58 protein-coding genes and 1 tRNA gene (1 of these 59 running past the window's edge) are annotated in these 56,927 nt (G+C 61.5%); 42 read left to right on the top strand and 17 right to left on the bottom strand.

Features of this window, described 5'->3' with window-relative positions:
• Positions 1–113: 113 nt before the first annotated feature.
• Positions 114–198 (bottom strand) — tRNA-Leu (locus ACX80B_RS14245).
• Between the two features lie 159 nt (positions 199–357).
• On the opposite strand from ACX80B_RS14245, the gene ACX80B_RS14250 reads away from it, so the two are divergent.
• Together ACX80B_RS14250 and ACX80B_RS14255 are read left to right on the top strand one after the other, a co-directional pair.
• Positions 358–1,662, top strand: coding sequence for a M20/M25/M40 family metallo-hydrolase (locus tag ACX80B_RS14250; protein WP_459297286.1), 1,305 nt, complete (start codon positions 358–360; stop codon positions 1,660–1,662).
• Between the two features lies 1 nt (position 1,663).
• Positions 1,664–2,824 (top strand): acyl-CoA dehydrogenase family protein, encoded by a 1,161-nt coding sequence (locus ACX80B_RS14255; RefSeq protein WP_459297288.1) that lies wholly within the window; start codon positions 1,664–1,666, stop codon positions 2,822–2,824.
• Positions 2,825–2,857: 33 nt separating this feature from the next.
• Here ACX80B_RS14255 and ACX80B_RS14260 read toward each other — a convergent pair whose 3' ends face one another.
• The gene (locus tag ACX80B_RS14260; protein ID WP_459297290.1) at positions 2,858–3,091 is read right to left on the bottom strand and encodes a DUF5703 family protein; all 234 of its coding nucleotides are present in this window, start codon (positions 3,089–3,091) and stop codon (positions 2,858–2,860) included.
• A gap of 217 nt (positions 3,092–3,308) precedes the next feature.
• Here ACX80B_RS14260 and ACX80B_RS14265 point away from each other — a divergent pair, with 217 nt between their 5' ends.
• Positions 3,309–3,590, top strand: coding sequence for a hypothetical protein (locus tag ACX80B_RS14265; protein ID WP_459297292.1), 282 nt, complete (start codon positions 3,309–3,311; stop codon positions 3,588–3,590).
• Here the strand turns inward: ACX80B_RS14265 and ACX80B_RS14270 are convergent.
• On the bottom strand, positions 3,587–4,525 hold the full coding sequence (locus tag ACX80B_RS14270; protein WP_459297294.1) for an aldo/keto reductase: 939 nt from the start codon (positions 4,523–4,525) through the stop codon (positions 3,587–3,589). The genes ACX80B_RS14265 and ACX80B_RS14270 overlap by 4 nt on opposite strands.
• A 93-nt stretch (positions 4,526–4,618) precedes the next feature.
• On the opposite strand from ACX80B_RS14270, the gene ACX80B_RS14275 reads away from it, so the two are divergent.
• Both ACX80B_RS14275 and mshC read left to right on the top strand, forming a co-directional pair.
• Complete coding sequence (locus tag ACX80B_RS14275; RefSeq protein WP_459297296.1) at positions 4,619–5,449, top strand: undecaprenyl-diphosphate phosphatase; 831 nt, start codon at positions 4,619–4,621, stop codon at positions 5,447–5,449.
• Between the two features lie 90 nt (positions 5,450–5,539).
• Positions 5,540–6,943 carry a cysteine--1-D-myo-inosityl 2-amino-2-deoxy-alpha-D-glucopyranoside ligase gene (gene mshC, locus ACX80B_RS14280; protein WP_459297298.1) on the top strand — a complete coding sequence of 468 codons (1,404 nt, stop codon included), beginning with the start codon at positions 5,540–5,542 and terminating at the stop codon, positions 6,941–6,943.
• Positions 6,944–6,946: 3 nt separating this feature from the next.
• Here mshC and ACX80B_RS14285 read toward each other — a convergent pair whose 3' ends face one another.
• A complete protein-coding gene (locus ACX80B_RS14285; RefSeq protein WP_459297300.1) occupies positions 6,947–7,858 on the bottom strand; it encodes a proteasome assembly chaperone family protein in 912 nt (303 codons plus the stop codon).
• 108 nt (positions 7,859–7,966) lie between these two features.
• Between ACX80B_RS14285 and ACX80B_RS14290 the strand changes: the two genes are divergently transcribed.
• The 18 genes from ACX80B_RS14290 (at position 7,967) to ACX80B_RS14375 (ending at position 28,877) form a co-directional block, all read left to right on the top strand.
• Positions 7,967–8,701 (top strand): HAD family hydrolase, encoded by a 735-nt coding sequence (locus ACX80B_RS14290; protein WP_459297302.1) that lies wholly within the window; start codon positions 7,967–7,969, stop codon positions 8,699–8,701.
• Positions 8,702–9,862: a site-2 protease family protein gene (locus ACX80B_RS14295; protein ID WP_459297304.1), complete on the top strand. Its 1,161-nt coding sequence runs from the start codon at positions 8,702–8,704 to the stop codon at positions 9,860–9,862. It begins immediately after the preceding gene.
• 25 nt (positions 9,863–9,887) lie between these two features.
• Positions 9,888–11,027 (top strand): tRNA (adenine-N1)-methyltransferase, encoded by a 1,140-nt coding sequence (locus tag ACX80B_RS14300; protein ID WP_459297306.1) that lies wholly within the window; start codon positions 9,888–9,890, stop codon positions 11,025–11,027.
• Positions 11,028–11,149: 122 nt separating this feature from the next.
• Positions 11,150–12,961 (top strand): proteasome ATPase, encoded by a 1,812-nt coding sequence (arc, locus tag ACX80B_RS14305; RefSeq protein WP_459297308.1) that lies wholly within the window; start codon positions 11,150–11,152, stop codon positions 12,959–12,961.
• Between the two features lie 27 nt (positions 12,962–12,988).
• A complete protein-coding gene (gene dop, locus ACX80B_RS14310) occupies positions 12,989–14,590 on the top strand; it encodes a depupylase/deamidase Dop (protein WP_459297594.1) in 1,602 nt (533 codons plus the stop codon).
• 52 nt (positions 14,591–14,642) lie between these two features.
• Positions 14,643–14,849 (top strand): ubiquitin-like protein Pup, encoded by a 207-nt coding sequence (locus ACX80B_RS14315; protein WP_026535369.1) that lies wholly within the window; start codon positions 14,643–14,645, stop codon positions 14,847–14,849.
• A 4-nt stretch (positions 14,850–14,853) separates the two neighbouring features.
• Positions 14,854–15,675: a proteasome subunit beta gene (gene prcB / locus ACX80B_RS14320; protein WP_459297596.1), complete on the top strand. Its 822-nt coding sequence runs from the start codon at positions 14,854–14,856 to the stop codon at positions 15,673–15,675.
• 2 nt (positions 15,676–15,677) lie between these two features.
• The gene (gene prcA / locus ACX80B_RS14325; protein WP_459297311.1) at positions 15,678–16,532 is read left to right on the top strand and encodes a proteasome subunit alpha; all 855 of its coding nucleotides are present in this window, start codon (positions 15,678–15,680) and stop codon (positions 16,530–16,532) included.
• On the top strand, positions 16,533–17,894 hold the full coding sequence (gene pafA, locus ACX80B_RS14330) for a Pup--protein ligase (protein ID WP_459297313.1): 1,362 nt from the start codon (positions 16,533–16,535) through the stop codon (positions 17,892–17,894).
• Between the two features lie 128 nt (positions 17,895–18,022).
• Complete coding sequence (locus tag ACX80B_RS14335; protein WP_459297315.1) at positions 18,023–18,931, top strand: FKBP-type peptidyl-prolyl cis-trans isomerase; 909 nt, start codon at positions 18,023–18,025, stop codon at positions 18,929–18,931.
• Between the two features lie 48 nt (positions 18,932–18,979).
• Positions 18,980–19,375: an FKBP-type peptidyl-prolyl cis-trans isomerase gene (locus ACX80B_RS14340; protein ID WP_459297317.1), complete on the top strand. Its 396-nt coding sequence runs from the start codon at positions 18,980–18,982 to the stop codon at positions 19,373–19,375.
• A 105-nt stretch (positions 19,376–19,480) separates the two neighbouring features.
• Entirely contained in the window at positions 19,481–21,511 is a 2,031-nt protein-coding gene (locus tag ACX80B_RS14345; RefSeq protein ID WP_459297319.1) for a helix-turn-helix transcriptional regulator, read from the top strand.
• A 4-nt stretch (positions 21,512–21,515) separates the two neighbouring features.
• Positions 21,516–21,863 carry a hypothetical protein gene (locus ACX80B_RS14350; protein ID WP_459297321.1) on the top strand — a complete coding sequence of 116 codons (348 nt, stop codon included), beginning with the start codon at positions 21,516–21,518 and terminating at the stop codon, positions 21,861–21,863.
• Between the two features lie 40 nt (positions 21,864–21,903).
• The gene (gene tatA / locus ACX80B_RS14355) at positions 21,904–22,191 is read left to right on the top strand and encodes a Sec-independent protein translocase subunit TatA (protein WP_459297323.1); all 288 of its coding nucleotides are present in this window, start codon (positions 21,904–21,906) and stop codon (positions 22,189–22,191) included.
• Positions 22,192–22,196: 5 nt separating this feature from the next.
• Positions 22,197–23,039: a twin-arginine translocase subunit TatC gene (gene tatC / locus ACX80B_RS14360; protein WP_459297325.1), complete on the top strand. Its 843-nt coding sequence runs from the start codon at positions 22,197–22,199 to the stop codon at positions 23,037–23,039.
• 87 nt (positions 23,040–23,126) lie between these two features.
• A complete protein-coding gene (locus ACX80B_RS14365) occupies positions 23,127–25,949 on the top strand; it encodes a DEAD/DEAH box helicase (protein ID WP_459297327.1) in 2,823 nt (940 codons plus the stop codon).
• A gap of 55 nt (positions 25,950–26,004) precedes the next feature.
• Positions 26,005–27,678, top strand: a complete 1,674-nt coding sequence (locus tag ACX80B_RS14370) for an amidohydrolase (protein ID WP_459297329.1) — start codon at positions 26,005–26,007, stop codon at positions 27,676–27,678.
• Positions 27,679–28,112: 434 nt separating this feature from the next.
• On the top strand, positions 28,113–28,877 hold the full coding sequence (locus tag ACX80B_RS14375) for a polyprenol monophosphomannose synthase (protein ID WP_459297331.1): 765 nt from the start codon (positions 28,113–28,115) through the stop codon (positions 28,875–28,877).
• A gap of 36 nt (positions 28,878–28,913) precedes the next feature.
• Here ACX80B_RS14375 and ACX80B_RS14380 read toward each other — a convergent pair whose 3' ends face one another.
• The 3 genes from ACX80B_RS14380 to ACX80B_RS14390 all read right to left on the bottom strand — a co-directional run bounded on the left by ACX80B_RS14380 (position 28,914) and on the right by ACX80B_RS14390 (position 30,828).
• Positions 28,914–29,261, bottom strand: a complete 348-nt coding sequence (locus tag ACX80B_RS14380; RefSeq protein WP_026535357.1) for an RNA polymerase-binding protein RbpA — start codon at positions 29,259–29,261, stop codon at positions 28,914–28,916.
• Positions 29,262–29,401: 140 nt separating this feature from the next.
• Positions 29,402–30,304: an SPFH domain-containing protein gene (locus tag ACX80B_RS14385; RefSeq protein WP_459297333.1), complete on the bottom strand. Its 903-nt coding sequence runs from the start codon at positions 30,302–30,304 to the stop codon at positions 29,402–29,404.
• 44 nt (positions 30,305–30,348) lie between these two features.
• The gene (locus ACX80B_RS14390; RefSeq protein WP_459297335.1) at positions 30,349–30,828 is read right to left on the bottom strand and encodes an NfeD family protein; all 480 of its coding nucleotides are present in this window, start codon (positions 30,826–30,828) and stop codon (positions 30,349–30,351) included.
• A gap of 234 nt (positions 30,829–31,062) precedes the next feature.
• Between ACX80B_RS14390 and yczE the strand changes: the two genes are divergently transcribed.
• The gene (gene yczE, locus ACX80B_RS14395; protein WP_459297337.1) at positions 31,063–31,704 is read left to right on the top strand and encodes a membrane protein YczE; all 642 of its coding nucleotides are present in this window, start codon (positions 31,063–31,065) and stop codon (positions 31,702–31,704) included.
• Here the strand turns inward: yczE and ACX80B_RS14400 are convergent.
• Positions 31,701–32,558 (bottom strand): putative RNA methyltransferase, encoded by an 858-nt coding sequence (locus ACX80B_RS14400; RefSeq protein ID WP_459297339.1) that lies wholly within the window; start codon positions 32,556–32,558, stop codon positions 31,701–31,703. The two genes, yczE and ACX80B_RS14400, sit on opposite strands and share 4 nt — an antisense overlap.
• Positions 32,559–32,670: 112 nt before the next feature.
• Here ACX80B_RS14400 and ACX80B_RS14405 point away from each other — a divergent pair, with 112 nt between their 5' ends.
• From ACX80B_RS14405 to ACX80B_RS14445, 9 genes are all read left to right on the top strand, one after another.
• Complete coding sequence (locus ACX80B_RS14405; protein ID WP_459297340.1) at positions 32,671–34,707, top strand: S9 family peptidase; 2,037 nt, start codon at positions 32,671–32,673, stop codon at positions 34,705–34,707.
• A 35-nt stretch (positions 34,708–34,742) separates the two neighbouring features.
• Positions 34,743–35,201: a hypothetical protein gene (locus ACX80B_RS14410; RefSeq protein ID WP_459297342.1), complete on the top strand. Its 459-nt coding sequence runs from the start codon at positions 34,743–34,745 to the stop codon at positions 35,199–35,201.
• A gap of 89 nt (positions 35,202–35,290) precedes the next feature.
• On the top strand, positions 35,291–35,533 hold the full coding sequence (locus ACX80B_RS14415; RefSeq protein ID WP_459297344.1) for a DUF2630 family protein: 243 nt from the start codon (positions 35,291–35,293) through the stop codon (positions 35,531–35,533).
• Complete coding sequence (locus tag ACX80B_RS14420; protein ID WP_459297346.1) at positions 35,533–37,917, top strand: ATP-binding cassette domain-containing protein; 2,385 nt, start codon at positions 35,533–35,535, stop codon at positions 37,915–37,917. The genes ACX80B_RS14415 and ACX80B_RS14420 overlap by 1 nt, the downstream gene beginning before the upstream one ends.
• A gap of 69 nt (positions 37,918–37,986) precedes the next feature.
• Positions 37,987–38,409 (top strand): nuclear transport factor 2 family protein, encoded by a 423-nt coding sequence (locus tag ACX80B_RS14425; protein WP_459297348.1) that lies wholly within the window; start codon positions 37,987–37,989, stop codon positions 38,407–38,409.
• A 389-nt stretch (positions 38,410–38,798) separates the two neighbouring features.
• The gene (locus tag ACX80B_RS14430) at positions 38,799–39,314 is read left to right on the top strand and encodes a YbaK/EbsC family protein (RefSeq protein ID WP_459297350.1); all 516 of its coding nucleotides are present in this window, start codon (positions 38,799–38,801) and stop codon (positions 39,312–39,314) included.
• Position 39,315: 1 nt separating this feature from the next.
• A complete protein-coding gene (locus ACX80B_RS14435; protein ID WP_459297352.1) occupies positions 39,316–39,939 on the top strand; it encodes a maleylpyruvate isomerase N-terminal domain-containing protein in 624 nt (207 codons plus the stop codon).
• A gap of 140 nt (positions 39,940–40,079) precedes the next feature.
• Positions 40,080–40,541, top strand: a complete 462-nt coding sequence (locus ACX80B_RS14440; protein WP_459297354.1) for a DUF3817 domain-containing protein — start codon at positions 40,080–40,082, stop codon at positions 40,539–40,541.
• 39 nt (positions 40,542–40,580) lie between these two features.
• Complete coding sequence (locus tag ACX80B_RS14445; RefSeq protein WP_459297358.1) at positions 40,581–41,891, top strand: type III PLP-dependent enzyme domain-containing protein; 1,311 nt, start codon at positions 40,581–40,583, stop codon at positions 41,889–41,891.
• An 11-nt stretch (positions 41,892–41,902) separates the two neighbouring features.
• Here the strand turns inward: ACX80B_RS14445 and ACX80B_RS14450 are convergent, their stop codons facing one another.
• Both ACX80B_RS14450 and ACX80B_RS14455 read right to left on the bottom strand, forming a co-directional pair.
• Positions 41,903–42,433, bottom strand: coding sequence for a hypothetical protein (locus ACX80B_RS14450; protein WP_459297359.1), 531 nt, complete (start codon positions 42,431–42,433; stop codon positions 41,903–41,905).
• Entirely contained in the window at positions 42,430–43,017 is a 588-nt protein-coding gene (locus tag ACX80B_RS14455; RefSeq protein WP_459297361.1) for a winged helix-turn-helix transcriptional regulator, read from the bottom strand. The genes ACX80B_RS14450 and ACX80B_RS14455 overlap by 4 nt, the downstream gene beginning before the upstream one ends.
• Positions 43,018–43,134: 117 nt before the next feature.
• On the opposite strand from ACX80B_RS14455, the gene ACX80B_RS14460 reads away from it, so the two are divergent.
• Positions 43,135–43,509: a DUF3054 domain-containing protein gene (locus tag ACX80B_RS14460; RefSeq protein ID WP_459297363.1), complete on the top strand. Its 375-nt coding sequence runs from the start codon at positions 43,135–43,137 to the stop codon at positions 43,507–43,509.
• Between the two features lie 89 nt (positions 43,510–43,598).
• On the top strand, positions 43,599–43,880 hold the full coding sequence (locus tag ACX80B_RS14465; protein ID WP_459297365.1) for an Lrp/AsnC family transcriptional regulator: 282 nt from the start codon (positions 43,599–43,601) through the stop codon (positions 43,878–43,880).
• A 6-nt stretch (positions 43,881–43,886) separates the two neighbouring features.
• On the opposite strand, the gene trpD is transcribed toward ACX80B_RS14465, so the two are convergent.
• Positions 43,887–44,942 (bottom strand): anthranilate phosphoribosyltransferase, encoded by a 1,056-nt coding sequence (gene trpD / locus ACX80B_RS14470; RefSeq protein ID WP_459297367.1) that lies wholly within the window; start codon positions 44,940–44,942, stop codon positions 43,887–43,889.
• Between the two features lie 138 nt (positions 44,943–45,080).
• Here trpD and ctaE point away from each other — a divergent pair, with 138 nt between their 5' ends.
• The 4 genes from ctaE (at position 45,081) to qcrB (ending at position 49,369) form a co-directional block, all read left to right on the top strand.
• Positions 45,081–45,719: an aa3-type cytochrome oxidase subunit III gene (ctaE, locus tag ACX80B_RS14475; RefSeq protein WP_459297368.1), complete on the top strand. Its 639-nt coding sequence runs from the start codon at positions 45,081–45,083 to the stop codon at positions 45,717–45,719.
• A gap of 87 nt (positions 45,720–45,806) precedes the next feature.
• Complete coding sequence (gene qcrC, locus ACX80B_RS14480) at positions 45,807–46,598, top strand: cytochrome bc1 complex diheme cytochrome c subunit (protein ID WP_459297369.1); 792 nt, start codon at positions 45,807–45,809, stop codon at positions 46,596–46,598.
• Positions 46,599–46,688: 90 nt separating this feature from the next.
• A complete protein-coding gene (gene qcrA, locus ACX80B_RS14485; RefSeq protein WP_459297371.1) occupies positions 46,689–47,717 on the top strand; it encodes a cytochrome bc1 complex Rieske iron-sulfur subunit in 1,029 nt (342 codons plus the stop codon).
• Positions 47,714–49,369 carry a cytochrome bc1 complex cytochrome b subunit gene (gene qcrB, locus ACX80B_RS14490; RefSeq protein WP_459297373.1) on the top strand — a complete coding sequence of 552 codons (1,656 nt, stop codon included), beginning with the start codon at positions 47,714–47,716 and terminating at the stop codon, positions 49,367–49,369. The genes qcrA and qcrB overlap by 4 nt, the downstream gene beginning before the upstream one ends.
• 74 nt (positions 49,370–49,443) lie before the next feature.
• Here qcrB and ACX80B_RS14495 read toward each other — a convergent pair whose 3' ends face one another.
• A complete protein-coding gene (locus tag ACX80B_RS14495; RefSeq protein ID WP_459297375.1) occupies positions 49,444–50,238 on the bottom strand; it encodes a GntR family transcriptional regulator in 795 nt (264 codons plus the stop codon).
• A gap of 126 nt (positions 50,239–50,364) precedes the next feature.
• On the opposite strand from ACX80B_RS14495, the gene ACX80B_RS14500 reads away from it, so the two are divergent.
• On the top strand, positions 50,365–50,670 hold the full coding sequence (locus tag ACX80B_RS14500) for an HPr family phosphocarrier protein (protein WP_459297377.1): 306 nt from the start codon (positions 50,365–50,367) through the stop codon (positions 50,668–50,670).
• Positions 50,671–50,754: 84 nt separating this feature from the next.
• Here ACX80B_RS14500 and ACX80B_RS14505 read toward each other — a convergent pair whose 3' ends face one another.
• The 5 genes from ACX80B_RS14505 to ACX80B_RS14525 form a co-directional block, all read right to left on the bottom strand.
• Positions 50,755–51,156 (bottom strand): cytochrome c oxidase subunit 4, encoded by a 402-nt coding sequence (locus tag ACX80B_RS14505; RefSeq protein ID WP_459297379.1) that lies wholly within the window; start codon positions 51,154–51,156, stop codon positions 50,755–50,757.
• The gene (gene ctaD / locus ACX80B_RS14510; protein ID WP_459297381.1) at positions 51,153–52,880 is read right to left on the bottom strand and encodes an aa3-type cytochrome oxidase subunit I; all 1,728 of its coding nucleotides are present in this window, start codon (positions 52,878–52,880) and stop codon (positions 51,153–51,155) included. Before ctaD ends, ACX80B_RS14505 begins: the two co-directional genes overlap by 4 nt.
• Before the next feature lie 9 nt (positions 52,881–52,889).
• Positions 52,890–53,735, bottom strand: a complete 846-nt coding sequence (gene ctaC, locus ACX80B_RS14515; RefSeq protein ID WP_459297383.1) for an aa3-type cytochrome oxidase subunit II — start codon at positions 53,733–53,735, stop codon at positions 52,890–52,892.
• A 175-nt stretch (positions 53,736–53,910) separates the two neighbouring features.
• A complete protein-coding gene (locus ACX80B_RS14520; RefSeq protein ID WP_459297385.1) occupies positions 53,911–54,297 on the bottom strand; it encodes a HesB/IscA family protein in 387 nt (128 codons plus the stop codon).
• 139 nt (positions 54,298–54,436) lie between these two features.
• Complete coding sequence (locus ACX80B_RS14525) at positions 54,437–55,861, bottom strand: M20/M25/M40 family metallo-hydrolase (RefSeq protein WP_459297387.1); 1,425 nt, start codon at positions 55,859–55,861, stop codon at positions 54,437–54,439.
• Positions 55,862–55,924: 63 nt separating this feature from the next.
• Here ACX80B_RS14525 and ACX80B_RS14530 point away from each other — a divergent pair, with 63 nt between their 5' ends.
• Complete coding sequence (locus ACX80B_RS14530) at positions 55,925–56,527, top strand: DUF3043 domain-containing protein (protein ID WP_459297389.1); 603 nt, start codon at positions 55,925–55,927, stop codon at positions 56,525–56,527.
• A gap of 5 nt (positions 56,528–56,532) precedes the next feature.
• Positions 56,533–56,927, top strand: partial view of a tellurite resistance/C4-dicarboxylate transporter family protein gene (locus tag ACX80B_RS14535; RefSeq protein WP_459297391.1) — the beginning only. Its footprint extends 673 nt past the window's final position; only the first 395 of its 1,068 coding nucleotides appear in the window; its start codon is at positions 56,533–56,535; the stop codon falls past the right edge of the window.

Genomic DNA, 56,927 nt, shown 5'->3' on the forward strand with positions numbered 1-56,927 from the left:
AAAATCGACCCATCGAAGAACTACCAAAAAGCAATTTCCCGCCTGAACAGGTGACTCGTTAAAGACTAATGTCTCGGGACATCGTTCTACCGATGTCCCGAGACATTACATAGTGCGCGGAGGGGGACTTGAACCCCCACCCTCTATCCGAGGACTAGCACCTCAAGCTAGCGCGTCTGCCTATTCCGCCACCCGCGCAGGTGGTGTTTCGTGGGTTTGAAAACGACTTCAAACTCAAGAAAGCAGCGAGAAAAACCATACCATGAGCCACGCCGATGTCCTCAATCGGAAGAAGTGCGTACCGGAAACCTTCATGTGGATAGGGTGGTGGTATCTACGTCAAATGAGGAGTGAGTTGTGAGCACCATCAGCCCCGAGGATGAAGTCACCCGCATCTGCCAGGAACTTATCCGCATTGATACTTCCAATTTCGGAGACGGCTCGGGGCCGGGGGAGCGGGCGGCGGCCGAATACACAGCCGCGCTGATGGACGAAGTCGGTCTCCAGACTCAAATTCTGGAATCCGAGCCCGGCCGCGCTTCCGTAGTAGCACGGATGAGCGGAGAGGACCCGAACGCAGGCGCGCTCGTAGTCCATGGGCATCTCGACGTCGTTCCCGCCATGAAGGAGGATTGGTCGCGCGATCCCTTTGGCGGCGAGGAGGCGGACGGTCTGATTTGGGGACGCGGCGCCGTCGATATGAAGGACATGGACGCGATGATCCTGTCGGTGCTGCGGGACTTCGCACGCACCGGGCGGAAGCCGAAGCGCGACCTGATCTTTGCGTTCTTCGCCGACGAGGAAGCCGGCGGGAAGTACGGTGCTTCATGGCTGGTGGACAATCATCCCGAACTGTTCGAGGGCGCAACCGAGGCGATCTCCGAGGTGGGCGGTTTTTCGGCCCAAATCGGTGGTCAACGCGCCTACCTGTTGCAAACGGCAGAGAAGGGGATCTCCTGGCTCCGGCTCACCGCTCACGGCCGTGCAGGACACGGGTCGCAGATCAGTTCTGACAACGCAATCACCAAACTGGCCAGAGCCGTGGCCAGGGTGGGCGATTACCAGTGGCCGATTGAGCTGACGCCGACGACACGGCAGTTCCTGGACAGCGTCACGGAGATGACCGGCGTCGAATTCGACCCTGATAATCCAGAAAAGATCCTGGCGGAGCTGGGCACCGTGGCAAGATTCGTTGGCGCCACTCTGCAGAACACGTCCAATCCTTCGGTGTTGAAGGGCGGCTACAAACATAATGTCATTCCGGGCATGGCCGAAGCGCTCGTGGATGTCCGGACTCTGCCTGGCCAGGAGCAGCAGGTACTCGAAATCGTCAAAGAACTTGCCGGCGATGGCGTGGACGTCACCTATGATCACAAGGACGTCTCCCTGGAGGTGCCGTTCTCCGGAAACCTGGTGGACTCGATGGTCGACGCCCTGCATGCCGAGGATCCGGGAGCCAAGGTGCTTCCGTACACCCTCTCCGGCGGTACTGACAATAAGTCGCTAAGCAGGCTCGGCATTACTGGCTACGGCTTTGCGCCGTTGCAGCTTCCGCCTGAGCTCGATTTCACGGGGATGTTCCATGGGGTCGATGAGCGAGTCCCTGTGGAGTCCTTGAAATTCGGCACCCGTGTGCTGGGCCGGCTGCTGAGCAACTACTGAGATGAGTCTCGCCGTTGAAGAATTGCTGACGGAGGGCCTGCTGGAAACTCTGCGCGGCCGTGCCAGGGGGTACGACGAACGCAACGAGTTCTGCCACGAGGACCTAAACGATCTCGCCGCAGCCGGCTATCTGAAAATGTTCGTGCCGCTTGATGCTGGCGGGCTTGGGTTTGATCTCCAGAAAGTTGCAGCCGCCCAGCAGCGGCTTGCCTCGGCAGCTCCGGCAACCGCCCTGGCAGTAAACATGCACCTGGTCTGGACGGGTGTGGCCAGCTTGTTGGAGGCCCGCGGCGACAGGTCTTTGCACTACGTCCTCACGGAGGCGGCCGAGGGGGAGGTCTTCGCGTTCGGAATATCGGAGGCTGCCAACGATTCCGTGCTGTTTGATTCGAATACGGTGGCAGAGCCCACGGGCAATGGCGGCTACCGGTACACCGGAACCAAGATCTTCACCAGCCTGTCTCCGGTGTGGACAAGGCTGGGCGTTTTCGGCAAAGACTCGACAGGTCCGGAGGACCAGCTGGTCTACGGTTTCGTGGACCGGACGTCGCAGGGTTACAGCATCAAGGATGACTGGAACACGCTGGGGATGCGGGCCAGCCAGTCCAATTCGACGGTCCTCGACGGCGTTGAAGTGCCAGCGGCGCGGATCTTCCGGAAACTTCCGGTAGGCCCAAACCCGGATCCGCTGATATTCGCCATTTTCGCAACGTTCGAGACTCTGCTTGCGGCCGTCTACTCCGGGATCGGCAGCCGGGCGGTCGACCTTGCCGTGGAAGCAGCGCACGGCCGGGCCTCTGCAAAGCACGGTGGTCGGAGCTATGCGCAGGATCCGGATATCCGCTGGAAGGTGGCCGATGCCGTTATGGCCATGGACGGAATCAACCCACAACTCGCACAGACCGCCAAGGACGTGGACGATCTGATTGATCATGGGCCCTACTGGTTCCCCAAACTTGTGGGACTCAAGGTGCGGGCCACCGAGACGGCGCGAAACGTCGTCGACACTGCCATCCGGGTATCAGGCGGCCGGGGATACTTCCGCGGCAGCGAACTGGAGCGGCTCTACCGGGATGTTCTGGCGGGGATGTATCACCCCTCGAACGATGAATCCGCTCACGCAACCGTGGCGAACGCTTGGCTGGGGCCGCTGGAGGACTGACAATTGGCCGGACTGGACTAACGCGGGGACTGGCTATGCCGTCCGGGCCACGCGTAGGATTTTCCGGCGGAGCCAGTACCTGCGGGCGCCGCCAAAATAGATCACGCTGCGTTCCAGTTCCCACTTGCCGTATTCGGCGTGCTCATTCAGTCGCCGTCGTGCCTCAGGCAGCGACTCAACGGGGCTGACTGTTAGGACCAGATATTCGAACTGGCGGGCGTAGTCGCGTTCCCGTTTCGATGAACTCTTTTGAATTTGTTCTCTCACGGTCCTCCAAGTCCCGGCAGGGTGCCCGTTGCTCGACGTCCTGGACTTCGGACTTTACTCAAGATCCGAGCCTAGTGCATCCGATCCGGATTTGAACGGAAGGGTGCCCATTCAACTAGTGGAATGAACCGGCGTTTTTCTGCCAGCGAAGGAAAAGAGCCAACTAAGTTCTTCCTGCCCCCTCCTTTTTCGCCGAATAACCGATAACGTCTACTACATGAGCATTGATCCGCGTGTCGCGCTCCAGTCTTTGACGTCGGCTCTGGAAGAGCATTTGGCGGCAGCCACGAGCCGCCGTGGTGATGCTGATCCGTCAGTGGAATCAGCGTATCTCGCCATTGCCGATGCGTTCGAGGCCTACGAGGAAGCGCTTTACGACGCTTATAACGAAGTGACTCCGCTAGTCATCTACGACGACGATGACGAGGACGAAGATGACGACGGGATGGACGACGACGACCTCGGTGAAGAAGACGATCTCGAGGTCGTGCGCAACTAATCCGCCAGTGCGGAAACCTCGTCGAGCACCTCGGCAATCTGGGCTGGAACAGCACTGAAGTTACCCGAAACGGCTTCCTTCAACTGGGCGGGGGTCCGGGCGCCAACAATGGCAGCCGAGAGCGCCGGCTGTTGCAGGAGCCAGCCGAGGGCTAATTCCAGAGGCTGGCGGTCGAGCCCGCGGGCGGCCGTAATCAGCGCTTCTGTGATTCGTTCCGGCCTGCCGGAAAGGTACGGTTCGACGTAAGCCGCCAGACGGTCGCTGGCGCCGCGCGAATCGGCCGGGATATTCCCGCGGTACTTTCCGGTCAATACGCCACGACCCAGCGGAGACCAGGCAAGGACGCCTATCCCCAGGGCCTTTGCGGCGGGAAGGATCTCCCGTTCGGCGGAGCGCTGGATCAGGGAGTACTCCACCTGGTTCGCGATAAGGGGGACGGGGGAGATCGATGCGGCCCGGGCAAGTTGCCAGCCTGAGTAGTTGGACACTCCTGCGTAGCGGGTCCGGCCGGTTGATACTGCCAGCTCCAGGGCGCCCAGCGTTTCCTCCAGTGGGACATGCTCATCCCAAGTATGTGCGAGCCAGAGATCGAGGTGATCCGTCCCCAGCCTCGCCAATGTGCCGTCCAGCGCGTCAAGCATTGCGCGGCGTGAGGTATCAACGGTGCGTTTGCCGTTGCGCCGGGAGATTCCGGCCTTGGAAACGATAACTAGGTCCTGCCGTGCCACCAGGTCGCCGAGCATGGCACCGAGGATGGCTTCACTGCTGCCGTCCGAATAGCCGGCGGCTGTGTCGACGAGGCTGCCCCCGGCGTCGATAAAACTGCGCAGAGACTCGGCGGCGGCCTCCTCATCAGTCTCGTGCCCCCAGGACATGGTTCCCATCCCGAGTTCGGAGACCTGCAATCCACTCGAGCCCAAGTATCGTTGCTGCATAGAAGTAAGCCTAACGGTGTTTCCAGTCACTTCCGGCACAGTTGAGCGCGGTCCTTGTCCGAATCATGCCGGACATTGCTTTAGGGTCTTTATGTGACATGGATTGAAGTAGTCATTCTTGGACTGGTACAAGGACTGACGGAATTCCTGCCGATTTCGTCCAGCGCACATCTGCGCGTGGTCGGCGAGTTCCTGCCTGGCGGCGAGGACCCTGGGGCGGCATTCACCGCGATCACCCAGCTGGGCACAGAGACCGCCGTCGTCGTCTATTTCTGGCGCGACATCGTCCGCATCATCAAGTCCTGGTTCGGGTCGTTGCGCGGCACGGTTCCGCGCAACGACCCTGATGCACGCATGGGTTGGCTCGTCATTATCGGCAGCCTGCCAATCGGCATTCTGGGACTCGTCTTCCATGACGCAATCGAAACCACGCTGCGCGGTATGTGGCTGACAGCGACCATGCTCATCGTCTTTGGTGTCTTCCTGGCTATCGCCGACAAGACCGCCAAGCAGCAGCGGGAGCTGACGCACTTGACCTACAAGCACGGAATTCTTTACGGGCTGGCCCAGGCGATGGCACTGATTCCCGGTGTCTCCCGGTCCGGTGGCACCATCACCGCGGGTCTGCTGATGGGCTACACCCGCGAGGCCGCCGCGCGGTATGCCTTCCTGCTTGCCATTCCAGCGGTCTTCGCCAGCGGCCTGTTTGAGCTGGTGCGGAACTTCGACGAGCAGGGCCCCTACGACCTGGGACAAACGGCGCTGGCCACCGTCGTCGCATTCGTTGTGGGATTTGTCATCATCGGGTGGTTCCTCAGGTTCATTTCCACCCGCAGTTACATGGTTTTTGTCTGGTACCGGATAGCCTTGGGAGTGCTCATCTACCTGCTGCTCGGTTTCAATATCATCGGCGTCAACGCGTAATCCGGCAGCCCGTACATGGTGCCCGTAACAAGGCACGACGGCGGCACTTACAGTTAGAGCCCGCGGCGGCGAAGCATTAGGGTTGGGGCTGTGATCTCTTGGAATTCGTTGCCGCTGCCTGCCCTGCCCGGACAATCTGGAGCCGTCAGGCTCCATGACACGGTGGCCGGGACAGTGGTTCCGCTGGAGACCGAAACGGATGCGAGTCTCTATGTCTGCGGCATCACCCCTTACGATGCGACGCACATGGGCCACGCGGCTACCTACGTCGCCTTCGACCTGCTGAACCGCCTCTGGCGGGATGCTGGCCTGCGCGTTCAATACGTCCAGAACGTCACGGATATCGATGATCCACTGCTCGAGCGTGCAACACAGCTCGGCATTGACTGGCGGGACCTGGCCGAGGAGCAGACGGACCTGTTCCGTGCCGATATGACGGCGTTGAATGTGCTGGCTCCCGACCATTTCGTCGGAGCGGTTGAATCCATTGAATGGCTCGTCCCGGCCGTCGAATCCTTATTGGAAAGGGGCCTGGCATACCGGGTTGCCGGTGCCAATGGGGAACCCGACGGCGATGTCTACTTCTCCGTGGACGCTGCCGGTGCTGAGCCGGGCAATGCCTCCGCGGCCTGGTGGCTCGGGCAGATTTCGGGACTCGGGGAGCAGGAAATGCTGCCGCTCTTCGCCGAGCGTGGCGGCGACCCTGAGCGTCCGGGTAAGAAGAACGCGCTGGATCCATTGCTGTGGCGGGTCGTCCGGCCGGGTGAACCGGAATGGGACGGCGCCTCGCTGGGTTCCGGCCGGCCAGGCTGGCACATCGAATGTACGGTTATTTCCCAGCGTTTCCTGCCCGCGCCCTTCACCGTCCAGGGCGGCGGTTCGGATCTGATCTTCCCGCACCACGAGATGGGCGCAGGCCACGCTTACGCGCTGAGCCATGTGCCGATGGCCAGCCATTATTCGCATACCGGGATGGTGGGTCTCGAAGGCGGGAAAATGAGCAAGTCCAAGGGCAACCTGGTGCTCGTCTCCAGCCTGCGCAACTCCGGCGTCGAACCGGCGGCCATCCGGCTGGCGATCCTGGCCAACCATTACCGGACTGACTGGTTCTGGACCGATGCCATGCTGCATGAGGCGCAGGAGCGCTTGCACCGGTGGCGGGACGCCATCGGCATTGGAACCACGGACGACGATGGCGCCGTCGAGTTGGTTGACAAGCTGCGCCAGGTTCTTGCCGATGACCTGGATGCTCCCGCCGCGGTGGCTGCAGTCGATGCATGGACCAACGGGGTTCTGTCCGCGGAGGACCAGCCGGGACAATCACGTAAAGCTTCAATCGGGGCGCTGTCCGGTGAATCTGCGTCCGCGGCCGGCCAGCAGGATCCTCCGGCTGAATCGCTGGATGTTTCAGGACCGGTACAGGCTCCCGTCTCGGGGCCAGGGGCCGACCTGGTCCGTAATGCGGTGGACGCGCTGCTGGGCGTGCGGCTCTAGCCGCTATTCTTTCCGGCGCTTTTTCAGATAACGCTCGAACTCCCGGGCAATTGATTCGCCGGAGGCCTCGGGAAGGTCCACGGTGTCTTTCGCCTCTTCGAGTTGCTTAACGTACTCGGCGATCTCCGGATCTTCGGTGGCCAATTCATCGACCCCACGCTCCCACGCTTCGGCATCCTCGGAGATTTCGTCTGTCTCCAATGAAACCTGGAGCAGTTCCTCGAGCCGGTTCAACAGTGCCAACGTGGCCTTCGGCGACGGCGACTGCGCAACATAATGCGGCACCGCGGCCCACACCGAGAGGGTGGGCAGGCTGGCGAGATGCGCCAGCTCCGAAAGCACGCCAACAATGCCAATCGGACCTTCATAATGCGAGGCCTCGATGCCGAGACGTTCCTGCAGATCCTCGTCCTCGCTGGTGGCAGTCACCGGAATGGGCCGGGTGTGCGGCACATCGGCCAGCAGTGCCCCCACCAGGATCAGGTAGTCCACATTCATCTCGGTGGCATGCGCGAGCAGTTCAGCTGTATAGGCGCGCCATTTATAGGACGGTTCAACCCCGTGGACAAAAACGACGTCGATACTTGTGCCCGGGATCGAGGCCTTCGTCAGGCTGGTGGCCGGCCACTTGATCTTCTTGACGCCGCCGCTCCGGTGCAGCATCGGCCGGGTGAACTGGAAATCGTAGTATTCATCCGGGTCCAGGCTCGCGGCCTTGTTGGCATCCCAGAGGTTATGCAGGTGTTTGAGGGCGTCGCTGGCGGCGTCACCGGCATCGTTCCAGCCTTCGAAAGCTGCGAGCATGACGGTGACCCGGCCGTCCGACTCCGGATCGCCGGACTGATCCGACTCCTTTGGCGCACCGCTGAAAAGTCCCGGATTCCCGGGTGCCGGTCCGTCCTGATAACTACTCACAGTTACACCCTACGGTGGCGGAGGCGCCGATGTCAGACCCGGCCGCCGACATCTTCGCGCTGAGCATAGTGGAAGAGGGCGGTCCGGAAGCCACCGTAGACTTGAACCATGCATTCCTCCTCCACCACCCAAGCCGAAGCCACAGTCCGCAACGGGCAGACTTTGCAGGCCGTGCTGTGGGATATGGACGGAACCCTGGTCGATACCGAACCGTACTGGATCCAGGGCGAAATGGAACTCGTCGCACACCATGGCGGCAGCTGGAGCGAGGAACAGGCTGAAGCCCTGGTGGGTCAATCACTCACTTTTTCCAGCCGGATTCTCCAAAATGCGGGCGTCGACCTGTCCTCACGGCAGATCATCGACCATCTGATCGGGCATGTGGTCCGGTCGGTGCAGCGGGAGATTCCATGGCGTCCGGGGGCACGTGAGTTGCTGGCTGAGCTGCGTGCCGCGGACATTCCGTGCGCACTGGTAACGATGTCGGAGAAGCCGCTTGCCGAGGAGATCCGCCGCCAGCTTCCCGATGGGACTTTCGATTTCCTGATGACGGGCGACATGGTCGGCAAGGGAAAACCGGACCCGGAGCCCTACCGGCGTGCCCTGGAACTGCTGCAGGAATCCAACCCGGCTGCCGGCGTCGACAATGTTGTGGCGCTGGAGGATTCGCTGCCGGGGGTTACTTCCGCCCAGTCTGCAGGACTGATCACGGTGGGTATACCTCACTTCATCCCCTTGCCCGAGGACGATGGACGCATCCATTGGGAAACACTGCAGGGCCGCTCGGTGGCCGATCTGCGGTCATTGGTCCAGCGGCGTTCAACGATCGTGCAGGTTCAGTAGATGAGCGAAGAACACACGAAGGGGATGCCCCGGGAGGGCATCCTGCTGGGACGCGTTGGCGGCATTCCCATCATCCTGGCCTATTCGTGGTTCATCATTGCCGCGTTCATCGTGTTCGTCTTCGGTCAGCAGATACGTGTCCCCGGGCCAGGCTGGGTGGCGTACGTGGTCGCCTTTGGCTACGCGCTGCTCTTGCTGATCTCCGTGCTCGTGCATGAGCTGGCGCACGCTTTATCGGCGCGGGCCTACAAATGGCCCACGGCCAAGATCGTCCTGAATCTTTGGGGTGGCCACACCCAATTCGAGAATTTCAGCGCTTCGCCCGGAAAGTCCCTGGTGGTGGCCATGGCGGGCCCGGCGGCCAACTTTGCGCTCGCCGGCATCGGCGTACTCGTGGCACCGCTGGCCGAGGGAAACCCGATCGCTTCGCTGCTGACGAATATCTTTGTCGTGGCGAATTTCCTGGTGGCGGTATTCAACGTCCTGCCTGGGCTTCCGCTGGACGGTGGCCGCATTGTGGAGTCCGCCGTCTGGAAGGCCACCGGCAGCCAGGAGAAGGGTACCGTTGCCGCGGGCTGGGCCGGCCGCGTTATCGCCGTCCTGCTGGTCGGCGCGGTGATTGTGTATCCGCTCAGCCTCGGGGGAGACCCCGAATTCGAAGTCGTACTGATCACTGTGCTGGTTGCAGGTTTCCTGTGGCTTGGCGCCAGCGGGGCCATCAACAATGCCCGCATGCGGCTGCGGCTTCCCGATATCAGCGCCGGCCGGCTGGCGGTCCCCGCCGTCGGCCTGGCCGCTTCGTCGTCGACGGCGCAGGTGCGGGCAACACTGGGGACACGGGAGGCCGGCAGCGCCGCCGTCGTACTGGTGGGAACCAATGGCAGGCCGGAAGCCGTTGTCGACGAGACGGCGCTGAGCTCGGTGCCGGCGGGGATGGCGGCGAATACGCCGGCCAGCGCGGTGGCACGGGCGCTGGCTCCGGGCGCGTATGTACCCGCTTGGGCAGAGGGACAGGAACTGGTTCAATACCTGGCGAAACTCGCCGGCAGCGAGTATGCCGTGATCGACCGGCGCGGGCAGGTCACCGGTCTGCTGCATCAAGCTACGGTAGTAGCGGCGATCACCGGAAAGCAGCGGCGCCGGTTTGAATCAGAGAACTGAACCAACCCCAACAGAGGATGTGTCAATGAACAGCGGTTCCGAGCAGAAGGCCGCCCGGCTTGAACAGACCGGAAGCGAAGTGGCCTCCGGTGCTGGGCAGAAGCATTCCGGCCAGAGCGCCGGAACAGGTGGACCGCACGGCGCGGAACAGCGGCGTGGTCCTTTCCGCGCCGGCGAGCGCGTCCAGCTCACGGACCAGAAAGGCCGCCGGAACACCATAACGCTCAGCGACGGCGGGACGTTTCATACGCATCGTGGCTTCCTCAACCATGACGAGCTGATCGGCCGCCCGGAAGGCTCCGTGGTCGCCAACACGACCGGACACGAGTACCAGGCCCTGCGCCCGCTGCTCTCGGACTTCGTGCTGTCCATGCCCCGCGGCGCGGCTGTCATCTATCCCAAGGATGCGGGACAGATTATTACGATGGCGGATATTTTCCCCGGTGCCCGGGTGGTCGAGGCGGGGGTCGGCTCAGGTGCCCTGAGTATTTCGCTGCTGCGGGCCGTGGGGGATCACGGATTCCTGCACTCCTTCGAACGGCGCGAGGAGTTCGCCGATATTGCCCGCGGAAATGTGGAAACGATCTTCGGCGGACCGCACCCGGCGTGGAAAATCACCCTTGGTGATCTCGAAGAGCAACTGGGCGAAAGCGAGCAGCCGGGAACCGTGGACCGGGTGGTCCTGGACATGCTGGCTCCCTGGGAATGCCTCGATGCGGTGGCCACCGCACTTGCCCCCGGCGGCGTACTGATCAATTATGTCGCGACTGTTACACAGTTGTCCCGCACCGCCGAGGCCATCCGTGCAGACGGCCGGTTTACCGAGCCGGACGGTTTTGAGTCGATGGTCCGCGGTTGGCATTTGGAAGGACTTGCGGTGCGTCCGGACCACCGGATGGTGGCGCACACAGGATTCCTGCTGATAACCCGCCGATTGGCCGATGGCGTGACGCCGCTGGCCCAAAAGCGCCGCAGTTCCAAGACCGGCTTCAGCCAGGAAGACTTGAACGCCTGGACACCTCAGGCTGTCGGTGAACGGCCGGTATCGGACCGGAAACTGCGCCGCGCCGCACGGGATGCGGCGCCGAAATCACAGGATCAGCTTTCACCGGCAAGGGAGTCCGACACGGCTGCAGATGACGGAACGGGAACAAAGGATTCATAGCTGGGCGTTTTAACTTCACGGTCAGTGAAAATGACAGCTTGGCCGACTAGGGTCTAAGGGAGAGGCCAGTTCCGGTCTCCGGCTGACCCGCGGAGTAGAAGCGCAGGAAGTAGGCGAGGCAGATGAGTCATCCGTCCGACGCAGATTCTAACCAGAGCCAACCGGTATCCCAGCAGGGCGGTTCCGACCAGTCCGCGGCGCAGCGGAGCGGGTACGCCCCGGATCCAGCGGTGACCCAGCGGCAGCTAAACGTGTTGCGTGACAAGCTGCGCCATGTCGACAAGCAACTGGCCGCGGCGACACAGCACAATGCCCGGTTGACCGGCATGCTGGAAGCGGCAAAGACCGAGATCCTCAAGCTGAAGGCGGCCCTCGAGCAGGAAGGTGCTGCCCCCTACAGCTTCGGAACCATCGTCCAGATCAACCCGGCGGTGCCCGCGCGCAAGGGCGGTTCCGCGCCGGATGCCACCGGCGTTGGCGCCGTCACGCAGGAAAGTGTCGACATTTTCAACTCCGGACGAAAGGTCCGCGTTACCGTCAGCCCGTTGCTGGATTTCAAATCCCTGGCGGTGGGCCAGGAGGTTCTGCTCAATGAGTCCCTCACCGTCATCGCCGGGTTGGGATATGAGCGTACCGGCGAGCTGGTGACGCTCAAAGAACTTCTCGGCAAGGACCGGGCCCTGGTCGTGGGCCGGTCCGACGAGGAACGCGTGCTTAGGCTTTCAGCCCCGCTGCAGAGCGAAAAACTCCGCGTTGGCGACGCCCTCTCCATTGACGCCCGCACCGGGTACGCGCTGGAGAAAATTCCGCGCAGCGAGGTGGAGAATCTCGTGCTGGAGGAGGTACCGGATATCTCCTATGAGGACATTGGAGGACTCGGACCGCAGATCGAACAGATCCGTGACGCCGTCGAACTGCCATTCCTGCATCCGGATCTGTACCGCGAGCACGGGCTGAAGGCGCCAAAGGGAATTCTGCTCTATGGGCCCCCGGGCTGTGGCAAGACGCTGATCGCCAAGGCCGTTGCCAGCTCATTGGCGGCGAAAGCCGCCGAGCGCAGCGGGCAAAAGGAATCACCCAGCTACTTCCTGAACATTAAGGGACCCGAGCTGCTGGACAAGTACGTCGGCGAGACGGAGCGCCACATCAGGCTGATCTTCGCGAGGGCACGGGAGAAGGCATCCGACGGAAGCCCCGTCGTCGTTTTCTTCGATGAAATGGATTCGCTGTTCCGCACCCGCGGCACCGGCATATCCTCCGACGTCGAAACCACCATCGTGCCGCAGCTGCTCAGCGAGATCGATGGGGTCGAGCGGCTGGACAATGTGATCGTGATTGGCGCGTCCAACCGCGAGGACATGATCGACCCGGCCATCCTGCGGCCGGGACGGCTTGATGTGAAAATCAAGATCCAGCGTCCGGATGCTGAGGGTGCAAGCGAGATTTTCGCGAAGTACATCACCACCGATATACCGCTGCATGAGCATGATCTGGCCGAGCACGACGGCGACGCCGAAGCCACCGTTGAGGCGATGATCCAGCGGACGGTCGAGTCGATGTACGCGACGGACAAGTCCAATGAGTATCTGGAAGTCACCTACGCAAATGGTGACACGGAGATGCTGTACTTCAAGGATTTCAACTCCGGTGCAGTCATCCAGAATGTGGTGGACCGGGCCAAGAAGAACGCCATCAAGGATCTGCTGACCACCGAGCAGCGTGGCTTGCGGATCGAACACCTGCTCACTGCTGTGACGGATGAATTCCGCGAGCACGAGGATCTGCCGAATACAACCAATCCCGACGACTGGGCGAGGATTTCCGGCAAGAAGGGGGAACGGATTACGTATATCCGCACGATCATCCAGGGCAAGGCCGGGCAGGAGCCAGGCAAGACTATCGAGACTACTGCCAACACCGGGCAGTATCTCTAGGGGGAATTCGTGACCGTTCGCCGGGTGATGGGCACCGAAACTGAATACGGGATCCTCGCTCCCGCTCTGCCGGGCGCCAACTCAACCGTGCTCTCCACACAGATCATCAACTCGTATGCTTCCTTGCGCAACGCCAGTGAAGGCCGGTCGAGCGGTACCCGCTGGGATTACTCGGACGAAGCTCCGCTGACCGATGCACGGGGATGGGAGCTGTCCAGGCAGGATGCCGACCCGTCACAGTTGACCGATGGCGGTGATGTGCTCGACGCCGAAGGGGTTGCACTGGCGGGCGGCCGGTTGTCTGAGAACGGCCTCTACACAGACGGCCCGCTCAGTACCGGCGTCCTGATGAACATGGTGCTCAGCAACGGGGCCCGGCTCTACGTGGACCACGCCCATCCCGAGTACTCCAGTCCTGAGGTGACCAACCCCAAGGACGCAGTCATCTGGGATAAGGCGGGCGACGCCGTCGTGCTGGCTGCCCTGCGGAAAGTGGCCAGGACGCCCGGGCTGGCAGCGATCAATCTGTACAAGAACAACACCGACAATAAGAGCGTTTCCTACGGGTCACACGAGAATTACCTGATGCCGCGGGAGGTTCCGTTCAACCGGATCACGGCCGGCCTGATCCCGTTCTTCGTGTCCCGCCAGGTCATCTGCGGCGCCGGCAGGGTCGGAAAGGGCCAGGACGGTTCAAAACCGGGTTTCCAAATCAGCCAACGCGCCGACTTCTTCGAGGCTGAGGTGGGCCTTGAGACCACGATCCGCCGCCCGATTATCAACACCAGGGACGAGCCGCATGCCACCGCGGACAAGTACCGGCGGCTGCACGTTATTATCGGGGACGCCAACCTGAGCGAGGTATCGACCTATCTGAAGCTCGGAACCGCATCACTCGTGCTCGATCTGATTGAGCACGGTGCCGCCCCTGTGCTGGAACTCGTGCAGCCGGTCCAGGCGCTGCAGGCCATCAGCCATGACCCGTCACTGCGCCGTACGGTGCAGCTCAAGGACGGCCGCAGCTTGAGTGGACTGGAGCTGCAGCGGATTTACTATGACGCCGCGGAGAAGCATTGCTGGCGCGACGGTGAACCGGACGCGGACACGGTCGAGATACTCGCGCGCTGGGGCGGACTCCTGGATGTTCTCGAGGATGATCCGATGAAGGCCGCGGCCCAGGTCGACTGGGTGGCGAAACTGAAACTGCTGGAAAGCTACCGCCAGCGCGATTCGCTTGAATGGAACGACGCCCGTCTGGGGCTCATCGACCTGCAGTACGCCGATGTACGGCCGGAGAAAGGTCTCTACCACCGGCTTGCCGCGCGCGGACAGATGGAGCGGCTGGTCACCGATGAGCAGATTGCCGCCGCAGTCTCGGAGCCGCCTCACGACACGCGCGCCTACTTCCGGGGCAAGTGCATAGACCATTTCGGCCGCGAGGTGGTGGGAGCCAGCTGGGACTCTGTCATCTTCGAATTACCCAATCGCCGCCGCCTGCAACGCATTCCAACCAGGGAACCGCTGCGTGGAACCCGCGAGCTGACCGGACGGCTTTTTGACACCAGCGCCACGGCAGAAGAGTTTATTGACCAACTACTCGGCACCGAGCCGTGGGGCGTGGCACGATAAGTACTAGCGGACCGTCGCAGTCCGCGGCGGTACCGGGATTGAGGAGAAGATCATGGCAGCGCAGGAACACAAGAACACCAGCCAGCGAGCCGATGAGGCAGAAGTCGTGGAGGAGGTTCCGCCCGCGCCGGGTCCGGCCTCGGATGAAGCTTCCGCGGCCACAGAGGGCACCGACGACCTGCTGGATGAGATTGACGGCGTGCTCGAAACCAATGCCGAGGAATTCGTGCGTGGTTTCGTGCAAAAGGGTGGTCAGTGACCCGATGAGCGACGCGCAGCGTTTCGACCGGATTGCATCGGCAGCGACCGTTTCCTTCAGTGACCATCTGAGCCGGCACAACCCTGAACTGCTGCCTTCGAGCCGGAGCATGAATGCCGCTGCCGGCTCGTCCTCGCCACAGGTCCCGCACGCGACCACTATCGTAGCCATGACGTTCGCCGGCGGCGTCGTGATGGCAGGTGACAGGCGCGCGACGATGGGGAACCTCATTGCCAGCCGCCACATCGAAAAGGTCTTTCCTGCGGATCAGTTCTCCGTACTGGGCATTGCCGGGACAGCGGGTATTGCGATCGACATCACCCGTTTGTTCCAGGTTGAACTGGAGCATTACGAGAAGATCGAGGGCACGCTGCTGAGCCTGGACGGAAAATCGAACCGTCTCGCCGCCATGATCCGTGCCAACCTCCCACTCGCCATGCAGGGGTTGTCGGTGGTCCCGCTCTTCGCCGGCTACGACACCGAGCGGAGGGAAGGACGCCTGTTCTCCTACGACGTGACAGGCGGCCGCTACGAGGAACAGGAGCACCACAGCGTCGGATCCGGGTCCGCTTTCGCCCGGGGGGCGTTGAAGAAACTCTGGAAGCCGAATCTGGAGGAGGCCGCCGCCGTCTCCGTTGCCGTGGAGGCACTGTACGACGCCGCCGACGACGATTCCGCCACCGGGGGACCGGATATGGTCCGGCAATTGTGGCCTGTCGTCTACATCGTTAACAACACCGGAAACCGCAAGGTCAGCGACCGCGAACTCGCGTCGGCCGCCGAGGCCATTATCGCCGAACGTTCCGTCGCCGGACGGGAGGCCTGACCATGACGCAACAGTTCTACGTCTCGCCCGAGCAGATGATGAAGGACCGGGCGGATTTCGCCCGCAAGGGTATCGCGCGGGGCCGGTCCGTCGTCGTCATCAGTTGCCGCGAGGGCATCGCGCTCGTGGCCGAAAATCCATCGCCGTCACTGCGGAAAACCGGCGAGATCTACGACCGGATTGCCTTCGCCGCGGTCGGCAAGTACAACGAGTTCGAGAGTCTGCGGCAGGCCGGCGTGCGGTACGCTGATGTCCGCGGCTACTCCTATGACCGCGAGGACGTCACAGCCAGAGGTCTGGCCAGCGTCTACGCCCAAAGCCTCGGAGCGGTATTTACCGCCGAATCCAAACCGTTCGAGGTTGAACTGGCAGTTGCCGAGGTAGCAGGCGAAGCAGGCAAGGACCACCTTTACCGGCTGACATTCGACGGTTCGATCGCCGACGAGAACGGCTTCATCGCCATGGGCGGCCAGGCCGAACGGGTCAGGGAGGTCCTTGGCGGCCGGTGGGATCCATCCGTGGGGTTCCCTGAAGCGATCAGGCTCGCTGTCGAAGCGCTCAACGTTGATGGCAGCCAGCCGGCCGAGGGTACGTCCGGCCATCCGCAGGCGCCGGGGCGCAACGGGCGGATGGACAACAACCATCGCGAAGACAGCCAATCCGCCGGCGCGCCGGCGGACAAGTCCTCCGGTAACAGGCAGCCAACAACGGGCGGAGTCCACCTGCTTGCGGCCGGCCTGCTGGAGATAGCAGTCCTGGACCGTGAACCTCTTTCGGAACGTGGCACGCGGCGGGCCTTCCGCCGCCTGGATGACGCCGAGGTCGAACAGATCCTCGCGGGTGAGGCGGGCAGCTGAGTGGACCGGCGCATATTCGGAATTGAGACCGAATTCGGAATCTCGTACTCGGGGCCTAACGCCCGGCCGCTTTCGCCGGAGGAAGTGGCGCGCTATTTGTTCAGGAAGGTGGTCAGCTGGGGACGTTCATCCAACGTGTTCCTGACCAACGGCTCACGCCTGTACCTCGACGTCGGATCACACCCTGAATACGCCACTGCTGAATGTGACGACCTTGCGCAGCTGATTGCCCAGGACCGCGCCGGAGAGCTGATTCTGGACGACCTGGTGGACGAAGCGCAGGCGCGGCTGCTGAATGAGGGATTCAACGGCACCGTCTACCTGTTCAAAAACAATACTGACTCGGCCGGCAATTCCTATGGCAGCCACGAGAACTATCTGATTCCACGGAAGGGCGAATTCACCCGGCTGTCCGAAATCCTGATTCCCTTCCTGGTGACCCGCCAGATCCTGGTTGGAGCGGGGAAGGTGCTCAAGACCCCGCAGGGAGCCCTGTATGCCTTCTCCCAGCGGGCCGACCATATCTGGGAGGGCGTCTCATCCGCGACAACCCGGTCCCGCCCCATTATCAATACCAGGGACGAGCCGCACGCGGACGCGGAACACTACCGGCGCCTCCACGTTATTGCCGGCGACTCGAACATGTCCGAAACCACGACCTTGCTCAAGCTGGGCTCGGTGGATCTGATCCTGAGGATGATTGAGGCCGGCGTCATCATGCGTGATATGCGGCTGGAGAACCCGATCCGGAGTATTCGGGAGATTTCGCACGATCTCACCGGCCGGCATCCGGTGCGGCTGGCAAATGGACGCCAGCTCTCGGCCTTGCAGATCCAGCGCGAATACCTGGAGAAGGCGATCTCATTCGTAGCCGCTAACGGCGAGCATACGCCGCATGTGAAACGGGTCCTTGATCTGTGGAAGCGGACTCTCGACGCGATCGAGTCGCAGGACCTGTCGGGAATCGACAAGGAAATTGACTGGGCGATCAAGAAGAAGCTGCTCGACCGGTACAGCGAGCGTCACGGGACGGACCTCGACTCGGCACGGATGGCTCAGCTGGACTTGACGTACCACGACATTTCCCGCCGTCGTGGACTGTTCTTTTTGCTGCAGTCGCGCGGGGGAGCGGCGCGGGTGGTGGACGATATCGCGGTCAAGGCCGCGGTTGAAACTCCACCGCAAACAACCCGTGCCAAACTGCGGGGAGACTTCGTGCGCCGGGCTCAGGAAACCGGCCGGGACTTCACCGTCGACTGGGTCCACCTCAAGCTCAACGACCGGTCACAGCAGACAGTGCTGTGCAAAGACCCCTTCAAGAGTGTCGATGAGAGAGTCGAAGCGCTGCTCCGGAACATGTAGCGGGGCAGCCGGAAAAATAGGTGGAGAAATTTCGGGGCTTCAGCCGTTAAGCTGGGAGAGGCCTGTCAATCTACCGGATGGGCCCGATGCGGCTGCGGCCGTCCCTCCCGACGACGAAAGTATTACCTGTGCGCAAAATTCTTGCCCCCCTCCTGGCAGCTGCCTTGCTGCTGACCGCCTGTGGTGGTTCCGAGGAAGAAGCAAAGCCGCTGGATTCCCTCGAGGTTTCGGCCACCGAAGAGGGGAAGGCGCCAAAAGTTGAATTTGATACGCCCCTTAAAATTTCAAAGCAGATCATCAAGAAACTGAGCGATGGCGATGGCGCTGAGATCGAACCCGGGCAGACATTGTCACTGCGGATGAGCTCCTTCAATGCGAAGGATGGCTCGACTCTCGTGGAAACCTACACCGCCGCGGCCGGCGACGATCTGTCTCTGGACGACCAGATGAAGAACGGTAATCCGAAACTGTACAAGGCCCTGGAGGAGTCGAAGGTGGGCTCGCAGTTCGCCTTTGCCGTGCCGGGAGTCAAGGGTTCAGAAGCCGCCCAGGCGCAGCCCGCGCAGCTGCTGGTGTTCACAGTTGAGAGCGCCGAGGACGTCGTGCCGCCGCTTGACAAGGTCGAGGGCGAAGCTGTGGAACCGGCTGAAGGCCTGCCCACCGTCAAGGTCAATGATGAAGGCGTTCCGGAGATCACCATTGATGATTCCGCCGAGAAGCCCGGAGAACTCGTGGCGCAGACGCTGATTAAGGGTGACGGCCCCGTCGTTACGGAATCCGATACTGTCACCGCGCACTATGTTGGTGTTCAGTGGAGCAACGGCAAGAAATTCGACTCCAGTTGGGATCGGGGACAGCCCTCCGACTTCCCACTGACCGGAGTAATCAAGGGATGGACACAGGGTCTAACGGGCAAGACTGTCGGCTCGCGGGTCCTGCTGGTGATTCCGCCGGAACTCGGTTACGGCGAAAATCCGGCCTCCGGCCAGCCCGGTGGGACGCTCGTCTTCGTCGTCGACATTCTCGGTGTCAGCTAGCGGCACCGGCTGCAAGGCATTATTAACTCAAGCGATCAAGGAGCACTCATGTCATTTGGACAGCGGCAGTACGACCGTCAAAAGCCTGAAATCGACTTCCCGGAGCACGAAGTCCCGACCGAACTGGTCATGAAAGATGTGATTGAGGGCGACGGCCCCGAGGCAAAGCCCGGAGACACCGTATCTGCGCACTACGTCGGCGTTGCATTTTCCACCGGCGAGGAGTTCGACGCCTCCTGGAACCGCGGCGCCCCGCTGGACTTCAAGGTCGGCGCCGGTCAGGTAATCCAGGGGTGGGACCAGGGAATCCTGGGCATGAAGGTCGGCGGACGCCGCCGGCTGGAAGTCCCCGCAGCGATGGCTTACGGCGACCGAGGCGCCGGCTCGGTCATCGCCCCCGGCGAAGCGCTGATCTTCGTCGTGGACCTGATGGGGGTCCGCTGACCGGCACGGCAGAGAATCGTTGAGGGGCGCGGCGCCCGCTGGATTTCCCAGCCGGAGCCGCGCCCTTTCTCGCCCCTGGGTGCCCGCGGTAGTAACGTAACTGGCGTGTCTGCACCTCGCACCGAACGCTTACTGAACCTGATTATCGCCTTGCTCGATACGCGCTCCGGGCGCAGCAAGGAGTTTTTGCGCCGGAACATTCCGCAATACAAAGACGTCGCCAGCACCGAGGCCTTCGAGCGTACCTTTGAACGAGACAAGGCGGATCTGCGGGATCTGGGAATCCCTATCACCTCCTCCGGCAGTGACGCGTATTTCGAAGATGACAAGGCGAGCACCGTCTACCGCATCCCCAAAGACGCCTACAGCCTTCCGCCCGTGAGGTTTACGACCGAAGAAGCGGCCGTACTCTCGCTTGCCTCCCGCTTGTGGCAGCAGGCATCCCTGGGGTCAGCGGCTGCCCGGGCAGTGCGGAAGCTGCAGGCCAGGGGAGTCTTACCCGAAACGGATTCCCTTGTAGGTATCGAACCCCGGATCCGTACGGCTGAGCCCGTCTTCGATGACGTTTTCAAGGCGGTGACTCTGCACCGGCAGATCGAATTTGATTACCTGGCCGCCAGCACGCAGCAGCAACAACGACGGCGTGTGCAGCCGTGGGGTATCGGCGAAAAATACGGGCACTGGTATTTGGTCGGCTTCGACCTTGACCGGGTGGCGGAACGCACTTTCAGGTTGTCCCGGATGGTGTCGGACGTGACGATCAGTGAGACCGGCTTCGACCGTCCCAAGGATTTCGATGTAACGGCTTCGCTGGCTCGGCTGGACAATCTGCAGACACCGGAAACAGCCGTTCTTCGGGTACGGGCCGAAACGGCGCAGTCGCTGCGTCTCCGGGGCGACGTCCCGCCGTCAGGAGTCGACGGATGGGATGAGATCAGCTTCGATTACGCGGACACCGAAGTGATGGCGGACGACATCGCATCATACGGTCCCCATGTGCAGGTCCTCGCACCGGCGCAGCTGCGGGACGCCGTCGTACGCCGGTTCCGTGGAGTGGCGCAGGCCGCTGAAGAACCCGTGCCGGCGGTGTCCTTCAACGAACCTGGTCAGGCTCCCCGCACCAAGACGACCTCCATCGACCGGCTGCAACGCCTGCTGGACATGGTCCCGTATTTGTTGGAGACGCCGGGGGCTGAACTTTCGGCAACGGCGGCGAATTTCGGAATCAGCGAAAAGCAGTTGGTCAAGGATTTGGAATTGCTCTTTGTCTGCGGCCTGCCCGGGCACGGCCCGGAGGATCTCATCGATGCGACCTGGGAGGACGGCGTGATAGATCTCCGCAATGCCGACGAACTGTCGGATCCGGTGCATTTCAGCGTGGAGGAGGCCTGCGCCCTGATCGTGGGACTGGAGACACTTTCCACCGTTCCTGTCGCCGCCTCCGGAGCCGCCCTTGAATCGGCTTTGGCCAAGATCACCGCTGCGGCGGGGGAGTCCGGAAATCTACGGGCAGTGGTAAAGGCCGATATTTCCCCGCGGACCAGCACGGAAACCATGGAGGTCATCCGCAGAGCCGTTGATGAGCGCCGGAGGCTGCGGATCAAATATGTGGTTCCGCACCGGGATGAACTGACCGAACGGTCCATCGACGCAATCCGGTTGTTCTCCGCCGATGACCGCTGGTACGTGGAGGCGTGGTGCCTCGAGGCGGAGGCCATGCGCAACTTCCGGCTGGACCGGATCCGTTCCATTGAAGAAACCGGAAGCCCGTCGGCGGAGCACACCGCCGCCGGTTCAAGCTTTCCCAGCAACTTGTTCACGCCAGGCGAGGACGACGTCGAAATCACCGTCCTGCTGAACCGGCGGGCGCGGTGGGTGGCGGACCAATACAACGCCGAACGGACAGCCACCCTGCCGGATGGAAGGGGTGCCGCCCGGTTTCGGGTTGGAAGCACTTCCTGGTTGCCGCAATTGACCGCCCGCACCGGCGGTGACGTGCGTGTAATTGATCCTCCCGACGTCGCGGCCCAGTGCCTCGAATGGGCCCGGGCCGCGCTGCAGCAGTATGTGGACGGAGCGGCAGCTGTACAGAGGGAAACCGGGTCGCCGGAGACAGGCCGCTTTTCGATAGACTGAATATATGTCGTGGTGGTTCTGGATTCTTCTGTGGGTTGCACTGGTCGCAGTGGCTCTGCTGTTTTTCGCCATGCTCGGAATCAAGCTGTTCAGGTCATTCACCGCGTTGCTGCGGGAGCTGGAGGAAGCAGGCGACCGAATGGGCCGGCCGGGCGAAATCGAGCCCCTCGTGGCGGAAGAAGCGGGCATCGGCGGCGGCTACCCGCCGGGTTCGGGAATCTTCCTTGCGCCACGGCAAATGAAGGTGCAATATAAGGCATCAAAACTTCAGCGGCAGGAGCTCAGGCGCCAGCGTCGAATGGAGCGGAAACACCAGCGTGGCCAGCCCCAGGCACTGCGCGATCTGCGTTAGCCAATAACGTAGGATGTATTGAAACGAAAGGATGTTTCCCGTGGGAAAGCTCTTCGACAGCCCGTGGCCCATCATCATCATTATCATTGTGGCTCTGCTGCTTTTCGGTGCGCCCAAGCTTCCCGGGATGGCACGCAGCATTGGCCAGTCCCTTCGGATTTTCAAGTCCGAGGTCAAGCAGATGAAGGATGATGATCCGGAGTCTGGTACCGATTCAGAACCTGTTGAGGGCCGGGTCGTCAATCACACCAAGAATCCGCACCGGCCGGACCGCCGCGACGACGGTACGGCAGGCAGAACAGAACCACCCTCTGACCGTAGTTCTTAAGGATCATGGCACTGGCAATAGGCCGGGGACGTAAAGCCAATCCAGAAGGCCGGATGGCTCTCCGGGACCACCTGCGTGAATTCCGCAACCGGCTGATCAAGAGCGCCATCGCCCTTGTCCTCGGGGCGGTCGCCGGGTTCCTCCTCTATAACCCACTCTTCGGCCAGTTGATTGAGCCGATCATGAACGTGGCGGAAAAGGAAGACCGCTTCGCCAGCATCAACTTCGACGGCGTTGCCTCCTCCTTCGACCTGATGGTCCAGACGTCCCTGTTTCTCGGCCTGCTCGTTTCCAGCCCGGTCTGGCTGTATCAGATGTGGGCCTTCATCACCCCTGGCCTGAAAGAGAAGGAACGCAGGATTGCGCTCTCCTTCATGGCGGTGTCGGTGCCGTTGTTCGTCGGCGGCGTGTTCCTGGCCTGGCTGGTGTTGCCCAATGCCGTACGTGCCCTGCTGAGCTTTACGCCTGAAAGCGGCTCCAACGTCATCACCGCCCAGCTGTACCTGACGTTCGTCATGCGGCTGCTGCTGGCGTTCGGCATCGCGTTCCTGCTGCCGGTGGTCCTGTTCGGCCTGAACCTGATCGGCGTGCTGAGCGGCCGCCAGATCCTCAAGTCCTGGCGGATTACTATCCTGCTGGTGTGTGTTCTGGGTGCCATGGCGGCGCCCGGACCGGACATCATGAGCATGTTCTACCTCGTCGTACCGCTGCTGTTCTTCTTTTTCCTTGCCACAGGTCTCTGTCTGCTCAATGACAAACGCCGGCGCCGGAAGGCTGCCAAGCGTGAGGCGGAGACCGAGGCGACGGCCGACGTCGCCACGTCCCCGGACGACTTGAAGAACCTGTAAGCGTCCGCGTGGCCCCCACGCTGGCGCCGTCACGCTACCCCAAGCACAAAACGCGTGCTTGGGGCGCCTCGCGCTAGGCTTGGGCATATGTCTTCGCCATCGGAGCGGTACCGCGCCGCAGCACTCAGGCAGGCTGAGTCAAAGACCCGGCTGCACCAATTCCGCAACACCCTCGAATTCGACCTGGACCAGTTCCAAATAGATGCCTGCAGCGCATTGGAAGCGGAACGTGGAGTACTGGTTGCGGCTCCAACCGGGGCCGGCAAAACCGTCGTCGGCGAATTCGCCATCTACATGGCTCTCAAGCGGGGGCTGAAAGCGTTCTACACCACGCCCATAAAGGCCCTGAGCAACCAGAAGTACTCCGAGCTCGTCGACGTGTATGGGACCAGCAGGGTGGGTTTGCTGACCGGTGACACGAATATCAATTCGGAAGCCGACGTCGTCGTCATGACCACCGAGGTGCTCCGTAATATGCTCTACGCCGGCTCATCCACGCTGACGGATCTGGCCTATGTGGTGATGGATGAAGTCCACTATCTTGCCGACCGCTTCCGGGGAGCCGTCTGGGAGGAAGTCATCATCCATCTACCGGCCGAGGTGCAGCTCATTTCGCTCAGCGCGACGGTGTCCAACGCCGAGGAGTTCGGGGCATGGCTCGACACCGTCCGCGGTGATACGGCAGTGGTCGTGACAGAACACCGTCCGGTACCGCTCTGGCAGCACGTGATGGTCGGAAATGACATCCTGGACCTCTTTGCTGCGGATGTATCATTCGACGAAATGGCCCCCGAGCTGGAGACCGGTGCGGCGCTGAAGGAGTACGAAGTAAACCCGGAGCTGCTGTCGCTGGCCAATGCCGAGACCAGAGTCACGCACCGCGGCCGGGGCTATGCCCAGCGTGGCCGTGGCCGGAACCGGCGTATCGAGCAGGAACGCCGCCCATTGCAGACCCGCACCCGCCGGGCATCCCGGCCGCAAGTGATAAAACGCCTGGACCGGGACGGGCTGCTGCCCGCCATTACCTTCATATTTTCCCGCGCGGGCTGCGATGCCGCCGTCCAGCAGTGCGTCGATTCGGGACTGTGGCTGACCGAGGAACCGGAACGGCGGGAGATCCTGCAACGGGTGGATGAGGCCAGCCAGGACATTCCCGAAGACGACCTGGAGGTCCTCGGATTCCGTACCTGGCGGGAGGGCCTGGTCCGGGGCTTCGCCGCACACCACGCGGGCATGCTGCCCACGTTCAAGGAAGTCGTCGAGAAACTGTTCGCGGACGGTCTGGTCAAGGCTGTCTTCGCGACCGAGACGCTGGCCCTGGGGGTCAATATGCCGGCCCGCTCCGTTGTCCTCGAAAAACTGGACAAATTCAACGGCGAGGCGCACGTCAACATTACGGCCGGTGAATACACCCAGCTCACGGGGCGTGCCGGGCGCAGGGGTATCGACGTCGAGGGTCACGCCGTCGTGCTGTGGCAGCCGGGAACGGATCCGACGGCGGTGGCCGGGCTGGCGTCGCGGCGGACCTATCCGCTTAACTCGAGTTTCCGACCCACCTACAACATGAGCATCAACCTGATTGCGCAGTTCGGGCGGACCAGGGCGCGGGAAATCCTCGAGTCCTCATTCGCTCAGTTCCAGGCGGACCGTTCAGTGGTGGGGATCGCCAAGCAGGTCCGCAGCCGGGAGGAATCGCTGGCGGGCTATGAGAAATCGATGCAGTGTCATTTGGGCGACTTCACGGAGTACTCGGGACTGCGGCGGGAACTGTCCGACCTCGAGAACCAGGCAACCAAGACCAAATCGCGCCAGCGGAAATCCGCTGCCACAGATTCGCTGGAGCGGCTGCGGCCCGGAGACGTGATCGATATTCCTGCCGGCCGTAATCCCGGCTACGCTGTGGTGTTATCGCCCGATCACGGCAGCCGCGAACCGCGGCCGACCATCTTGACCTCCGAGAAGCACCTGCGCAGGGTCGGTGCGCAGGACCTTAACGGTCCGTTGGAGGCGGTATCGCGGATTAAGATCCCAAAGTCCTTCAATGCCCGGGTGCCGAAAGACCGGCGCGATTTGGCTTCCTCCATGCGCAATGCTCTGCGCGAGTCCCGGCCGCCGCGGCAGGAGCGGAGCGACGGATTCGAATTCAGTGGAACGGCGGCTCAGGAGAAGAAAATAGCTGAACTGCGGGCCAAGCTTAGGGCTCATCCCTGCCACGGCTGCAATGAACGTGAGGACCACGCAAGATGGGCTGAGCGCTGGTGGAAGCTGCGCCGCGACACGGACGGCCTGATCCGGCAGATTCAGGGCAGGACCAACACCATCGCCAAGACTTTCGACCGGGTAAGCGAGGTGCTGGCCCAGTATCACTATGTCCATCCGGCCGGAGAGGACCTCGTCCTCAGCGAGGAGGGCCAGCGGCTTCGCCGGATCTACGGCGAAAAGGACCTGTTGATATCGCTCAGCATTTCCGAGGGCGCCTTTGACGATCTTGATGCTGCTGAACTCGCCGCTTTCATCACCATCCTCGTCTATCAGGCCAAGCGTGAAGAGCAGGGCGTTCGACCGAGGATGCCGAGCGTGTCGTTGGAGACCGGGGTCGACATTGTTGTCCGCCAGTGGTCGGAACTGACAGATGTGGAAGAGGCGCACAAACTTCCCGTGACCGGTGAACCCGAGCTGGGCCTGGTCTGGCCCATGTACAAATGGGCCCGCGGCAAGCACCTGCAGCTGGCCTTGTCGGGGACCGAATTGGCTGCCGGTGATTTTGTCCGCTGGGCAAAGCAGGTCATCGATCTGCTGGACCAGCTGGCCAAGGTCGAACCGCTGCCGCCGGGCCTCCGCGGACGGTGCATCGAGGCCATCGGTCTCGTCCGCAGGGGAGTCGTTGCGTACTCTGCCGTTGCGGCGTGAGACGCTGTTGCCCGATAGAAATATTCAGCTATATCCCGAGTTAGGTTTCATTCCCATGCCTCTAGCCAGCACACCGCCGGCATCCTCCGCACGCCGTGTGACGCTGTACCGCAATGGATCTGTCTACAGTCCCGCCGACCCTTTTGCCACGGCAATGCTGGTCGACGGCGGCACGGTCGCCTGGGTGGGGTCGGAGCAAGCGGCGGCGTCCATTGCGGACAGCACCATGGATGTCGTTGACCTTGACGGTGCCCTGATTACTCCTGGTTTTGTGGATTCCCATATCCACATCACCGAAACCGGGATAGCGGACCAGACACTGGATCTTGCCGGGATGGCGTCCCTGGCCGAGTTGCTGGATGCAGTCGCTGACGCCGCAGGGTCGGGCAGCGGAATGATCCTCGGCCATGGCTGGGATGAGAGCCATTGGCCCGAGGGACGTGCTCCGACAGCCGACGAGCTGGACCGGGCGTCGGGTTCGCGCATTGTGTACCTGTCCCGGATTGATGTTCATTCAGCGGTGGTCTCCGGAACCTTGGCAGCTGCTCTGTCGCTGGCGGAATTCGAAGGCTGGTGCGGGGATGGCCTCGTCGTCCGGCACGCGCTGTTCATGGCGCGGGAGGCATCCCGTACCTTCCGGAGCGGAGAGCGGGAGCATTTCCAGCGGTGCGCACTGTCCAGGGCAGCGAGCCGGGGCTATGTCGCCCTGACCGAAATGAGCGCGCCGCATGTCGGTTCACCGGAGGATCTGCAAATGTTGCTGGCCCACGACGGCGAGGCCGAGGCCAACGGCGGGCCATTGCGGTACCCGAAGGTGCTGCCCTACTGGGGCGAAGCGGCCGTCGATGTTGAGGATGGCAGGAGGATCCTTAACGACGTCGGAGTCCCGGTCCTGGGGCTGGCCGGGGATCTCAATATCGACGGCTCAATCGGTTCGCATACCGCCCTGCTGCGCGAGGACTACGCGGACGAGCCGGGCCAGCGCGGCTCACTGTACCTTGACGCGGACCTGGTGGCGGTTCATCTGGCCGTTACGGCTGAACTTGGCATCCAGGGTGGATTCCACATCATTGGTGATGCCGCCATGGATATTGCCATCGAGGGGTTGCACAAGGCCGCCGCGAAGGTTGGACTGGACCGGCTCAGGTCGGCGCGGCACCGGTTCGAGCACGTGGAAATGCTGACGCCGGAAGCCATCAAGCAGCTATCGCATTTCGCCGTCACAGGAAGCGTGCAGCCGGCGTTCGACGCGCTGTGGGCGACTGACAATCTGTACGATCTGCGGTTGGGTGCGGAACGTGCCCGGGCCATGAATCCTTTTGCCTCAATGCTGGCAGCAGGAGTTCCGCTGGCGCTGGGAACGGATGCGCCGGTCACGGCGCTGGACCCGTGGGCGGCTGTGAGAGCTTGTTTGGAGCATTCAAATCCCAAGGAGAGGATATCTGCCCGGGCGGCGTTCCTCGCCCACACCAGGGCCGGATGGAGGGCCGTACGGGACGAGGATCCACTCTCCGGCCAGCTGGCCCCCGGGGCACCTGCGACATTCGTGGTCTGGGAAGTTGAGGAGTTGATGGTCCAGACCCCTGATGCGCGGGTGCAGTCCTGGAGCACCGACCCCCGCGCCGGAACACCGCTGTTGCCCGCGCTGGACAACGGACAGGAGCCGCGCTGTTTGCAGACGGTTCGTGACGGCTGCCAGCTGTACAAAGCTGAGGACTTCGCTGCCTGACTTTTTCACCGTTGCCCGTGCTGCAACGAGATGGCGGTGGGGGAGGGTAATGCAAAAGTTTCCGAAAATTCCCCCATGGAGCGACCCCGTTCTGACCTGCAGTTAAAGATAAAGCCGCAGGTCAGAGTCGCGTTGACACGTCCTCCACAACACGTAGGCTCGTATTCCAACAGGTTCTGCTTTCCCGTCGAGGAAAGCTCCTGGCCACGGCTACAGGCTGCGGTTTTTCTAACGGGTAGGTTCACACGTCAGTAGAAAACAGTGCCTTTCCGCCCTCAGGGTGGCGGGGCAATGGTCCGAAGGCGCGTGAACCTACCCATTTATCGTCTCGCCTATACTTGGTGGTGCTGTGCGCCGTCGCCTGAGTCGGTTCCTGGCTGTTTTGCAGCCGCGGCAGAGCGGTTTCTTATCTTCCGACCGAGGAAAGGCCATGAGTGCGCGTCGTCACCATCATCCCGACGTACAACGAAATTGAGTCTCTGCCCAGTACCTTGAGCCGGTTACGGGCCAATGTGCCGGATTCCGATGTGCTGATCGTCGATGACAACAGTCCGGACGGAACCGGTGGCTTCGCCGACTCTGCCGCAGCGAAGGATGACCAGGTACACGTTCTCCACCGAAAGCGTAAAGAGGGCCTCGGCGCCGCTTATATCGCAGGGTTTCATTGGGGACTTGACGGCGGCTACGACATCCTGGTGGAAATGGACGCGGATGGCTCACACCAGCCGGAGCAGATGCACCTGCTGCTCGATGCCATCGCGGCCGGAGCGGATCTGGCCATGGGGTCGCGTTGGGTTTCCGGCGGCGAGGTGGTCAGTTGGCCGCTGCACCGTAAATTACTTTCCCGGTTGGGCAGTCTGTACTCGCGCATCCTTCTGGGTGCGGAGATCCGGGATTTCACCGGTGGTTACCGGGCTTTCAAACGCCAGACCCTGCAGAAGATCGACCTGGACTCCGTCGAATCCGTCGGCTATTGCTTTCAAGTGGATCTTGCGTGGAAGGTTGCCCAGTTGGGACTGAGCATCGTGGAAGTGCCAATCGTTTTCGTCGAACGGGAACACGGTGATTCGAAGATGAGTCGCAAGATCGTGATGGAGTCAATAGTCCGGGTGACGAGGTGGGGCATTCGAACCCGGTGGCAGACGCTGAGGCACCGGATCATGAGCAACCGGAATGAAAAAAGGCGGCCTTCTCGATGAAGGCCACCTTTTCAGTGTCTTGTCCGTACGGCGGAGTTACGCGGAAGTGCGCTCCCCGCGGCGTTCGCGCAGGATATTGAGACGGTCCTGAAGGATCTGTTCCAGCTCCTCGGAGCTGCGCCGTTCCAGCAACATATCCCAGTGGGTACGGACCGGCTTCTCGTTGGGGTTGATCGGCTTCTCGCCATCAACCAGAAGCGCTTCCTTGCCGGTCTTGGAAACCCAGACGGGCGGAATCTCGGCTTCTGCGGAGAACGTGACGAACACCGACTCGCCATCGGCGCAACGGTATTCGATACGCTGCCGCGGTGCCGGCTCCACGCCGGATTCGGTCTCCATGCTCTGCGCCCCAAGACGCATTCCTCGCAAGCTTCGGTCGCTCATCATTTCTCCTACATCAAAAACGGGTCATTGGGTGCAACGCCGGCCGCAGCGGAATTGTTCCGCCGCGCCGGTGGGGGCAAACAATAAATTATACGCGCCGCGGACGATCCAGCACACCAACCAGCCCGCAGCGGTAATGGCTACGGTGCCGGTGTCTCCTGCTCCGTGGTGCCCAGGACGTTGCCGATACCCTTGAGCGCCTCGCCGACCTCACTGGGAATGATCCACAACTTATTCGACGATCCGTCGGCAAGCTTGGGCAGCGTCTGAAGGTACTGGTAGGCGAGCAGCTTCTGTGTCGGGTTGCCTTTATGGATGGCATCAAAGACTTTGCCAATCGCCTGCGCTTCACCATCGGCCCTAAGGATCGCAGCCTTGGCATCACCTTCAGCAGCCAGAATGGCGGCCTGCCGCTGGCCCTCCGCGGTCAGAATCTGGGACTGTTTTGTGCCCTCGGCGGTGAGGATGGCGGCACGCCGGTCACGCTCCGCGCGCATCTGCTTCTCCATCGAGTCCTGGATGGAAATTGGCGGATCGATCGCCTTGAGCTCAACCCGGGAGACACGGATTCCCCACCTGCCGGTTGCCTCGTCCAGCACACCGCGGAGCTGACCATTGATCTGGTCCCGGGATGTGAGCGCCTCTTCAAGGTTCAGCCCACCGACGACGTTACGCAGGGTCGTGGTGGTCAGTTGTTCCACGGCCTGGATGTAATTCGCGATCTCATATGTTGCTGCCCGCGCATCAGTGACCTGGAAGTAGACGACGGTGTCGATGGACACAACCAGGTTGTCCTCGGTAATCACCGGCTGGGGCGGGAAGGAGACCACTTGCTCACGCAGGTCGAGCAGCGGAAGCAACCGGTCCACGAACGGGATGAGCAGCGTTAGTCCCGGGTTCAGGGTCTTGAGGTACTTTCCGAGGCGTTCGACGACGCCGGCCCGTGCCTGGGGAATGATGCGCACCGAACGTACGAGCACGATCACCACGAAGATGGCGAGGACTAGTAAAACTACGGTCAGGGCTATCGATCCGACGTCCATATTCTCTCTCTGTTGGTTGCCACGGAGTTACCGCAAACGGTTGGTTATGCGGGGTAAGTACCTGGAGCGGGGGCATCATTGACGGCCGAGACGATTGCTGTGGCCCCTTCAATCCGGGTCACAGATACTTTCTTTCCCGCCGGTATCTCTGCGCCGGCTGCAGCACGGGCCGTCCAGGTATCGCCACCGATCTTGACGATGCCGGAAGCGGCTGTGACTGGTTCAAGCGTCAACGCCATCTCTCCGATGAGACGGTCGATATTCGAGCGCTGTTCCGGTGGGCCTTTCCGCAGATGCTTCAGGGCAACCGGACGGACGAAGAACATCATGGCCAGCGAAACGACGCAGAAGGCGATGCACTGAACGACGAACGATCCAGTGAAGAACGACGTGGCAAGGGCCGCCAGTGCACCCACGGACAGCATGATGAAAAACAAATCCAAGGTGATCATTTCGACGACTGCCAGCACCAGGAACAGCGTCAGCCACAGGACCCAGACATTCTCTACGATCCACTCCAGCATGGCTTCCCTCGCTTCCCCTTGTCCGGCGGCGACCTGAACCGCGCGGCAACCGCAAAAGGTTGTTATATGTCCATCATGCCCGATGTTGGTGATCGGGACCACCAATTGCGGGAATAGTCGGCAAGTCGGTTGGCTTATTCAAGTCACATGGCGGGAGCCCGGTCTCATTTGTTGGTCTCCGGAGTGCGCGGGTGATGCAATGAGATCAATCCATTACGGGCAGAAAAGAGAATCATGCAATCGCTACTGGTCAGCGAGCACCTGGGCCTGAGGCTCTCCAGACTCTTTCTTGGACTGTTCCTGTACGGATCGGCCATTGCGCTAATGGTTCGTGCGAACATCGGCTCTTCACCTTGGGACGTCTTTGGGCAGGGTCTGTCGCGGACTATCGGTGTCAGTTTCGGTCTTGCCACCATCGTCATCAGTGGCATGGTGCTGTTGTTGTGGATCCCGCTGCGGGAGCGGATGGGATTCGGCACTGTAGCCAATGCCATCCTGGTTGGCGTCTTCGCCGACTTGGCGATGCTGGTGCTGTCGACACCTGAGCATCCAGCGCTGCAATCGGTGATGTTCCTCGCAGGATTGCTCATGCTCGCGCTGGCCAGTGCCCTGTACATCGGGGCAGGAATGGGACCCGGTCCGCGCGATGGGTTAATGACGGGCCTGGTCCGGGTGACCGGACAGCGCGTGTGGGTGGTCCGCACCTCGATTGAACTTCTCGTCGTCGTTATCGGCTGGCTGCTCGGGGGAGTGGTGGGCATCGGAACACTGATATTCGCATTGACTATCGGTCCGCTGATCCAACAGGCGTTGAAACTGCTGTTCGTGGATCTGGACAAACCCCGGCGCCCGAAGAAACCCGCTTCACAGCTCTAAAGTTTTCCGTAGGCCGCCACACGGAACGCCGCGGTGACCTCCGTGGATGCCGGCAGGTCCGCCAATTGGTTCTGCAGGCTGGACTCGTCGAGGTGATGGGCAGCAGGACCCATCAGCGCGGCAAGCCGGATATCCGCCTGGCCCAGCGACATGCTGAACTCGACGTCGTCGTACATTTCCCTGCTGAAGTGCGGTTCCAACGTTTTGGCCAGATGGTCGGACTTCTCCGCCTGCACGTCCAACAAAGAGGCGGTCCGGCGGATCTCTTCCAAGTGCCCGGGCAGCGGTGAGACCACGATGAGGTGTCCATCGGGAGCCAGCACACGGGCGAATTCAGACGGATTGCGGGGAGCGAAAATATTCAGCACGACGTCGAGGGCTCCATCAGCGACCGGCAGCGGGCGCCAGATGTCCCAGACCAGGCACAGCGCCTCCGGCAGGGAACGCGCTGCCCGGCGCAGGGCGTATTTGGAGATATCCAGCGCCAATGCACGGGCTCCTGGAAGGGATTGGAGCGCCGCCCCGAGGTAGAAACCGGTGCCTGCCCCGGCGTCGGCAATGGCGGGCCTGGACTTGCCCTCCATAGCCCGCTGCGTATGACCGGAGACGGACCGTGCCAGGCGGTCATAGTGGCCGCCGGATAGAAAAGCTTCCCGCGCCTCGACCATGGCGGCGGTATCCGGGGTGTAGCCACTGGCTTTGCCGGTCAACAGGTTCACGTAGCCCTGCCGCGCGCGGTCGAACCGGTGGCCCTGCCTACAGGACAGGACGCTTCGGTTTCCAACACCGTCCTCCACCATCATTGGCGCCGCGCACACCGGGCACTGCAGGAGGTCCGTCAGCGCTGAGTCCATCGTTTTATCCTAGACGGGCGTCAGGTGCTGACCGGACGACGGCGGGAGGCAGCCGCCGTGGTGTTGCCGCGGGCAAATTGATGCTCGCGGTGAATGAGATTAGGCTCACAGTGTGAAATCCGAACAGCTTCCTTTGCTCAATTCAGTCTCCGCTCCCACAGTCCATCCCGCCGGCACCAGATCCGTCGTGGCCGTAACCCGACCGGACTTCGACGCCGACAGCTACGTCGGCCAGCTGTGGGAGGTGCCGCTGACCGGCGAAGGCACAGGTCCACGCAGGCTCACCCGCGGTTTCCGGGATACGTCGCCCCGGTTCTCCCCGGAGGGCAATGTGCTCGCGTTTATCCGTGCCGAGGCGGGCGGCACGCCGCAGCTTCACATCATGGACGCCAGGGGAGGGGAGGCCCAAGCGGTCACTGACCAGAAACTGGGAGTCGGCTCTTTCGACTGGTCGCCGGATTCAACCCGCATTGCCTATACCTCGCGGGTGCCCGAACACGGCCGCTACGGAACAATCGACGGCGTCGGACCGGGCGCCGAGGACGCGCGCCACATTGACACCCTCAAGTTCCGGATGAACGGCGTCGGCTATACCGGAGACAAGCGCTCGCAGCTGTTTTTGGTCGAGGTGCCTGCGGTCGACGCCGAGCCGCCGGTCGCCCCCGCCGGCCGGGCCAAGGAATCCGCGGGTGGTGAGGACGCTGAATCCTTCTCCGCCGTGCCGCAGAGTATGCAGTTGACCGAAGCCGACGCCGACCATAACGGCCCGGTATTCACCGCCGACGGCAACCGGATTCTCTTCACCGCCAGCCTGCATCAGGGCAGGGACGAAAACCTCCGCAGCGACATCTATTCCATCGCCGCCGACGGCACAGACCGGCAACAGCTGACCAACCTGAACGGGTCCACGATTGGAGCCTCCGACGGGCGCATTTCGGCCGATGGCCAGTGGCTCTTCTACCTCGGCAGTGAACTCTCGAGCACAGGTATAGACTTCGTGGCCCGGAACACCGGCCTCTACGTTGCGCCGGTCTCCGACCCGTCCGCCGCCCGCTGCCTGACCGATGCGGAATCGGTGGACCTCGGCGAAACCGGTGGAGCCCTGACACGGTTTGGAGCCGACGGCGTCCTGGTCACCAACCGCACGCGCGGTTCCCTGGAGCTCCTCCAGGTGATGGCCGACGGCGGCGTAACGGTGCTGGCCTCCGGACCGCGGCTGGTGACGGGACTGGACGCGGCGGGCGACACCGTCGTCGTCACCTTCTCCGATCCCGCGACCATGGGCGACGTGGCACTCGTGCATGAGGGCGGGCTGAAGCAGCTGACCGACTTTTCCGCGCAACTGCGGGACGAAGCCGGCGTCGTACTACCCAAGGAAGTGACCTATCAGGCCGATGACGGCTACCCGGTGCACGGTTGGGTTCTGTTGCCTGAGGGGGAGGGGCCGCATCCGGTGCTGCTGAACGTCCACGGCGGTCCGTTTGCGCAGTATGGCTGGGGACTCTTCGATGAAGCGCAGGTGTACGTCGAGGCCGGCTATGCCGTGCTGCTGCCCAATCCGCGTGGAGCGGCCGGCTACGGACAGGAACATGGGCGTTCGATCAAGGGGGCGATGGGAACTGTTGACCTGCTTGACGTCCTGGGATTCCTCGAAGGCGCACTGTCTGAATTCGAGGGGCTCGACGACGGCCGGCTGGGAATTATGGGCGGTTCCTACGGCGGCTACCTCACCGCCTGGACCATTGCCCAGGACCACCGGTTCACGGCGGCGATCGTCGAGCGCGGCTACCTTGATCCGCCGTCGTTCATTGGCTCTTCCGATATCGGTTGGTTCTTCTCCAATGAGTACACCGGCAGCGACCCGGAAAAGGTAAAGGGCCAGAATCCGTTCGCGCACATTGACAAGGTGGAAACACCGGCGCTGATTATCCATTCCGAAGAGGATCTGCGCTGCCCACTGGAGCAGGCGCACCGGTACTACACTGCGCTGAAGCTTCGCGGCGTCGAAACGGAAATGGTGGTCTTTCCCGGTGAGAACCATGAGTTGTCCAGGGCCGGCACACCGCACCACCGGAAGCAGCGGTTCGAGCACATTCTGCGCTGGTGGGCACGGTATCTTCCCACCGCGCAGAACCGCATCGGGGCGTAACGCCGTCGTTCCAGTACCCAGGGGGAGGCAAAGCAATGGACGAAAGATACGAGTCCCTATACCAGCGTGGCCATCAAGCGGAACCACAGAAGACCGTTCCGGCGATGGACGACCGGCCTGCCGTGCCCGATAGCCACGAAACCGGATCTGTAGAGGTTGCACCGGTGACGCCGGCGGGGGAGCGGGTGGATCCTGAGCCGTCCGCTGCTGTACAGACCAACGCGGGTCCAAACCCGTACATCCGGTTGCTGATTATCGCCGGTTGCATTTTGATCGTGGGTGCCGTGGTGGCATTTTTCGGCGGCGGGCAGCTGATCAATATGCAAATGATGCCGAGCTCGGTGGAGGCCCAGGAAGAGGCATTCCTCCTGATGACGTATGGGCAATCCCTGACTACGGTTGCGCCGTTCCTGCTTGCCCTGGGTCTTGGAACGCTGCTTGGTGTTGTCTTTATGAAGGCACATACCTGGCGCGCGCCCCAGCGCAGCGACTGAGCGGAAGGCTGTTATATAAGCCTTTACCGGCAGGTCGACTATAAGTAGCCTGATGACGAAGAGTATTCGAGCACGCTCAGGGAGTTGTTATGGACAATCAGGACATTCAAGAACGTATTCAGGCATTGGTCGACCAGGAGCACCAGCTGCGTGAGGCTTCCGCCGGTGAAGACGAGGTGGAGGCAAACCGCGCGGAACTGCGCCGCGTTCAGGAGTCCCTGGATCAGTGCTGGGACCTGCTGCGGCAACGGCGGGCCAAGCAGGAAGCAGGCGGGAGTCCGGAGGACGTTTCCGTCCGGCCGGTGGATCAGGTAGAAGGATACCGGCAGTAGTGAGCACAACCACGCGGCCTGAACCCCCGTCGTCGGGGCTGCATGTTGCCGATACTCATGATCTGCTCCGGGTGCAGGGTGCGCGCGAGAACAACCTCAAGAATATCGACGTCGAGATCCCGAAGCGTCGGCTAACGGTCTTCACTGGCGTCTCCGGGTCGGGCAAGAGTTCCCTGGTCTTCGCCACCATCGCCGCAGAGTCACGGCGGATGATCAATGAGACCTATAGTGCCTTCCTGCAGGGTTTCATGCCGACGCAGGCGCGGCCGGACGTGGACATTCTGGAAGGGCTGACGACGGCGATCATCGTCGACCAGGAGCGGATGGGCGCAAACCCGCGCTCGACGGTCGGCACCGCCACGGACGCCAACGCGTTGTTGCGGATCCTGTTCAGCCGGCTTGGAGAGCCGCACATCGGATCGCCCCAGGCATTCTCGTTCAACGTCGCCTCCATCAGCGGCGCCGGCGCGGTCACCTTTGAGAAAGGCGGAAAGAAGGTCAAGGAGCGGCGGGACTTCAACATCACGGGCGGAATGTGCCCGAAGTGCGAAGGTACCGGGCGGGTAACGGACTTCGACCTGACCGAGCTATACGACGAAAGCAAGTCCCTGAACGAAGAGGCACTCACCATCCCCGGCTACACGATGAGCGGTTGGCAGGGCCGCCTGCTTCGCGGCGTGGGACTGGACCTGGACAAGCGGATCAGTGACTACAGCCAAAAGGAACTGGATGACTTGCTCTACAAGGAACCGACCAAGATCAAGGTCGAAGGCGTCAATCTGACCTACGAAGGCGTGGTTCCGAAAATCCAGAAATCGATGCTCTCCAAGGACCGGGAGGCAATGCAGCCGCACATCCGGGCATTCGTCGACCGTGCGATTACGTTTACAGCATGCCCCGAATGCGGTGGCACCCGGCTCAGTGAGGCTGCCCGGTCCTCAAAAATCAAGGAAATAAGCATTGCGGACGCGTGTGCCATGCAGATCAACGAACTGGCCGAATGGGTCCGCGGGCTCGACGAGCCATCGGTGGCGCCGCTGCTGACGACGCTGGGGGAAAGCCTTGACTCGTTCGTAGAGATCGGGCTCGGCTACCTGAGCCTCGACCGGCCGGCGGGAACGCTTTCCGGGGGAGAGGCCCAGCGGACCAAGATGATCCGCCACCTCGGTTCCGCCCTGACTGATATCACATACGTCTTCGACGAACCGACTATCGGCCTGCACCCGCACGACATCGCCCGGATGAACGATCTGCTGCTGCGGTTGAGGGACAAGGGCAACACCGTGTTGGTCGTCGAGCATAAGCCGGAGACGATCGCGATCGCCGACCACGTGGTCGACCTCGGTCCCGGAGCAGGGACAGCTGGTGGCGAATTGGTGTTCGAGGGCACAGTTGAGGGGCTGCGGGGGAGCGACACCATTACCGGCCACCACCTCGACGACCGTGCCCGTCTCAAGGAAGCTGTACGGACTTCCACAGGTGCTCTGGAGATCCGCGGCGCACGGCAGAATAATCTTCAGAATGTCGACGTAGATGTTCCAACGGGCCTTCTCGCCGTCGTCACTGGGGTTGCCGGCTCCGGGAAGAGTTCGCTGATCCATGGAAATCTCGCGGGTCGCGATGGTGTGATCGTCATCGATCAAGCCGGTATCAAGGGTTCACGCAGGTCCAATCCCGCCACCTACACCGGCCTGCTCGAGCCGATCCGCAAATCCTTTGCAAAAGCCAATGGGGTTAAGCCGGCCCTGTTCAGTGCCAACTCAGAAGGTGCTTGCCCCACCTGCAATGGCGCTGGCGTGATCTATACCGAGCTGGGCGTCATGGAAACCGTCGCCACCACCTGCGAGGAATGTGAGGGCAAACGGTTCCAGGCGGCGGTGCTTGAGTTCAAGCTTGGCGACAAAGACATCAGCGAAGTGCTTGCGATGTCCGTCGCCCAGGCTGAGGCGTTCTTTGGCGCCGGCGAGGCGCGTACGCCGGCCGCGCACAGGGTCCTCGACCGGCTCTCAGATGTCGGGCTGGGGTATCTGACCCTCGGCCAGCCCCTTACGACACTGTCCGGCGGCGAACGGCAGAGGCTGAAATTGGCAACCCAGATGGGGGAGAAGGGCGGCGTGTATGTGCTTGATGAACCCACCACCGGCCTGCATCTCGCCGACGTCGAGCAACTGCTTGGATTGCTCGACCGGCTGGTCGACTCCGGTAAGTCGGTCATTGTGATTGAGCACCATCAGGCCGTTATGGCACACGCCGACTGGATCATTGATCTTGGACCCGGCGCTGGACACGACGGCGGCAGGATTGTCTTCGAGGGTACGCCGGCTGAGCTCGTCGCCGGCCGTTCCACACTGACCGGCGAACATCTCGCCGCGTACACCGCCTGAGCGGGCGTTCAACTGAGTGATTGTGCCCGGGAGCGGGACGGCGTACATTATGTCAAGTTGGATGAAGGTGTGGTATTTTCTGGCATGCATGACGTCGGCCAGTTGGTTTTCGGATTCAACGAATGCATCAACGCGCGGGATCTAGAGGGACTGGCGAGGCTTATGAGCAGCGACCATTCCTTCATCGACCCGGGCGGAAACGCGATCATCGGGAAAGCTGCCTGCATCGAAGCCTGGCGCGGGTTCTTCGATACCTATCCGGACTACAGGAACTTCTTCGAGGCTATGTTGTCCCGCGGCAACAGGGTGACGATTGTGGGCCGCTCGGTGTGTCCAACCTTTTCTGCTCTCGAAGGACCGGCACTGTGGACGGCTATGGCCGAAAAGGATGAGCTTGCCGAATGGCGCGTTTACGAGGATACGCCGGAAGAACGTTGTCGCTTGGGCATCGACGACGAGTGGCTGGCTAAAGCATCGTCTGACGTCGTCTAATGCAGTGATTTTCCAGGCATATAGTCATTCGCCGATAATCTACATTATGTAAAGTAAAGCTCTTGGTTCGGCCGTATGGTCGGTTTGTCCTGCATCCCCTGCATCCGTCTCCTTATGACGAAGCCCCCTAGTCAGCGCTCCCTCACACGCCGCGCTCGCCTCGTGGGCTCGAATGCTTGCATCACGTTGAATTCTTCGGCCACGTTGGACCTTGTTGGTGCCGGGAAGACCAAAAATGACTGGATATTTGCGCCATGGTCCGGCGCCAGTCGGTTTTGCTTGCCATCTGACGAATCAGCACAACCAGGCCATGCCCCGTGGATGCGACCCTCGACGACGGCCCTCTCCCCCGCATTGAGGGCACAGAATCGGCGGCATACTATTGGACGATGTCGAATGAAAATACTGTTCAGGAAGCGCGGCTGCATCCGGCCGTTGAGGAAGCTATTGCCAAATACGGGATTGCCCATGAAATCCTCGGCTGCGACGACGAACTGGCCGACACGGCGGTCTTCTGTGAACACTACGGCGTCTCCCTCGAGCAGGCCGCCAACACTATACTTGTAGCTTCAAAGAAGATTGATCCGCCCAAATACGCTGTATGTGTTGTGCTGGGGACGACGCGTCTGGACGTCAATAAGACGGTCCGCGAGAGGCTCAGTGTCAAAAGGGCCTCGTTTGCGGATGCAGAAACGACCAAGGAGCTGACCGGAATGCTGATCGGTGGAGTGACCGCCATCGGCACGGAGAATCTCCCGATCTATGTGGACGCCTCCGTCTTGGCCCAGAAGCAAGTAGTCATGGGCGGAGGAAATCGAACCAGTAAGCTGCTCCTCGACCCCAATGAACTCGCCAAGCTCCCCAACGTCGAAGTCATCGAGGGTCTGGCCAAAGTTCAGAACTGAAATGAGTTCGCTGGAGACCTGGCCGAAGACCCAGGAAGCCTTCTCACAAGCCGCGGCCTGGTTCGTGGAGACGACGGCCAAGGCGGCCGGGCGGTGGGAGGCTCCTGCCCTCGGCGAATGGACCGTGCGCGACTTGGCCGGTCATACGAGCCGGGCGCTGCTGACCGTCGAAACGTACCTAAACCAACAAGCTGACAGCATTGACGTCGAATCAGCGGACGAGTACTTTCGGCTGGCACTTGCTTCCGTCGGCGACCCGGCGGCCGTAGCAGAGCGCGGCCGCGACGCCGGGGCCGCCCTCGGATCCAATCCACCTGATGCTGTGGAAGAGATTGCGGATCGCGTACTCAGGCTGGTTAACTCGAGCGGCGGTAATTCCGTTGTGAGGACGCCGGTCGGCGGGATGCGCCTGATGGATTACCTGCCAACGCGCACCTTTGAGCTGACCGTCCATACCTGCGACCTTGCCGCAGCCGTTGACGTAGTGCCGCAGATTCCTGAGGCAGCGGCTGAGCACAGCCTTGCCCTGCTTGGCAGGCTCGCCATCCGATCCGGCAAGGCCGGCGAACTGCTCCTGGCAGCGACGGGACGCGGCGGCCTGCCAGCAGGATTCACAGTCCTGTAGCGCCGGCGGGCCGGGCGAATTTGTCCCCTGGTGGCAAATGATCGTGCGTCTCTCAAACGAGAAATCATACAGCGGTTCCTCGACACGCCGTGGCAGGCGGTAGTTTGGTAAGGCTCCTATTCCCCCATGTGAGGACGTTCATGGCCCCCCGCAAACTGTTCCGTACCGTTGCCTTTGCAGAGGCTGTGACGTGGACGCTGCTGCTGATTGGTTTATTCCTCAAGTATGTCACCGGGACAACTGAGTTGGGCGTAAGCATCGGCGGTGGGCTGCATGGATTCGTGTTCATATGCTACGTAATGAGCACCTGCTTCACCTGGGTCAATCAGAAATGGTCGGCCGGTGCGGGCATGCTGGCGCTCGTGTCTGCGATCATTCCGTATGCGACTATCCCGGTGGAAAAGTCATTCGATCGAAAGGGAATGCTCGACGGCGCGTGGCGGTTGGGTGCTGGCGGCGAGAGGCCGCGCGGGTTCCTGGAGACGCTGCAGGCTTGGGTGCTGCGGCATCCTCTCCTCGCCGTCGTCGTCGCCCTTGCCGGTGCCACCGCCGTCTTCAGTTTCCTGCTCTTTCTTGGTCCGCCGGATACGTGGTTCCAGTAGTAGTCTTGCTGCAATCGCACAACCGTTGGAGTAAGGCCCATGATCACAACTTTCGACGACGAGCGGATCGGCTTCCTTTTCAAGGGGTTACCGGCTGATGCTGCCGATCTAACGCTTGCGGAACTTGGGGGCCAGCGGCGGCATCTGCTGACCGGCGGTTTCAGCTGGCCGGCCATGACCCTGAGGCAGTCGGCTGTGGAGCACAACGCAGCCCTGATGGCCCGTTATGTGCATGAACATAACCTGCAGATCGCGCCACACCTGAAAACGTCTATGTCTCCGAGACTGGCCATGATTGCGGAGGCCGCCGGGACGTGGGGCGTGACGGTAGCCAACCCCTTCCAGGCGCAGGTTTTTATGGCCGCGGGAGCGGAAAGCATCTTCATGGCGAACGAACTCGTGGAACCGGATTTCGCCCGCCGGATATCCACTTGGCAGCAAGCGGACGGCCGCCGTTTCGTCTGCTACGTCGATTCACTGCGCGGAGTGCAGATACTCGACGAAAACGCAGCCGACGGCCTCGACGTCGTCATTGAAATTGGCCATTCCGGCGGCAGGGCCGGTGTGCGGGACCTGGCCGACGTCGCCACGATTGCCCGGGCTGTTGGGGAGTCGAAGAATCTGCGCCTGCGGGGAGTGGGTGGGTATGAAGGATCCGTTTCCCATGGCCGCTCCGAAGAGGATATCGACGCCGTGCGCAACTATCTTGGCATGGTTGCTGAGGCATTGCGGTTGATGGTGCCGTATTGCGCCCAGGGTCTTCCGGTCATCGCCAGCGCCGGCGGCAGCCTCTACTTTGACTGTGTTGCGGACATACTGGCGCCCGCAAACTTCCCGGATTTCGACGTCGTCACCATCATCCGGTCCGGTGCCTACCTCACGCACGATTCCGACTTCTACGCCCGCCGTTCGCCCCTCGATGGGGATTTGAGGCGGCAGGCAGAAGCTCCGTCGGACAATCCGGCAGCAGGCTCCGTGTCTGCACCTCCCGACGATGACAGGCTGCGGCCCAGCATTGAGGTCTGGGCGCAAATCCTGTCGCGTCCGGAACCTGGTCTGGTCATCGCCGGGGCCGGACGGCGGGATGTGAACACCGATTCCGGTCTGCCGCTCCCCCGCCGCTTGGTGCCGTCCGGCGGTTCCCGGTTCCGTGATGTTCCGGACTGGAAGGTTTCCCAACTCAACGACCAGCATGCGTTCATCGAAGTGCCGGCCGACGATCCGGCGCAGCCCGGTGATCTGATTACTCTCGCCATTTCTCATCCCTGCACGCTGCATCAACGGTGGTCCGCTCCCCTGCTGCTCGACGATCAAGACCACGTCGTCGGAATCGCCCGTTCATACTTCTAGCGGCACCGCGGCTATTGGACGGTCATCCATCCCACGCCGGTCGCCGCGGCTGCCCAGAGCACGCTGGCAAACGTGCCGAGAATGAAACGCTCCGCGGCGCCCGACTCCGATCCCAGTTCGGAATACCGGCCGAGTCCCTTCACCGCCAGGACCACGGCCATGCCCTCCGGCCACCCCGCCAGCAAGGTTCCGCTGATGGCCATACGCTCCAGGAATCCAATCCAGGCTCCCCCACGGAGCACCGGTGATTCGGTGACGTCCGTATTGTTCTCGGGATGCTCGCGGTTGAACGACGATTGCAGGATGGCGACGGTGACCGGCCCTCCCCCAACGGCCGCGGCCAGAACGGTCAGAGAATACCCAACCGCACCGAGCCTGATGTCGCCGAAAACTGCGGCCAAGGCGGCGAGTCCAAGCAGTGCGAGCAGCACAATGGACATCCACCGTATTCTTCCGGAACCATCGCCGTCGTACTTCCGGAAATAGAGCGGAGCCGCCACCACCGCGGTGAGGGCGAGTAGAACGATGCTGGCAATGCTCACTGGTCGGCCTCCTTCAGGCGGCGGATTGCTGTCTCCCGGACCCGCTGGTCCTCCTGCCACAGCCCGGCCCGCAATCTGGCGGAAACCGCTTGCTGGCTTATACCGAGGCGGGCCGCGATTTCCTGCTGAGTTGCCCCTCCCGTGAGCATGGTGCCGGCTTCAACGGCCGCCTCGGTCCGTTTCAGGGACAGGGCTCCGAGCAGCTGGAGAATCGCGTCTACATCTTGACAGGCAGGATGCAGACCTCGCACGCAAACGTGGCCGGCGGCGTGTTTGGCATCTTCGACGGCTTCGCGTGCCTGTTCGAATGCGGCGCCGGATCCGGCCCTGGTGCTCTCGGGTAATGGTTCCTTGACCGGTCCAATCCCGATTCCGACGCTCCACTTCTGCGTTTGCGCCAGTTTCAAGGCAATACGTACGACGGCGGCAGGATCGTCCAGAATGCCCTGCACCTCATCGCCGGCCGTGCGCTCAAAGGCGCGGACGGGGGTGAAATCGGAATCCTGATTGAGCTCAGCAAGCAGAGGGTCCACGAGATCATCGCTGGTACGAGATTTCCGTTGATCGATAGTCAAGACGTACATGAAAACAACAACCTTTGCGGTTTGTAAATATATCCACAAACTTACAGCTTTGTTTGTTTGGATACAACCCTGAGCTCCCCCAGCGTATCCCCCGCCTGTCGTATTAGGCTGGCTGACATGCCAGTTGTACTCGCGGCCGTTCTCGATGCGGCGGCCATTCTATTATTCGCCATCCTGGGCCGGAACACCCATGAGCACGCATTGGCCATCTTCGGCGTACTTGGCACCGCGGGACCGTTCCTCCTGGCCGCAGCCATTGGGTGGTTCATGGCACGGGCATGGCGCCGGCCGTTCAAACTCTGGCCCGCCGGCGTCGTCATCTGGCTTGTCACCGTGGTGGGCGGGCTGGCCCTGCGTGGACTTGCGGGTGGCGGACTGGCCTTTGCATTCCAAATAGTAACCCTTTGCTTCCTGGGCCTCACGATCCTCGGTCACCGGCTCGTCGGCACTCTTGTCTTAAGGCGCAAGGCAAGGGCTGAAGTGAACCAGTGACGCTGATGAACTAGTCTCAAACCAGACCTCCGGCCGCGATTGCTAGAGCGCATAGCCGACAGCCTCCCTGCCACTACGAAAGGACCATCATGGTTACAGCTTTTGTCCTGATCAAGACCGACGCATCGAGGATCCCCGAATCAGCGGAGGAGATCTCAGGTCTCGACGGAATCAGCGAAGTTTATTCCGTGACCGGGGACTGGGACCTGATCGCCGTCGCACGCGTGCGGCAGCATGAGGATCTGGCGGACGTCATCGCCGACCGTCTCTCCAAAGTTGACGGCGTCGTCAGCACGACCACCCACATATCTTTCCGCGCCTACTCGCAGCACGATCTGGATGCGGCGTTCTCCCTCGGCCTGGAAGGTTGAGGGAGGCTAGCGCGTGACGTCGATCCAGCGCCGCAGCACATCTGCTGCAGCGCCGCTGGCGATGGACTCACGCGCTCTTCCCGCAGCCACGGCCATCCGGTCCTCAAGCGGGCCCTCGGCCGTTTCATCGAACGCCACAAGGCCGGCTGCTGCATTGAGTACGACGGCGTCGTGTACGGGGCCGGTTTCGCCTGCCAGTACCCGGCGCACCACTTCGGCGTTGTAAGCTGCATCGGCACCCCGCAGATCCTCGACAGTGGCGCGGTTGATGCCTACGGCGGCCGGGTCGAAGACCTGTTCCGTGACGGTGCCGCCGCGCACTTCCCAGACCCTGGAGCGTCCCGTCGTCGTCATTTCGTCCAAACCGTCATCACCACGGAAGACCAAAGCCCGGTTTCCCCGCGCGGCAAAAACGCCGGCCATTAGCGGCGCCATGGCCGGATCGGCAACTCCGACGGCAGAGGCTGCTACGTCCGCCGGATTGATCAACGGACCGAGGAAATTGAACGCCGTCGCAACGCCCATCTGACGCCGGACGGCGGCGGCAAAACGCATGGAAGGGTGGAACAGCTGGGCGAAGCAGAATGTGATTCCGGCCTTTTCGGCTGCTTCGACGACACCCTCAACGGGCAGGTCGAGCCGCACGCCGAGAGCCTCGAGTACGTCGGCGGAACCGGAGGATGACGACGCCGCGCGGTTTCCGTGTTTGACGACCTTCGCTCCTGCCCCGGCGCAGACCAGAGCGGACATCGTTGAGATATTGACAGTGTTGAGCCGGTCTCCCCCGGTTCCCACAATGTCCAGCGCCGGACCTTGAATGGATATCGGGCGGGCGTTATCCAGCATTGCCTCCACCAGTCCGGTCAATTCTTCGACCGTTTCGCCTTTGGCTCGGAGGGCGGTGAGGAATGCGGCTATCTGGGCCTCCGACGCCGTACCTTCCATAATCGAGTTCATTGCCCATCGGCTGCGCTCTGTGCTCAGATCATGACGCCCTATGAGGGTCGTCAAAAGCTCCGGCCACGTCGGGGCCGCCTGTTCTGCAGCTGGTGGGATACTCACACCTAGATGCTAGCCATCAATCCGCTTCTGCGCCCAATATGGCGGTCCGCCGCGGAATTTCGTGACTTTGTAGAAAAAGATTGAACTGATTCCAGTGTCGGGTTGGGCAGGAGCCGGTTTTATAGACATAATGTCTATGTGACAACTGCTACCCATGCCCCCAGTTCTCCGGCGAATCCCACGCTGAACCGCCCGAATATGGTTTCTGTCGGAACCGTCGTCTGGCTGTCCAGCGAACTGATGTTTTTCGCCGGCTTGTTCGCCATGTACTTCACCCTCCGCTCCACCGCTGGGGAGATGTGGGCGACGGAATCCGAATTGCTCAACGTTCCGTTTGCGCTGGCGAACACCATCATCCTGGTGTCCAGTTCCTTCACCTGCCAGTTCGGCGTATTCGCCGCTGAACGGCTCCAGCCCCGTCGCATGGGCGGTGTGTTCCAGATCGCCAAATGGGGCATGGTCGAATGGTTCCTCCTCACCTTCCTCCTTGGGGCGATCTTCGTATCGGTCCAGGCGTACGAGTACGCGACGCTGGTTTCCGAAGGCGTATCGCTCTCGTCCAACTCCTACGGGTCGGCCTTCTACATCACCACGGGCTTCCACGGGCTACACGTCATCGGCGGGTTGGTGGCATTCCTGCTGATCATCGGACGGGCCTTCGCGGCAAAACGTTTCGGACACTTCGAAGCCACATCGGCCATCGTCACGTCTTACTACTGGCACTTTGTTGATGTCGTCTGGGTGGGACTGTTCATCATCATCTACTTCCTGAAGTAGCCCTTACTTGACTCTTTTTCTACAAGAGGCAGAATTTGAAATAGCGTCACACGCGCCACAGCAACAACGGACCGAAGGAACCACCACGTGAAGGCATTATCGCAACGGCGACGTCACCCGCTAACCGCAGTAGCACTGTTGTTGTTGGGCCTCCTGCTCACGGGTGGTCTGTACGCGGTTGCCAGTGGCGCCAATGAGGCCAAGGCCCAAACCACGACGTTCTCCGCCGAGGACATCGCCGAGGGCGAGAAGCTCTTTGTCGCCAACTGCGCCACCTGCCACGGTATGGAAGGAGGTGGAACCGAAACCGGTCCGTCACTGGTTGGCGTCGGAGCGGCAGCTGTTCACTTCCAGGTTGGAACCGGCCGTATGCCGCTGCAGATGCAGGGTCCGCAGGCCATGGAAAAGCCGGCGCAGTTCAATGAAGAAGAGACCAGGCAGATGGCTGCCTATGTCGCTTCGCTCGGCCCCGGACCGGCTATCCCCAGCGAGGAAGCACTGGACACCTCCGATGCGGATGTTGCTCACGGCGGCGAGTTGTTTCGAGTGAACTGCGCAATGTGCCACAACGCTGCCGCCGCCGGCGGTGCGCTGACGCAGGGTAAATTCGCCCCCGCGCTCTCCGGAGTCAGTGATGCGCATGCTTACGAGGCGATGATCACCGGTCCGCAGAATATGCCGGTCTTCAATGATGCGACCCTTCCGCCTGAGGGCAAACAGGATATTCTCGCCTTCTTGAACTACATTGACGAAAACAAGTCCCCCGGCGGTGCTGCTCTTGGCTCCCTGGGACCGGTATCCGAAGGCCTGTTCCTGTGGATCGCCGGTCTGGGTGTCATTATTGCCTTCACCATCTGGCTCACGTCCCGTTCGTCGTAGGAATCCATATGTCAACCGCTCACCCCGGTGAGGAACAGGAAAGTTCAGCACATTCAGCAATGAAGATTTCACAGGAGAATGAGGGGGACCATGGCCAGGCGAAATGACGGCAGTCCCAATACGCCGGACCGCGTCGGCACTGACGGCCACGCCGAGGTCGAACGGTTCCACGACCCGGGCCTCCCCCCGCATCGTCCGCGGTTGGCAGACAAGGACCCGCGTGCGGCAAAACGTGCCGAGAACCAGGTCGCAATACTGTTTCTAATTTCGATCGTCGGAACGGTCCTGTTCTTCGTAGGTTACTTCGCAATTGAGCTGGACGAGCCAGGAAGCTCAGACCTGCGTTTGCAGAATCTTCTGCTGGGCCTCGGCACGGCATTTGCCATGTTGGGAATCGGCATCGGGATTGTGCACTGGGCCAAAACCCTGATGCCCGATCACGAAGTGGTCGAGTCCCGCAAGCCGATCACCAAGGAACCGGAACGCGCCGAGGCCGAACAGATCCTCGGTGACATCATTGAAGAGACCGGCATCAAGCGCCGTCCGCTCATCCGCAACACCCTCCTGGGTGCCATGATTCTGGCTCCGCTGCCGGCAATTGCAATCTTCCGTGATCTTGGTCCCCTCCCGGGCGATGTCCTGCGGCACACCATGTGGGATGAGGGAGTGCGCCTGACGCTTGATCCGACAGGAGTTCCCATCCGGGCCAGCGACGTCACCATTGGATCGGCTGTGCACGTCATTCCCGAAGGCCTTAACGAAGCCGAGCACAAGCTGGAAGAGAAGGCGAAGGCGGTCGTCCTGCTGATGCGCCTTAATCCTGAAGACCTCTCCCCGTCCGAAGGGCGTGAAGACTGGGGTTACGAAGGCATTGTCGCCTACTCCAAAATCTGTACCCATGTCGGGTGTCCGGTCGCGCTGTATGAACAGCAGACCCACCACCTGTTGTGCCCCTGTCACCAGTCGACGTTCGACTTGACCCAGGAGTGCAAGGTCATCTTCGGTCCGGCCGTCCGGCCGCTGCCGCAGTTGCCGATCACCGTTGACGCCGAGGGCTACCTGGTTGCCCAGAGCGACTTCACGGAACCCGTTGGACCTAGTTTCTGGGAGCGCGGATGAGCACTTCGACATCACCATATGAGCCCAAGACCAACGTTGGGCGTATCACCAACTACGTCGACCAACGTGTCGGCGGAGCCGCGATGGTCCGCGAATTCGGACGCAAGGTTTTCCCCGATCACTGGACATTCATGTTCGGCGAGGTCGCGCTGTACTCCTTTGTGATCCTGCTGCTTTCCGGCACGTTCCTCACGTTCTTCTTCGACCCGTCCATGGCGGAGACCCATTATGACGGCAGCTATGTGCCGCTCAAGGGAGTGGAGATGTCGGTGGCCTATGCGTCGTCGTTGGACATTTCCTTCGATATCCGGGGCGGGCTGTTTATGCGCCAGGTGCACCACTGGTCGGCGCTGCTGTTCGTGGCGGCGATGTCGGTGCACATGCTCCGTGTCTTCTTCACCGGTGCGTTCCGGAAGCCGCGCGAATTGAACTGGGTGGTTGGTGCCACCCTGTTGATTCTTGGTCTGGCTGAAGGCTTTACCGGCTACTCGCTGCCGGATGATCTGCTCTCCGGCAACGGGTTGCGTATTATCGACGGCGTCATCAAGGCCATACCGGTCGTCGGAACATACATCTCCTTCTTCCTCTTTGGCGGTGAATTCCCGGGAACGGTTATCATCCCGCGGTTGTATGTGCTGCATATCCTGCTGATCCCGGCGTTCATCCTGCTGATGATTGCCATCCACCTCTTCATGGTTGTGATCCACAAGCACACCCAGTTCCCTGGGCCGGGCCGCACTAACAGCAATGTCGTTGGATTCCCGGTAGGACCTGTTTATGCCGCCAAGGCCGGTGGATTCTTCTTCATCGTGTTTGGAGTCGTGGCCCTGATGGCGGGGATGTTCACGATCAACCCGATCTGGAACTACGGCCCCTACGATCCCTCCCCCATCTCGGCTGGAACCCAGCCGGACTGGTATATCGGGTTCGTCGACGGCGCACTGCGGCTCATGCCGGGCGTCTGGGAGATCGTCATCTTCGGGCACACCTTGAGCCTGAATGTTCTTCTCCCTGCGCTGGTCCCGGCCGGCATCCTGTTTGCCTTGTTGTTCCTGTGGCCGTGGCTGGAAGCCTGGGTTACCAAGGACAAGCGCGAGCATCACCTGCTGGACCGGCCACGCAACGCGCCGACACGGACCGCCGTCGGGGTCGCTGGTGTTATCTACTACTGCGTGCTGTGGGCAGCCGCCAGTTCCGACCTGATTGCGACCCACTTCTCGATATCGCTCAATGACGTCATCTACTGGCTCCGGGCCCTGTTCATCCTCGGACCGATCATTGGATTCGTCGTGACGAAGAGGATCGCTCTGGCTCTTCAGCGCAAGGACCGCGAGATCGCGCTCCACGGCCGGGAGACCGGGCGTATCGTCCGCCTCCCGCACGGTGAGTTCATCGAGGTTCACGAGCCTTTGGACAAGTACAAGCAGTACAAGCTGGTGAATTACGAATCGCACGAGGTCCTGCCTGCTCAGCCTAATGCTAAAGGCAAGATCACCCAGACTGAGAAAGCCCGTGGTCTGCTGTCCCGGATCTTCTTCGAAGACCGTGTGGCACCCGCAAGCCCGGCAGAGATCCGTGCCGCCCACTCCCATGGGCACCACGGTGAGGTTGAAGGTGAGAGCGAAAAGAAGGCCGAAATCTCGGGCCACTAGGTAAATATAGCTATAGGGTCGATCCATTGGATCGGCCCTATACCTATTTACCCTCCGCCGCCACTGTTGCCCGCTTAGCCCGTATGGCGATTAAGGGAGTATGCCCGTGGGGTGCGCACTCCTGGCCTCTGGAGCGGTACCCAGAGTTTGTAACGGTCGGCCCGGTAGTACGAAACGGAGTAATCGACCATTGCCCTTGAGACAAACGCATGACGGGATATCTTCAGCAAAGGAGCTCCCATCTCAACGTTGAGGAGCCGGGCGATTGAGGGGGAAGCTGCGGTGGCTTCGATCATGTCCTCTCCCCACTCCATCACCAGGCCGTACCGTTCGCTAAGCACGTTGTACAACGAGGTGGGAGGGGGATCATCGAGGATGCCTGGGACCCGCCGGGCGGGAATGAAATTCTCATCCACACTCATCGGTTCACCATCGGCCAGCAGCTGACGGCGGAACCGCACTACAGGCTGTCCCTCCTCCATCTGCAGCTCACGGGCCAGGAAGGCGCTGGCGCTGACCTGTTCGAAGCTGAGTACGTGAGCGGCCGGCACCATGCCGCGGCGCTGCATCTCCTCGCTGTAAGAGGTCAGCTTAACTTGCAGGTCCATTTTCCGGTGTGCCACGAAGGTGCCCAGACCAACTATGCGTTCCACAACCTGCTCGCCCACCAGGGCGTCGATCGCTTGCCGCACCGTCATCCGCGCAAGTCCAAAACGTTCGCTCAGTTCACGCTCGGACGGTATTGACTGACCAGGTTCGCAGTCGTTCTCGATAAAGGTCCGCAGAATGTCCCTGAGCTGGGCATAAATGGCGATACTGGACCCGCGGTCGATCTCGCCTTGAATGGAGGAAGCTGTCAGCGATGTCACCTGTTCCACTCCCCCAAGTTGATTTACCCTACGGCTCCATTCTACTGATCTCGTCCGATGCCCAGAGCGCCCGCCGCACCTGCTATTTTCTTAAGGAGACTCTTGGATCGAACGATGGGAACCGCTATGCCCGTACGGACAACGACGGTTACAGCAGAAATTGGTTTACACGCCCGTGCTGCCGCGGTGTTTGTCCGGGCGGTAATTGACAGTGGCCAACAGGTCAGCATAGCCAAGCCTGGCCACCCTGCTGTGGATGCGCATTCCCTGCTTGCCGTGATGACGCAGGACTTCGAGTGTGGCTCTGTGGTGGAACTGTCGATCGACGATGCCACGGCGGAGCCCGGAATCAGCGAGGCGATTCTGGACGAGCTGGTGCATCTGTTGAGTTCCCAGCACGGGCAGCTGAAGGATCCTGCGTCTCAAACCTGAGCGTACGGCTGTGGGGAGCTGCCCAATGGACAACTCCCCACAATAGCGGTCAGTGGCGCCTGCTGATCAGCGGTCGTTGATGGACTAGTGCGCGTGTTCTCCGCGGCTGTACTCGTAAACCCAACCGATCAGTGCGATGACGGTCATGCCGGCTGCAATGTAGACGATCCAGAAATCTATGGCCAGTCCGAGGAAACCGACGGCGCAGGCCGCACCGAGGAACAGCGGCCACCAGCTCCAAGGGCTGAAGTGACCCTGCTCGCCGGACCCTTCATGTATCTCACCGTCGAGGCGATCTTCAGGCCGCGCTCCGACGCGGCGGCCCGTGAATCCAAGGTAGAACCCGATCATGCCGGACAGGCCCGTGACGAGCAACAGGCCGATGATGCCGACCCACTCGGTCCAACCAGTCATGAACCCGTACACGATTGCAGCTGGGAGGAAAAAGAATATGCCCAGGCTGAAGAGGTAGGTTTCTACTTTCATTTGCTTGCGTCCCCCCTGTCGGCAGCGCCAAGTGCGGCGGCCGCCGGTGACCGAGATGTATCAAACGTTGACAGTTCCGGATGATGCAGATCGAGTGCAGGGCGCTCGGACCGGATACGCGGAAGCGATGTGAAGTTGTGCCGCGGCGGAGGGCAGGACGTTGCCCATTCGAGCGACGCGCCGAATCCCCATGGATCGTCCACGGCGACCTTCGTCTTGCTGCGCCAGGTAATGTACACGTTCCAGAAGAACGGGATAAGCGAGGCGCCCAGGACGAACGAGGAGACGGTCGAGAACTGGTTCATCCACGTGAAGTTATCCTCGGGCAGATAGTCCGCGTAGCGGCGCGGCATTCCGAGGACGCCCAGCCAGTGCTGGATCAGGAACGTCCCATGGAATCCGAGGAAGAGCAACCAGAAGTGGATCTTTCCAAGCCGCTCATTGAGCATCTTGCCGGTCCATTTTGGCCACCAGAAGTAAAATCCGGCGAACATCGCGAATACAACCGTACCGAAGACAACGTAGTGGAAGTGGGCCACCACGAAGTAGGTGTCGGAGACGTGGAAGTCCAGCGGAGGGGAGGCCAGGATGATTCCGGTGAGTCCGCCGAAGAGGAAGGTCACGAGGAAGCCGAGGCTCCACAGCATGGGCGTCTCAAAAGTGATCGACCCACGCCACATGGTGCCGATCCAGTTGAAGAACTTCACTCCTGTAGGCACCGCGATAAGCATGGTCATGAAGGCGAAGAACGGCAGCAGTACCGAGCCGGTCACGTACATGTGGTGCGCCCAGACGGTCACAGACAGCGCGGCAATGGCGATCGTCGCGTAAACCAGGCCCTTGTAACCGAAGATCGGTTTGCGGCTGAACACCGGGAAAATCTCGGAGACGATACCGAAGAACGGCAGCGCAATAATGTACACCTCGGGGTGGCCGAAGAACCAGAAGAGGTGCTGCCACAGGATGGCGCCACCGTTTTCAGGATCAAAGATATGGGCGCCGAACCGGCGGTCAGCTCCCAGTCCGAACAATGCAGCGGCCAGCGGCGGGAAGGCCATCAACACGAGGATGGACGTCACGAGGGCGTTCCACGTGAAGATCGGCATCCGCCACATGGTCATGCCGGGGGCACGCATGCAGATAATGGTGGTGATGAAGTTGACGGCACCGAGGATAGTTCCAAAACCGGTCAGCGCCAGTCCGAAGACCCACAGGTCCCCTCCAAGCCCGGGCGAAAAGGTTGTGTTCGACAGAGGCGCGTACGCGAACCAGCCGAAGGAAGCGGCACCTTGCGGGGTCAGGAACCCGGAAATCACAATGATGGCACCGAAGAGGAAGAACCAGTAGGCAAGGGCATTCAGCCGCGGGAACGCCACATCAGGCGCGCCGATCTGCAACGGCATGATCACGTTGGTGAACCCGGCGAACAGCGGGGTGGCAAACAGCAGCAACATCACTGTGCCGTGCATGGTGAAGAGCTGGTTGTACTGCTCCTTCGTCTGCAGCAACTGCATGCCCGGTTCGAAGAGTTCGGCCCGGATGACCAGTGCCATCACGCCGCCGAGACAGAAGAACAGGAACGACGTAATCAGGTAGAGATACCCAATTGTCTTATGGTCCGTCGTCGTCAGCCAGTTGACGACGATGCGTCCCTTGGACCTCGGGACCACACGCGGAGCGACCGTTGCTCCGGAGTCGCTTGAGGAATATTCGTACGTAGACACCGGTTCCCCTTAGTCGTTCTGTTGCGGGTAGGAATCGCGGTCATACTTTTCGCGCAGCTGACCGTCCTGAAGTGTGGCGAGGTGATCTTCGAACTCGGCCTGGTCCACGACCTTGACCCGGAAGAGCATCTCGGAGTGGTACTCACCGCAGAGCTCGGCGCACTTTCCATCAAACGTGCCCTCGCGGGTCGGCGTCAACGTGATGTAGTTCGTCTTGCCGGGGATCATGTCCTTCTTCTGCAGGAATGCCGGGACCCAGAACGAGTGGATCACATCGCGGGCGTTCAGCCGCAGTTCGACGCTCTGGTCAACGGGGAGGTACAGCGTCGGAAGCGTTTCCGGAATGCCCTCTTCGCCGTCGAGGTGTGCCTGTACGCCGGCGTCATACTTGTTTGCCTTGACGTAGTTGAAGTCCCAGGACCACTGCTTGCCGCGGACATCAATGATGACATCCGGGTTGTCCACCCGTGCGCTGAGCTGACGCTGTTCCTTATCCGTGAAGTAGAACAACACCATGACCATGAACAGCGGGATCGTCAGGTACAGGACCTCGAGGGGAAGGTTGTAGCTGATCTGGCGGGGGAAGCCGGTCTCGTTCTTCCGGCGGCGGTAAGCAACGAGACACCAGATGATCAGCGCCCAGGTAAGAACGCCGATCGCCAGTGCAGCAATCCATGAATTCACCCACAGCGAGATAATCTCATCCGTGTGGTTGGTGGTGTCCGGTGTGCTGGGCAACCAGCCGTATTGGGCTGCTTCCGAACACCCCGTCAATGCCAACGCGCCAACCAGCGCCAAGCCCGTGATCTTGGCGGACTTAGCGCGCCGGCTGCCGGTTTGGTTCTGCGAACTCACAGACGGCCCTTCCTCTTGTTACGTGCTACAACCACACCTGCGCAACTGCGCGCAGGAGTGCACATTCAGTTTTACTACTCACTGTAGAGCTTACCGTCACTGCCGGATTTCCGCTGACAGGTTGTCCCCGTGCGTCGGAGCCGGCAAACAAGAGGGTTGCGCCTACAGAGTTCCTTTAGTGGAAGGAGTCTCCACAGGCGCAGGAGCCGCCGGCGTTGGGGTTGTCAATGGTGAAACCCTGCTTCGAAATGGTGTCTTCGAAGTCGATTTTTGCCCCTGTGAGATAGGGCACACTCATCTTGTCGACAACGACCCCGACTCCGGAGAAGTCGCGAAGCGCATCGCCGTCCAGAATGCGCTCATCGAAGTAGAGCTGGTAGATCAGTCCGGAGCAGCCTCCGGGCTGTACCGCCACGCGGAGGCGAAGGTCGGTGCGGCCCTCTTGTTCGAGGAGGCTGCGCACTTTTTCAGCTGCGACAGTAGAGAGTTCGACTTCGTGCTGAGGCATATCTTTTTCGGCAGCGCCGGCGTCGCTCTGGATTTCGCTTGATGTGGCAGTCATGGCTTTCTAACTCCTTGCAGGTTGTGGCGGAACCGGCAACTCGCTTAAGTTGCTGTATTCCACGTGCAGGCACACTTCCAGTCTACGACCGGCAGGGCTATGGACGTAACCGGATGAAGGCTGCGTTGATTCCATACCGTCAGAGTCCTTCACTGTTGATTTTCGCCAACATCAAAGCCTCAGCCAGGACGGCCTTCTTGAATTCGCCCAGGTGCAGCGACTCATTGGCACTGTGGGCTCTCGAATCCGGGTCTTCCACCCCGGTTATCAGAATCTGCGCCTCAGGGTAGATCTCGGTCAGGTCGGCTATGAACGGGATCGAGCCTCCAACACCGGTTTCCACCGGGTCGACACCCCACGCCTGTTGCAGTGCCCAGAGAGCCCGCTGCCCGGCCGCCGCCGAAGTGTCAGTTGCGAAGGGGCTGCCTGTTTCGCCCGGGGTGAAGGTGACCCGGGCACCGAACGGCGCGTGCTTCCGCACATGCGCTTCAACCGCCTGCATGGCTTCGGCAGGGTCCTGACCGGGCGCCAGGCGAAGGCTGAACTTTGCCCGCGCCGAAGGCAGCAGCGTATTGGAGGATTTTGCCACGCTGGGCATGTCCATACCGATGATGGACAGTGCAGGCTGGGTCCATAGCCGCGACGCGAGTGAACCCGTTCCGGCCAGAGTGACGCCGTCGAGGACTGACGCATCGGCCCGGTAGTCGGCTTCGGGATATTCCACCGATGCTTCGTCATTGCGGACAAGGCCCTCGATGGACACCGCTCCGGAATCATCGTGAAGAGTGGCAATCAGCCGGGACAGCAACGTCGGCGCATCGAGAATGGGTCCGCCAAACATGCCCGAATGAACGGCATGCTCGAGCACCTGGACTTCGATGATTCCGTCAACGAGCCCCCGCAGGCTGGTGGTGAGGGCGGGAACGCCGACTTTCCAGTTGCTCGAATCGGCCACCACGATCACGTCTGCCCGCAGCAGTTCCTGGTGCGTCTGCAGGAACTTCCGGAACGTTGGCGAACCGGCCTCCTCCTCGCCCTCAATGAACAAGGTGATACCGACGCCGAGATCCGGACCCAGGAGCCTATCCAGGCTTCGAAGCGCAGAAATATGGGCCATGATGCCGGCCTTGTCGTCGGCGGCTCCACGCCCAAAAAGCCGGTCCCCCCGTTCGGTTGCCGTGAACGGTTCACTCCCCCACAGCTCAGCCTCGCCCGGGGGTTGAACGTCGTGGTGTGCATAAAGCAGCACGGTTGGCTTGCCTGCACCAGCCGGGCGGCGGGCGACAACCGCGGGGCCGCCGGGAACGCCGTCGTTGTCCACCCGCAGGATCTGCACATCTTCCACCCCGGACTCCCGGATGAGCCCCGCGACTGCTTCAGCGCTGAGTTGGAGCTGTTCGGGATCGAACGCCTCCCAGGCGATTCCGGGAATGGCGACGAGGTCCTTCAGCTGCCTAACGGTTTGCTCGAAGTCAGCCTCGATCTGCCGGCGGATGGCTTCGACATCGACAGTGTCTGTGGTGCCGGCTTCGTTGCCGGCGGAGTTCTGTAGTTGATCAGTCATAGTCGCCACCATACCGGCGCAGCAGCGTGCCGTCATGGTGGCGGAACAAGGTACTGTAGAAGGGTGTTTGGACGAAATAAAGAGCCGCAGCCCGCCCAAGCGATGGCGGAGGACGAGAGCTCCTCGAATGAGAATCCGGAACCCCGGAACCCGGGCAAAGGTGCCCCGACGCCCAAGCGTAAGTCCCAAGAGGCTGCGCGCAAGCGGCCACTGGTGCCTAATGACCGTAAGGAAGCGAAGGCCAGGAACCGTGAGGCCCAACAGCGCGAACGGGCCAGGATGCGGCAGGCTCTGGATACCGGTGAAGAAAAGTATCTCCCGCTGCGCGATAAGGGACCGCAGCGCCGGTTTGCGCGCGATTACGTTGACGCTCGCTACAACGCCGGCGAGTACCTGATCATTGCGGCCTTCGTGTTCGTGCTGATTACGTTCATCCCGATTCCCGGCCTGACATTTTGGATCCTGATTGCCTTCTGGGCGATGTTTGCCATCGTCTTCGTCGATGGATTCCTTCTGCACCGCCGGATGAAGGGGCTGCTGACCCGCAAGTTCGGTATGGTCCAGCCCGGAACGGCCTGGTATGCCGTCACGCGGTCAGCTCAGCTCCGCCGGCTCCGCCTGCCGAAACCAATGGTTAAGCGCGGCGAATACCCCGACGCCTCCTAAGCTCTGTGTCAGGCAACGGTTCCACGGCGCCGGCACTCATTGGCCGCGTCGACGCCGCGGTTGCCGGACTTCCTCCGTCCGCCTTTGCCTTCGTGATGGCAAGCGCTATCACCGCGCTTGGATTTGACCTCCTCGACCAGGCAGCCATCTCGCTGACGCTGTTGGTATTTGCCGTGACCGGCGGAGTAGTGCTCGTTATAGCGACTGTATGGAGGCTTGCTTCCCACCGTTCGAACGTGATGTCCGATGCCGGGAATCCGGCCAAGACGTTTGGTTTCTTCACCACAGTCGCCGCCGCCAATGTTATCGGCGCCTATCTGAGCATGTCCGGCCGCTTCACCGGTTTTGCGGTCTTGGCCCTTTTCAGCGCCGTGTTGTGGCTGTTATTGACCTACGCTCT

The organism is Arthrobacter monumenti, from assembly GCF_054511255.1.

Coding starts and splice junctions, on each gene's coding strand:
- ACX80B_RS14255 (WP_459297288.1), top strand. CDS start 1,664: ATGAGTCTCGCCGTTGAAGAATTGCTGACGGAGGGCCTGCTGGAAACT.
- ACX80B_RS14265 (WP_459297292.1), top strand. CDS start 3,309: ATGAGCATTGATCCGCGTGTCGCGCTCCAGTCTTTGACGTCGGCTCTG.
- ACX80B_RS14270 (WP_459297294.1), bottom strand. CDS start 4,525: ATGCAGCAACGATACTTGGGCTCGAGTGGATTGCAGGTCTCCGAACTC.
- ACX80B_RS14290 (WP_459297302.1), top strand. CDS start 7,967: ATGCATTCCTCCTCCACCACCCAAGCCGAAGCCACAGTCCGCAACGGG.
- ACX80B_RS14295 (WP_459297304.1), top strand. CDS start 8,702: ATGAGCGAAGAACACACGAAGGGGATGCCCCGGGAGGGCATCCTGCTG.
- ACX80B_RS14300 (WP_459297306.1), top strand. CDS start 9,888: ATGAACAGCGGTTCCGAGCAGAAGGCCGCCCGGCTTGAACAGACCGGA.
- arc (WP_459297308.1), top strand. CDS start 11,150: ATGAGTCATCCGTCCGACGCAGATTCTAACCAGAGCCAACCGGTATCC.
- dop (WP_459297594.1), top strand. CDS start 12,989: ATGGGCACCGAAACTGAATACGGGATCCTCGCTCCCGCTCTGCCGGGC.
- ACX80B_RS14315 (WP_026535369.1), top strand. CDS start 14,643: ATGGCAGCGCAGGAACACAAGAACACCAGCCAGCGAGCCGATGAGGCA.
- prcB (WP_459297596.1), top strand. CDS start 14,854: ATGAGCGACGCGCAGCGTTTCGACCGGATTGCATCGGCAGCGACCGTT.
- prcA (WP_459297311.1), top strand. CDS start 15,678: ATGACGCAACAGTTCTACGTCTCGCCCGAGCAGATGATGAAGGACCGG.
- ACX80B_RS14340 (WP_459297317.1), top strand. CDS start 18,980: ATGTCATTTGGACAGCGGCAGTACGACCGTCAAAAGCCTGAAATCGAC.
- ACX80B_RS14350 (WP_459297321.1), top strand. CDS start 21,516: ATGTCGTGGTGGTTCTGGATTCTTCTGTGGGTTGCACTGGTCGCAGTG.
- tatC (WP_459297325.1), top strand. CDS start 22,197: ATGGCACTGGCAATAGGCCGGGGACGTAAAGCCAATCCAGAAGGCCGG.
- ACX80B_RS14365 (WP_459297327.1), top strand. CDS start 23,127: ATGTCTTCGCCATCGGAGCGGTACCGCGCCGCAGCACTCAGGCAGGCT.
- ACX80B_RS14370 (WP_459297329.1), top strand. CDS start 26,005: ATGCCTCTAGCCAGCACACCGCCGGCATCCTCCGCACGCCGTGTGACG.
- ACX80B_RS14380 (WP_026535357.1), bottom strand. CDS start 29,261: ATGAGCGACCGAAGCTTGCGAGGAATGCGTCTTGGGGCGCAGAGCATG.
- ACX80B_RS14385 (WP_459297333.1), bottom strand. CDS start 30,304: ATGGACGTCGGATCGATAGCCCTGACCGTAGTTTTACTAGTCCTCGCC.
- ACX80B_RS14390 (WP_459297335.1), bottom strand. CDS start 30,828: ATGCTGGAGTGGATCGTAGAGAATGTCTGGGTCCTGTGGCTGACGCTG.
- yczE (WP_459297337.1), top strand. CDS start 31,063: ATGCAATCGCTACTGGTCAGCGAGCACCTGGGCCTGAGGCTCTCCAGA.
- ACX80B_RS14400 (WP_459297339.1), bottom strand. CDS start 32,558: ATGGACTCAGCGCTGACGGACCTCCTGCAGTGCCCGGTGTGCGCGGCG.
- ACX80B_RS14410 (WP_459297342.1), top strand. CDS start 34,743: ATGGACGAAAGATACGAGTCCCTATACCAGCGTGGCCATCAAGCGGAA.
- ACX80B_RS14415 (WP_459297344.1), top strand. CDS start 35,291: ATGGACAATCAGGACATTCAAGAACGTATTCAGGCATTGGTCGACCAG.
- ACX80B_RS14430 (WP_459297350.1), top strand. CDS start 38,799: ATGTCGAATGAAAATACTGTTCAGGAAGCGCGGCTGCATCCGGCCGTT.
- ACX80B_RS14435 (WP_459297352.1), top strand. CDS start 39,316: ATGAGTTCGCTGGAGACCTGGCCGAAGACCCAGGAAGCCTTCTCACAA.
- ACX80B_RS14440 (WP_459297354.1), top strand. CDS start 40,080: ATGGCCCCCCGCAAACTGTTCCGTACCGTTGCCTTTGCAGAGGCTGTG.
- ACX80B_RS14445 (WP_459297358.1), top strand. CDS start 40,581: ATGATCACAACTTTCGACGACGAGCGGATCGGCTTCCTTTTCAAGGGG.
- ACX80B_RS14455 (WP_459297361.1), bottom strand. CDS start 43,017: ATGTACGTCTTGACTATCGATCAACGGAAATCTCGTACCAGCGATGAT.
- ACX80B_RS14460 (WP_459297363.1), top strand. CDS start 43,135: ATGCCAGTTGTACTCGCGGCCGTTCTCGATGCGGCGGCCATTCTATTA.
- ACX80B_RS14465 (WP_459297365.1), top strand. CDS start 43,599: ATGGTTACAGCTTTTGTCCTGATCAAGACCGACGCATCGAGGATCCCC.
- qcrA (WP_459297371.1), top strand. CDS start 46,689: ATGGCCAGGCGAAATGACGGCAGTCCCAATACGCCGGACCGCGTCGGC.
- qcrB (WP_459297373.1), top strand. CDS start 47,714: ATGAGCACTTCGACATCACCATATGAGCCCAAGACCAACGTTGGGCGT.
- ACX80B_RS14500 (WP_459297377.1), top strand. CDS start 50,365: ATGCCCGTACGGACAACGACGGTTACAGCAGAAATTGGTTTACACGCC.
- ACX80B_RS14505 (WP_459297379.1), bottom strand. CDS start 51,156: ATGAAAGTAGAAACCTACCTCTTCAGCCTGGGCATATTCTTTTTCCTC.
- ACX80B_RS14520 (WP_459297385.1), bottom strand. CDS start 54,297: ATGACTGCCACATCAAGCGAAATCCAGAGCGACGCCGGCGCTGCCGAA.
- ACX80B_RS14525 (WP_459297387.1), bottom strand. CDS start 55,861: ATGACTGATCAACTACAGAACTCCGCCGGCAACGAAGCCGGCACCACA.